The 57,671-nt window shown below is 38.8% G+C and carries 52 protein-coding genes (2 of these 52 cut by a window edge); 4 read left to right on the top strand and 48 right to left on the bottom strand.

Features of this window, described 5'->3' with window-relative positions:
• From cobM to EO121_RS01700, 8 genes are all read right to left on the bottom strand, one after another.
• On the bottom strand, positions 1-438 hold the 5' portion of the coding sequence (cobM, locus tag EO121_RS01735) for a precorrin-4 C(11)-methyltransferase (protein WP_127010810.1). 321 nt of this gene lie to the left of the window's left edge; the window shows 438 of its 759 coding nt (coding positions 1-438); the start codon lies at positions 436-438; its stop codon lies off the left edge, out of view.
• A 1-nt stretch (position 439) separates the two neighbouring features.
• A complete protein-coding gene (gene cbiT / locus EO121_RS01730; RefSeq protein ID WP_062402561.1) occupies positions 440-1,021 on the bottom strand; it encodes a precorrin-6Y C5,15-methyltransferase (decarboxylating) subunit CbiT in 582 nt (193 codons plus the stop codon).
• The gene (gene cbiE, locus EO121_RS01725) at positions 1,018-1,644 is read right to left on the bottom strand and encodes a precorrin-6y C5,15-methyltransferase (decarboxylating) subunit CbiE (RefSeq protein WP_126940364.1); all 627 of its coding nucleotides are present in this window, start codon (positions 1,642-1,644) and stop codon (positions 1,018-1,020) included. The genes cbiT and cbiE overlap by 4 nt, the downstream gene beginning before the upstream one ends.
• The gene (gene cbiD, locus EO121_RS01720) at positions 1,620-2,738 is read right to left on the bottom strand and encodes a cobalt-precorrin-5B (C(1))-methyltransferase CbiD (RefSeq protein ID WP_126940365.1); all 1,119 of its coding nucleotides are present in this window, start codon (positions 2,736-2,738) and stop codon (positions 1,620-1,622) included. The genes cbiE and cbiD overlap by 25 nt, the downstream gene beginning before the upstream one ends.
• 54 nt (positions 2,739-2,792) lie before the next feature.
• Positions 2,793-3,287 carry a YajQ family cyclic di-GMP-binding protein gene (locus EO121_RS01715; protein WP_127165575.1) on the bottom strand — a complete coding sequence of 165 codons (495 nt, stop codon included), beginning with the start codon at positions 3,285-3,287 and terminating at the stop codon, positions 2,793-2,795.
• Between the two features lie 180 nt (positions 3,288-3,467).
• Positions 3,468-3,680, bottom strand: a complete 213-nt coding sequence (gene rpoZ, locus EO121_RS01710) for a DNA-directed RNA polymerase subunit omega (RefSeq protein WP_009354099.1) — start codon at positions 3,678-3,680, stop codon at positions 3,468-3,470.
• Positions 3,681-3,710: 30 nt separating this feature from the next.
• Positions 3,711-4,343, bottom strand: coding sequence for a guanylate kinase (gene gmk / locus EO121_RS01705; protein ID WP_127163531.1), 633 nt, complete (start codon positions 4,341-4,343; stop codon positions 3,711-3,713).
• Positions 4,344-4,367: 24 nt separating this feature from the next.
• Entirely contained in the window at positions 4,368-5,249 is an 882-nt protein-coding gene (locus EO121_RS01700) for a YicC/YloC family endoribonuclease (protein ID WP_127165573.1), read from the bottom strand.
• A gap of 485 nt (positions 5,250-5,734) precedes the next feature.
• On the opposite strand from EO121_RS01700, the gene EO121_RS01695 reads away from it, so the two are divergent.
• Positions 5,735-7,471 carry an NFACT family protein gene (locus EO121_RS01695; protein ID WP_127165571.1) on the top strand — a complete coding sequence of 579 codons (1,737 nt, stop codon included), beginning with the start codon at positions 5,735-5,737 and terminating at the stop codon, positions 7,469-7,471.
• Positions 7,472-7,634: 163 nt separating this feature from the next.
• Here the strand turns inward: EO121_RS01695 and EO121_RS01690 are convergent, their stop codons facing one another.
• The 15 genes from EO121_RS01690 to nth all read right to left on the bottom strand — a co-directional run bounded on the left by EO121_RS01690 (position 7,635) and on the right by nth (position 20,431).
• Positions 7,635-8,462, bottom strand: a complete 828-nt coding sequence (locus tag EO121_RS01690) for an Rpn family recombination-promoting nuclease/putative transposase (protein ID WP_127165569.1) — start codon at positions 8,460-8,462, stop codon at positions 7,635-7,637.
• Positions 8,463-8,540: 78 nt separating this feature from the next.
• Positions 8,541-9,887, bottom strand: coding sequence for an adenosylmethionine--8-amino-7-oxononanoate transaminase (bioA, locus tag EO121_RS01685; RefSeq protein WP_127165567.1), 1,347 nt, complete (start codon positions 9,885-9,887; stop codon positions 8,541-8,543).
• A gap of 33 nt (positions 9,888-9,920) precedes the next feature.
• Entirely contained in the window at positions 9,921-10,625 is a 705-nt protein-coding gene (gene bioD, locus EO121_RS01680) for a dethiobiotin synthase (RefSeq protein WP_127165566.1), read from the bottom strand.
• 108 nt (positions 10,626-10,733) lie between these two features.
• On the bottom strand, positions 10,734-11,300 hold the full coding sequence (locus EO121_RS01675) for a biotin transporter BioY (protein WP_127165564.1): 567 nt from the start codon (positions 11,298-11,300) through the stop codon (positions 10,734-10,736).
• Positions 11,301-11,566: 266 nt separating this feature from the next.
• Complete coding sequence (surE, locus tag EO121_RS01670; RefSeq protein WP_127165562.1) at positions 11,567-12,328, bottom strand: 5'/3'-nucleotidase SurE; 762 nt, start codon at positions 12,326-12,328, stop codon at positions 11,567-11,569.
• Between the two features lie 166 nt (positions 12,329-12,494).
• A complete protein-coding gene (rpiB, locus tag EO121_RS01665) occupies positions 12,495-12,932 on the bottom strand; it encodes a ribose 5-phosphate isomerase B (RefSeq protein ID WP_009354095.1) in 438 nt (145 codons plus the stop codon).
• 38 nt (positions 12,933-12,970) lie between these two features.
• On the bottom strand, positions 12,971-13,414 hold the full coding sequence (locus tag EO121_RS01660; protein WP_127165560.1) for a low molecular weight protein arginine phosphatase: 444 nt from the start codon (positions 13,412-13,414) through the stop codon (positions 12,971-12,973).
• Positions 13,415-13,576: 162 nt separating this feature from the next.
• On the bottom strand, positions 13,577-14,671 hold the full coding sequence (locus EO121_RS01655) for an L-threonylcarbamoyladenylate synthase (protein WP_127165558.1): 1,095 nt from the start codon (positions 14,669-14,671) through the stop codon (positions 13,577-13,579).
• A 33-nt stretch (positions 14,672-14,704) separates the two neighbouring features.
• On the bottom strand, positions 14,705-15,655 hold the full coding sequence (prmC, locus tag EO121_RS01650; RefSeq protein ID WP_127165556.1) for a peptide chain release factor N(5)-glutamine methyltransferase: 951 nt from the start codon (positions 15,653-15,655) through the stop codon (positions 14,705-14,707).
• On the bottom strand, positions 15,648-16,730 hold the full coding sequence (gene prfA / locus EO121_RS01645) for a peptide chain release factor 1 (RefSeq protein ID WP_062402531.1): 1,083 nt from the start codon (positions 16,728-16,730) through the stop codon (positions 15,648-15,650). The genes prmC and prfA overlap by 8 nt, the downstream gene beginning before the upstream one ends.
• Before the next feature lie 12 nt (positions 16,731-16,742).
• Positions 16,743-17,633, bottom strand: coding sequence for a DUF1385 domain-containing protein (locus EO121_RS01640; RefSeq protein WP_062402528.1), 891 nt, complete (start codon positions 17,631-17,633; stop codon positions 16,743-16,745).
• 72 nt (positions 17,634-17,705) lie between these two features.
• Entirely contained in the window at positions 17,706-17,903 is a 198-nt protein-coding gene (rpmE, locus tag EO121_RS01635; protein ID WP_009354094.1) for a 50S ribosomal protein L31, read from the bottom strand.
• Between the two features lie 86 nt (positions 17,904-17,989).
• Positions 17,990-18,280 (bottom strand): YdbC family protein, encoded by a 291-nt coding sequence (locus tag EO121_RS01630; RefSeq protein ID WP_009354108.1) that lies wholly within the window; start codon positions 18,278-18,280, stop codon positions 17,990-17,992.
• 2 nt (positions 18,281-18,282) lie between these two features.
• Positions 18,283-19,794 (bottom strand): hypothetical protein, encoded by a 1,512-nt coding sequence (locus EO121_RS01625; protein WP_127165554.1) that lies wholly within the window; start codon positions 19,792-19,794, stop codon positions 18,283-18,285.
• 1 nt (position 19,795) lies between these two features.
• Positions 19,796-20,431, bottom strand: a complete 636-nt coding sequence (gene nth / locus EO121_RS01620) for an endonuclease III (RefSeq protein ID WP_127165552.1) — start codon at positions 20,429-20,431, stop codon at positions 19,796-19,798.
• Between the two features lie 152 nt (positions 20,432-20,583).
• On the opposite strand from nth, the gene EO121_RS01615 reads away from it, so the two are divergent.
• Positions 20,584-20,850, top strand: a complete 267-nt coding sequence (locus EO121_RS01615) for a DUF896 domain-containing protein (RefSeq protein WP_240629372.1) — start codon at positions 20,584-20,586, stop codon at positions 20,848-20,850.
• 1 nt (position 20,851) lies between these two features.
• A complete protein-coding gene (locus EO121_RS01610) occupies positions 20,852-22,180 on the top strand; it encodes a threonine/serine exporter ThrE family protein (protein ID WP_127165550.1) in 1,329 nt (442 codons plus the stop codon).
• A 185-nt stretch (positions 22,181-22,365) separates the two neighbouring features.
• On the opposite strand, the gene trxA is transcribed toward EO121_RS01610, so the two are convergent.
• The 8 genes from trxA to polA form a co-directional block, all read right to left on the bottom strand.
• Positions 22,366-22,689 (bottom strand): thioredoxin, encoded by a 324-nt coding sequence (trxA, locus tag EO121_RS01605; RefSeq protein WP_009354160.1) that lies wholly within the window; start codon positions 22,687-22,689, stop codon positions 22,366-22,368.
• A 12-nt stretch (positions 22,690-22,701) separates the two neighbouring features.
• Positions 22,702-23,073 carry a CoA-binding protein gene (locus tag EO121_RS01600; RefSeq protein WP_127165548.1) on the bottom strand — a complete coding sequence of 124 codons (372 nt, stop codon included), beginning with the start codon at positions 23,071-23,073 and terminating at the stop codon, positions 22,702-22,704.
• A gap of 24 nt (positions 23,074-23,097) precedes the next feature.
• The gene (gluQRS, locus tag EO121_RS01595; protein ID WP_127165546.1) at positions 23,098-24,024 is read right to left on the bottom strand and encodes a tRNA glutamyl-Q(34) synthetase GluQRS; all 927 of its coding nucleotides are present in this window, start codon (positions 24,022-24,024) and stop codon (positions 23,098-23,100) included.
• Positions 24,025-24,033: 9 nt separating this feature from the next.
• Positions 24,034-26,046, bottom strand: coding sequence for an ABC-F family ATP-binding cassette domain-containing protein (locus EO121_RS01590; RefSeq protein ID WP_127165544.1), 2,013 nt, complete (start codon positions 26,044-26,046; stop codon positions 24,034-24,036).
• A 100-nt stretch (positions 26,047-26,146) separates the two neighbouring features.
• Positions 26,147-26,791, bottom strand: coding sequence for a hypothetical protein (locus tag EO121_RS01585; protein ID WP_127165542.1), 645 nt, complete (start codon positions 26,789-26,791; stop codon positions 26,147-26,149).
• Positions 26,792-26,802: 11 nt separating this feature from the next.
• Entirely contained in the window at positions 26,803-27,366 is a 564-nt protein-coding gene (locus EO121_RS01580) for a lytic transglycosylase domain-containing protein (protein WP_127165540.1), read from the bottom strand.
• A complete protein-coding gene (gene coaE, locus EO121_RS01575) occupies positions 27,363-27,977 on the bottom strand; it encodes a dephospho-CoA kinase (protein ID WP_127165538.1) in 615 nt (204 codons plus the stop codon). Before coaE ends, EO121_RS01580 begins: the two co-directional genes overlap by 4 nt.
• A 79-nt stretch (positions 27,978-28,056) precedes the next feature.
• Entirely contained in the window at positions 28,057-30,672 is a 2,616-nt protein-coding gene (gene polA, locus EO121_RS01570) for a DNA polymerase I (protein ID WP_127165536.1), read from the bottom strand.
• Between the two features lie 210 nt (positions 30,673-30,882).
• Here polA and rpsT point away from each other — a divergent pair, with 210 nt between their 5' ends.
• A complete protein-coding gene (gene rpsT / locus EO121_RS01565; RefSeq protein WP_009354152.1) occupies positions 30,883-31,143 on the top strand; it encodes a 30S ribosomal protein S20 in 261 nt (86 codons plus the stop codon).
• A gap of 179 nt (positions 31,144-31,322) precedes the next feature.
• Here the strand turns inward: rpsT and EO121_RS01560 are convergent, their stop codons facing one another.
• The 17 genes from EO121_RS01560 to EO121_RS01480 form a co-directional block, all read right to left on the bottom strand.
• Positions 31,323-31,859 carry an NYN domain-containing protein gene (locus EO121_RS01560; RefSeq protein ID WP_127165534.1) on the bottom strand — a complete coding sequence of 179 codons (537 nt, stop codon included), beginning with the start codon at positions 31,857-31,859 and terminating at the stop codon, positions 31,323-31,325.
• Positions 31,860-31,869: 10 nt separating this feature from the next.
• Positions 31,870-32,589, bottom strand: a complete 720-nt coding sequence (rlmB, locus tag EO121_RS01555) for a 23S rRNA (guanosine(2251)-2'-O)-methyltransferase RlmB (RefSeq protein ID WP_127165532.1) — start codon at positions 32,587-32,589, stop codon at positions 31,870-31,872.
• 459 nt (positions 32,590-33,048) lie between these two features.
• Entirely contained in the window at positions 33,049-33,507 is a 459-nt protein-coding gene (locus EO121_RS01550) for a Mini-ribonuclease 3 (protein ID WP_164723846.1), read from the bottom strand.
• Entirely contained in the window at positions 33,497-34,945 is a 1,449-nt protein-coding gene (gene cysS, locus EO121_RS01545) for a cysteine--tRNA ligase (protein ID WP_127068473.1), read from the bottom strand. The genes EO121_RS01550 and cysS overlap by 11 nt, the downstream gene beginning before the upstream one ends.
• Positions 34,946-34,969: 24 nt before the next feature.
• Positions 34,970-36,409: a glutamate--tRNA ligase gene (gltX, locus tag EO121_RS01540; protein ID WP_127165530.1), complete on the bottom strand. Its 1,440-nt coding sequence runs from the start codon at positions 36,407-36,409 to the stop codon at positions 34,970-34,972.
• A 3-nt stretch (positions 36,410-36,412) separates the two neighbouring features.
• Positions 36,413-37,579, bottom strand: coding sequence for a 2-C-methyl-D-erythritol 4-phosphate cytidylyltransferase (gene ispD / locus EO121_RS01535; RefSeq protein WP_127165528.1), 1,167 nt, complete (start codon positions 37,577-37,579; stop codon positions 36,413-36,415).
• 12 nt (positions 37,580-37,591) lie between these two features.
• Positions 37,592-38,725, bottom strand: a complete 1,134-nt coding sequence (locus tag EO121_RS01530) for a PIN/TRAM domain-containing protein (protein WP_127165527.1) — start codon at positions 38,723-38,725, stop codon at positions 37,592-37,594.
• Between the two features lie 84 nt (positions 38,726-38,809).
• Positions 38,810-40,186, bottom strand: coding sequence for a DNA repair protein RadA (radA, locus tag EO121_RS01525; protein ID WP_127165525.1), 1,377 nt, complete (start codon positions 40,184-40,186; stop codon positions 38,810-38,812).
• Between the two features lie 71 nt (positions 40,187-40,257).
• Complete coding sequence (gene upp, locus EO121_RS01520; RefSeq protein WP_127165523.1) at positions 40,258-40,884, bottom strand: uracil phosphoribosyltransferase; 627 nt, start codon at positions 40,882-40,884, stop codon at positions 40,258-40,260.
• 23 nt (positions 40,885-40,907) lie between these two features.
• Positions 40,908-42,143: a serine hydroxymethyltransferase gene (gene glyA, locus EO121_RS01515; protein ID WP_127165521.1), complete on the bottom strand. Its 1,236-nt coding sequence runs from the start codon at positions 42,141-42,143 to the stop codon at positions 40,908-40,910.
• A 96-nt stretch (positions 42,144-42,239) separates the two neighbouring features.
• Positions 42,240-43,790: a ShlB/FhaC/HecB family hemolysin secretion/activation protein gene (locus tag EO121_RS01510; RefSeq protein ID WP_164725824.1), complete on the bottom strand. Its 1,551-nt coding sequence runs from the start codon at positions 43,788-43,790 to the stop codon at positions 42,240-42,242.
• Positions 43,791-43,915: 125 nt separating this feature from the next.
• Positions 43,916-45,460, bottom strand: coding sequence for an immunity protein YezG family protein (locus EO121_RS01505; RefSeq protein ID WP_127165517.1), 1,545 nt, complete (start codon positions 45,458-45,460; stop codon positions 43,916-43,918).
• On the bottom strand, positions 45,460-53,304 hold the full coding sequence (locus tag EO121_RS01500; protein WP_127165515.1) for a filamentous hemagglutinin N-terminal domain-containing protein: 7,845 nt from the start codon (positions 53,302-53,304) through the stop codon (positions 45,460-45,462). Before EO121_RS01500 ends, EO121_RS01505 begins: the two co-directional genes overlap by 1 nt.
• Positions 53,305-53,429: 125 nt before the next feature.
• Positions 53,430-54,656: a type II secretion system protein GspD gene (locus EO121_RS01495; protein ID WP_127165513.1), complete on the bottom strand. Its 1,227-nt coding sequence runs from the start codon at positions 54,654-54,656 to the stop codon at positions 53,430-53,432.
• A 59-nt stretch (positions 54,657-54,715) separates the two neighbouring features.
• A complete protein-coding gene (locus EO121_RS01490) occupies positions 54,716-55,456 on the bottom strand; it encodes a hypothetical protein (RefSeq protein WP_127165511.1) in 741 nt (246 codons plus the stop codon).
• 19 nt (positions 55,457-55,475) lie between these two features.
• Positions 55,476-56,456, bottom strand: coding sequence for a UDP-glucose 4-epimerase GalE (gene galE, locus EO121_RS01485; RefSeq protein WP_127160843.1), 981 nt, complete (start codon positions 56,454-56,456; stop codon positions 55,476-55,478).
• Between the two features lie 11 nt (positions 56,457-56,467).
• Positions 56,468-57,671, bottom strand: the 3' portion of a protein-coding gene (locus tag EO121_RS01480) for a glucose-6-phosphate isomerase (protein ID WP_127165509.1). Its footprint extends 248 nt past the window's final position; 1,204 of the gene's 1,452 nt are visible here — the last part of the coding sequence; its start codon lies off the right edge, out of view; the stop codon is at positions 56,468-56,470.

The following is a 57,671-nucleotide window of genomic DNA, read 5'->3' as shown; positions in this document are numbered from 1 at the left end:
AGGCATAGGTGTTCTGCCTTCCATACGAGTGATGATGACAGTTTGCGTTACATTAGGCAATGTGTACTCTTGTTGCAAGGCTGCTGCCGTTGCCAAGAAAGAGCTTACCCCAGGTGTTACATCATAAGTAATACCCATTTCTTTCAAAGCATCCATCTGCTCTTGGATCGCTCCGTAGATAGCAGGGTCACCAGTGTGTAAACGCACCACTGTTTTACCTTCTGCCACACTAGCTTTTGTAACTGCTAATACATCATCTAAGCTCATAGATGCAGAATTATGTATTTCACAACCTTCTTTACAAGCTTCTAAAATTGCTGGATTCACCAAGGAACCAGCGTAGATGACTACGTCTGCTTCTTGTACTAATCGATATCCCTTACGGGTAATTAACTCTGGATCGCCAGGACCTGCGCCCACGATATGTACTTGTGCCATATTATGCCTCCTGTTTCACTGCAGTTACGATAAAAATAGGGCTCAATGGATTTAACAAATGGTACGGGCCAGCCTTTCTAAAGCGGCTCACTTGCATTTGAAATCCTTCATAAGTATACGGTCTACCTTTTAGTTCTTTTAAAATCGTATAGCCTGTTTCCATAGTCACAGCGGTTACTACAAGACGACCGCCCACTTTTAACAACCGTGTGGCTTCGTCCATAATCGTCCCCATACCACCAGCACTACCACCGATGATAACAGCGTCTAATTCTGGTAAATCTTCCATACCTTCTGGTGCTTTGGCTTCAATAATTGTTAAGTTTTTTACACCAAATTTTTCTTGATTTTGGCGAATTAAATCTGTTGCTTTTTCAAAGCGTTCGATAGCATATACATGTCCTTTCGGAGCAGCTATGGCAGCTTCAATCGAAATGGAACCAGTACCAGCTCCCACATCGAGAACCACGCTATCTTCTTCCACACGAGCTGCATTCATGACTACCATACGAATTTCTTTTTTCGTCATTGGCACATCGCCACGAATAAATTCCTCGTCTTCAATTCCAAAAAAATGTCTCATCCTAATACCACCATTACGGAGTGCCCAAAGCCCTCCAATTTTTGTAATTCTTCTAATGTACCGCGTTCAATACGCTCATCTTCATAACTCAATCGTTCACAGGCTGCCGCTTTTGTATTCTTCGGCCAACCATGCTCTTCGATTAAATATCTTGCAATATAGGCAGGATTTTGTTCAGGATCCGTTAAGAAACCTAACTTACGTCCTTCTGCATAATACAAATCTGTTTCCTCTGGTCGACGACCGTGAAAGCTCATTAAATCTGCATTGTGCCATACTTCTCCAAGTCTAGCAAAGGCAAATGTCATAGAGCTAATTCCTGGTGTTACATCGATAGGATGGTTAGGAAACTTAGTTTTTAAATACGGCAATAAAGAATAATATCCTGTATCACCGCTGACTAAGACTACAATGTCATTGGATTGTAGTTGCTGTCCCATCCACTCTGCCATAGGTGCTAGTTTCGCAATAGGAAAGGTTTCCTGACCTGGCTGAGCAAAATCTTCTAATGCTCGCTCACTTCCTACCAGAACTTTAGCCTGCTTGATTAGATGTAATCCTCTAGGTACTACATACTCTGGGTTCCCAGGGCCAATACCTACGACATACAAGGTATGTGCCATGATTCTTCTTCTCCTATTTCCTTCGCTACCTCATCGACGGCCAATATAGTGCCATCTAGGGTAGATATGATAATACCAACCTTTGCATCTTGCGCAATATAGCGCATAGAACGCAAGGACGCTCGATCCGCTACACGCTGATAAATGCCCTCTAAGTGTTCCCGTTCAATAATTGGCATGGCAGCCTCTGTTGTGCGACAGTCCATCAATTCTTCACAAACTTCTCGAGATGCCCCTTCTAAGGCTGCATAAGCTACAATCGTTTCCATACGTCCATCACTCATGCGATTATGGGTATGAAAGCTGCCGCTAGCCAATTTGATAATTTTACCAATGTGACCAATGATGAGGATATTTTTAAATCCAATTTTGACACATTGTTCTAGCATGAAGCCAATAAAATTACTTGTTTCTGCCATTTGATTGATAGAAATTCCTAGTTGTTCTTTTGCGATTTCTTGACCAATACGACCCGGCACTAAGATAGCCGTTGTATAGCCTGCTTCTTTCATGACACGCAATTGCGGTACTAGGGAGTTTTTGAACCCTTCTTCACTCATTGGCTTTACAATACCTGTGGTGCCAATGATGGAAATACCACCTTCAATACCAAGAGTACCATTTAATGTCTTTCTAGCTAAGGTCTCCCCAGCTGGTACGGATACTTTCACATGAATGCCCATGCCCTTTGGTACGAGCTCTTCGAATACATAGGAAATCATCGTTCTAGGCCCTGGATTGATAGCAGGTTCTCCTACAGGTAAGGCTAGGCCCGGCTTAGTCACTATACCCACTCCAAACCCAGCTTCATACGTAATGGCTCCTGATTGATTTAATGTTACCGTGGTCACAATATCTGTACCATGGGTCACATCTGGATCATCACCACCGTCTTTTACAACTGTCACCATTACTTCTGCAGGAGAGAGAACCTCAACCTTAGAAATAGGCACATCAATGAATGCATCTTGAGGATTTCGTATAGAAACTTGATCTACAATTTCTTCTTCAATGAGAGCAAGGAGTCCAGCCTTTACCCCTGCTGTTGCACAGGAACCAGTGGTGTATCCACCACGCATATCTTCTACGTTCATAGTCCCTCACATGATAAAATAGGAGCATCCATTGGGTGATGCTCCTTTATTTAATTAAGATCGGAAATTCACAAATTGTAATTCCACAGGTAAATCTTGTTCACGAAGCATAGTAATCACTGCTTGCAATTGATCTTTATCTTTTCCTGCTACACGTACTTGGTCTTCCATAATTTGAGCCGTCACTTTTAATTTCATATTTTTAATTAATTTGACAACATCTTTAGCCACCTCTTTAGAGATACCATTCTTAATAGTCACAACTTGACGTACAGTGCCGCCAGATGCTGGTTCAATTTTACCATACTCTAAATTTTTAATGGCTACATTACGTTTTACCATTTTACCTTTTAGGACATCAATAATGGCTCCTAATTTATATTCATCATCACAATGAATTTTAATGGTATCACCATCATGTTCTATATCTGCTTTGCTATTACGAAAATCATAGCGTGTACCGATTTCTTTCTTCGTTTGATTTACTGCATTATCTACTTCTTGCATATCCACTTCGGATACAACATCAAATGAACAATCTTTAGCCATATAAACCTCCAATAATTATTTACATGAACAGTTTAATTATACCCTAAATACCTTATATTTTCTACCTTTTCAGGTGCTTTTATTATAGCTTTTAGGAATGTAGTATACGTTAAAAAAATACCTAATGAATACAGCTTTGATTCCTCTATTCATTAGGTATCTTATCATCATAATATAAACTTATTTCACACCATCTTTAGTGCGTTCGAAACCTACTTGTTCTGCAGCGATTTCATATAAAGCAATAGATACAGGGTTTTCTGTTCCTACTTCACCTACAAGGGATGGATCTCCATCTGTCAGTTCACGAGCACGCTTAGCTGCTAATGTTACCAACGTGTATTTGCTGTCCACCTGTTTTTCTAAATCTTTTAAATGCGGTTCTACCATCATAATGAACGTCTCCTTTATCTACTTACTATATTATTGCTGTCCTTGTTCATTGCTATACCGTTTATAAATGTATTGAATCTTTTCTTTGTTGCGACTAATCTTACATGTTTCAGCTCGCAAGATAGAAGCTGTTCGTTCAATGGCATCTTCCAAATCATCATTCACCACTATGTAGTCATAACGATGTGCTAATGCTAATTCTGAACAAGCTAAAGATAAACGTTTATGAATCACTTCTTTATCATCCGTACCACGACCATGCAAACGAGATGTTAACACATCTAAGGATGGCGGCACAACGTAGATAAAGACAGCATCGCTGTAGGATTCTTTTACCTTCATAGCTCCTTGAATATCAATCTCCAAAATCACACTCTTACCTTCTTCTAGTAAGTTCATGACGTGCTCTTTCGGTGTACCATAGTAATTATCGTACACTTTTGCATATTCTAAGAATGCATCTTCTTTGATTAATTTTTCGAATGTATCTACATCTCGGAAGAAATAGCTAACGCCCTCTTCTTCCCCTACTCGTGGTTGACGTGTGGTCATCGATACAGAATAGACCAAATTCGGCATTTGTTTACGGAGTTCTGCACAAATCGTGCCTTTTCCTGCCCCAGATGGTCCTGAAATGACGATTAATATTCCTTTATCAGACATGATAACTCCAATACTACTTACACATTATTCTATATTCTGGATTTGCTCTCTTACTTTTTCTAACTCTACTTTCAGCTGTACAACTGTATCTACAATTGTAATTTCATTCCCCTTAGATCCCATTGTATTGACCTCACGGTTCATTTCTTGTAACAAGAAATCTAACTTCCGCCCAATAGGTCCTTCTTCCTCAAGGATTTCCTTTAATTGTACCACATGTGAGGCAAATCGGGCAATCTCTTCTGAAATATCTACTTTATCTGAAAGAATAGCCACTTCTTGCATAAACCGTTCTTCTTGAAAATCTACGCCCACTTTATCTAGCATAGTTTGGATTCGTTGCAATAATCGCTCTTCATGATGTGCTAGAGCCACATCCCTTCGACTTTCCATGTAAGCGAATAATGTTTCAATCCCTTGTAGGCGTTTCGTAATATCCTCTTTCATCGCAATGCCTTCTTTAGCACGCATATTAAGAACACCGTCAATGGCCAACTTTGTTGCCTCTTCTAAAGATCGTCCCATCGCCTCTTCATCAGCAGGTGGTTCTTCTACAGTAATCCAGTCTGAAGAAATGGACATAATTGCCGATAAAGGAACCTCTTTCACATCTGCATAAAATCCTTCTTCTACTAAAAATTGTTTGATTTGTTTACATAAAGCACGGTTCATAGCTAAATTTTTTTCTTGCTCGCTGGATTCTTTATATAAAATAGACACCTCTACCTTACCACGTTGAAAAGCAGATTGGATTAGGCGTCGAACTTTGTCTTCAAAGATATTAAATTGTTTAGGGCTTTTAATAGTAATGTCACAATATCTTGTGTTTACCGTTTTAATCTCTACTTGGAAACTTCCTGTTTCTGTAGTCACTATGCCGCGACCAAAGCCTGTCATACTGTTCATGGATTTACCTCGCGTTTCCGTTCTATTTCTTACCTTTCAGTATAGCACGGTAAGACTAAAAATAAAACGTTTTATTTGCTCTAATCTATATCTACCATAACGTTAATATAGTTAGAAATTTTATTTCACTACTAATTCAGATATGCATTATCCTTCTCTTATATATCGCTCTCAATGAAACATCAAGTTTAACGATGTCTCTATTCAGCTATATTTTGGGTGTCATGCCTTTAATTCAAAACCTACCTATATCTACTAGTACTAGATTAGTGTATACTAGTATAGTGATAGTTTTTAAACTTTTCTCTTACTAATAGATAGTATAAGAATAGGGTATCTTTAGTAAGGTACCATGTAATATCAATTATTTTTCGTAAATTTATACAAATTACCTATTCCATTTGTATAAAAAAGAAGTGTAATTGCAAGGATATTTTACACTTTCAAATATAATCGTACTATACACCTATAACGAAAGGATTCCCATGAATTTAGATGGTTTAACCTTGTCTGTATTAATACGAGAACTGAACGACCAAGTTGGTAATGGTCAAATTCAACGTATTCAGCAGATTGATAAAACAAGTATACTTTTAAAAATCAATACACCTACCACAAGTCCATACTTAGTGATTACTGTAGGCAGTGCTCCATCCATCTATGTAACAGACAAGATTGTAGATGCTCCCAAGGAGCCCACATCTCTTATAATGTATTTACGGAAATACATTGAAGGAGCTCGTATCACAAATATTGAGCAACTACACGGGGACCGCATCATCCGCATCACCGCCGATAAATTAGGGTTAGATGGTTCCATACTTGTAAATGAAATCTATGTAGAACTAATGGGCAAATATTCCAACTGTATATTTGTGCAAGATGGCATCATTTTAGAATCCCTGGTTCATGTCACACCACTTATGAATCGTGTTCGGTCAGTAGCTCCTATATTACCTTACGAGCTACCTCCTAATACATCTCGTGTGGATCTTATGCAGTTCTCCGGTCCGGAGATAACACAATTACTCCAATCTTTTTCACAAGACACAGTGGGCAATACCATTCGTCATATCTTCAATGGCTTTGGTCCTGTCCTATTAGATGATCTATGTTATCGTATGGGGCTAACTCCTACGACACCGATGACAGCGGAGCTCATCAATAGCATCATCGAAGGACTTACTATTTTGCAATCCCAACTTCTTAGGGCACAAGGATTATTGCAATACACCACGGCTACTGGTAAACGTTTGTTAACGCCTATTCCACTCTGTGAAAGTTCTCCCCACACCATTGTTGATACTACCCAGTATCCAACAATTTCTGAGGCCCTTTCACAGGATGTGGCAAAGCTAGGAGCTATTCATACAGCAGGAAAAGAGTTAGAAAAAATTATCTCCGCCGCTATCAAAAAAGAGGAAGGTCGTCACGAAAAAATAAAAGCTGAACTAGACGACACATCCAAAGCTGATATGTATAAATCCTATGGGGATTTGCTCATGATTTATAGCTACTTGCCTCATCACTATGAGTCGGAAGTTACGGTGCAAAATGTATTATCTGACTCAGCTGAAGATATTATTATCCCATTAGATCCCCCATTATCCATCACAGAAAATGCACAGGCCTATTATAAACTGTATCGGAAGATGAAAAACCGTACGAAAAATGGTCAATACCAACTAGAACAAAGCTCCATGCGCCTTTCTTATTTGGAATCCATTCAATACAGTTTATCGTTGGCTACGACCAAGCAATCTGTTCAAGAAATTCGCAACGAATGTGAAAGTGCAGGAATTTTGCGACAATCGAAAAAGCCAATTCCTTTCAAGATTAAAAAAGACAATTTCTTGCATTTCACTATTCCTAATGGTGACGTATATGTAGGACAAAATAACCAACAAAACGAATACCTCACCAACCGTTGGGCTAAACCTAATGACCTATGGTTACATACACAGCATATACAAGGATCTCACGTTATCTTGCGGTCTGACATTGAGCCAGATATTAAAATGATTGAGGCTGCTGCGCAAATCGCTGCGTATTTTAGTAAAGGAAAAGATACCTCTAAAGTAACCGTGGACTACACACTAGTAAAACACATTAAAAAGCCACCTGGATCACCGTTGGGGTATGTCATATTCAATACACATAATGACATCGTGGTAGAACCGAAAGCACCTGAGGGGTATATGGAAAATAATCAAAACAATTAATGTTCTGTGTATCACATCAATATGTTATATTTTGATTCATTCAGATGTCTTATATATTTGTACATGAACTGAAAGCATATACACAGTACACATAAAGGCTGTAAGCACTCCAATTGTTTGCTTACAGCCTTTTTATCATTCTAATTCATTATGTATAGCACTTCTATAACAATGCATTCATTTTGCCAATTTCAGTAATTTGTTCCACTGTTAATTTTGTAATGCGAGCAATCATCTCTATGGACAACTTTTCCTTTAACATGCCAATTACCGTTTCAACTTTTCCCTCCGCTCTACCTTCCTCTCTGCCTTCTTCTCTACCTATTTCGATGCCTTCTTTTAGCTTATTTTCCATTTCAAATGCCAAAGTCATATAATCTCGCCTCCATTCATCACATTGTTTTATCGTATGAACTTCACTATCAATCTCACACATCAGACTATCTTCAGGCTCTTTTCCATCTATATAATCTAAAAAATATTTTAAAGGTTTAGATATATCATCCAATTCACCTTTAGTACTCAAGAAAATCTTTTGAGTCCCATCATTCAAGTGTCTACCTGTATTCTGCAAGCATACATTTTTGAAGTCATACTTATGAAGCTTATCTGTATATACCTCAAATGTACATATAAAAATAACGTATGCATCATTTAATTCTGAATAGTGTTGCCCCTTTTCTAAACTATCAATATCTATTGCACTTTGATAATATCTAGCTCTTTTAATAAGCTCCTTCATATCTTTGCTAGTTTGCATTTCGATGTTAAAGATAGTTCCTTTATCATCGTTGACAAATACATCTAGTCGCACACTCTTGCTATCCAAGCGAACATCGATAGTTTTCTCTTCTTCTAGATATTCAATATCCTTAATATCAATATCTAAAAGTCTTTCTAGCGTTTGCTTGCAAATGCGTTTATTACGCATAACTTTCTGAAAGATAAAATTATCTTGTATCGTAAGTTCTTCATAAGGTTTGATAGACATAGGATTCACACTCCTTTTTCTACCTAAATTATAGCACAAAGATGATAGATTAACGAGTTATATTTTGATTTTTGAATACTAACTTAATACATCCGCCATGGCTTTCACTGTTCGTTCGATAGCGATATCAATAGTCTCTTTATCAATAGTTAACGGCGGATTAAAATAGATAACATTGCCTAATGGACGTAACAATAAACCTCTATCCAATGCTTTTTTGTAGATTTGATAGCCCATGCGTAAAGAACCATCAAATCCTTCTTTTGTTTCTTTATTTGTAACAAGTTCGATGGCATTGATCAGTCCCATGCGACGGATTTCGCCTACATTCGGATGATTCCCCAAAGCTTTCACTAAGGCATCATGTAAATAGTTCCCCATTTCCTCTGCTTGTTCTAAAATATGTTCATCCCGCAATGTATCGAGCACTGCCAATGCAGCAGCACATCCCAATGGATTGCCACTATAGGTATGACTATGCATGAATGCTTTCATCGTATGATAGTCATCGTAGAAAGCTTGGTAAATCTTTTCAGCTACTACTGTAATAGACATCGGCATATAGCCACCAGTCAACGCTTTGGAAACGGTCATGATATCTGGAGATACTCCAGCATGGTCAAAAGCGAATAACTTGCCTGTACGACCAAATCCTGTAGCAATTTCATCAGCAATTAATAGGACTCCATAACGGTCGCAGAGTTCACGCAACTTGCGCAAATATTCTGGTGGATACATTTTCATTCCTGCGCAACCTTGAATCAAAGGCTCTACAATAACAGCAGCCAATGTGGAGCCATGCTCTGCAAAATCTTTTTCCATATGCTCAAAACATTCACAGGAACAAGTTTCACGAGTTTTTCCATAGGTGCAACGATAACAATCCGGACCTTGTGTGTGGATAGTTTGATCCATCAGCATAGGTTTATAAATTTCTGCAAACAAATCCATACTGCCTACCGATAAAGCACCAATGGTTTCACCATGGTAGCTCTCACTAAGGCATAAAAATTTTTGACGTTCTGGATGACCTGTTTGATAGTGGTATTGGAACGCCATTTTCAAGGCACATTCTACAGCGCCAGACCCATTATCACTAAAATGAAAGCGTGTTAATCCTTCTGGCACCACTTCTTTCAATCGTTCCGCCAATGTGATGGCAGGTCGATGGCTAAAGTTAGCGAAGATAACATGTTCCAATGTATCTAATTGGTTTTTAATTGCCTCATTGATCTTTGGGTGACAATGTCCTAGTAAATTACACCACCAAGAACTAATGATATCTATGTATTCTTTTCCATCTACATCATATAAATAGCAACCTTTCGCATGGTCAATTACAATGGGTGGCAATGTTTCATAATCTTTCATTTGAGAACATGGATGCCAAATTAACTCTAAATCCTTTTTTGCCCAATCTTTCATGTGTATACCTATACCTCTCTTATAATTATCTAATTACGCATGGGGATTAACAACACTCTCGTAACAATTTAACATAGTGTCCACATCCATATGCAAGGATGTTTCACCTGGTCTTATTCGATCTAAGACAGGAATTCCCGTCAATCGTTCCATCATCACACAGTTATCTTCTTCCATTGGGTTTCCTGTGTATTGATTCACAATGATACCGTTTACAGTAATACCTTTGGATTGCAAATAATGGATTGTCAACACTGTGCTGTTAATCGTACCAAGTGCTGCTGTAGCTACCACAATGGTTGGCAAGCCTAAATCTTTTACTACATCCTCTAGCATATATAATTCTGTATCTGTTACATGTAGAGGACAAATAATACCACCACTACCTTCTACGGTTGTATAGGTATGTGATCTAGCGACGTTACAGAAATTTTGGTTCACTATGGTTCTATCGATAACTTTTCCTTCATGACGAGCCGCTAAATGGGGAGATACGGCCTCATCAAATACATAAGATAGTAAACTTTCATCCTCCTGTGAAAGTCCTGCCACTTGTTTTACATAGCCTGCATCGCTTTCAGAAATGCTAGGAGCACCGCTGACAGCTGCTTTGTAATAGGCTACATCATGGCCTGCTTCACGAAGTTTTTTGAGCCATAAAGCAGTGATATATGTTTTACCTACATCTGTTCCTGTACCTAATATATAAAGGCCTTTTGGGCTTTGATTTGTTGTCATGATTTTATCCTTTCCTACATTATTCATCACCTATGTGACTTTTACAAATATCAACATAAGGTGCATACCAACGTATATATGCACCTTATGTCACATCTGTTATGTATACTATCGTTTTAAAATCGGAAGTAATCGTTTTGCAATCACTGCGGCCAAGATACAAAGGAAAATATCTGGAATCACTGGCAATGCAAAACAGTAGATAAATAATACATCTAGTCCAATTGGTTTTGCTAAGTATAGATCCATAATTTCATATAAGTAGACCATGCCTAAGGCATACACTATAGCTAAATTCACAAAAGAAGCGGTTAACAATGTTTTGAAAGTCACAACTGTTGCTTTTTCTATCATACGACCCGCCATAAAAGCACCAATAGCAAAGCCTAATAGATAGCCAAAGGTAGGTTTGAAGATGTACATAAACCCACCACCTTCAGTAAATACCGGCACCCCTACAAGACCAAGAATGATGTACATCGCCACACTCATACCACCTAATCGACTTCCCAAGATTAAACCAGCTAATGTGGTAAAGAGCAATTGTAAGGTAAATGGTAAATTAGGAATAGGAATCTTAATAAATGCCCCTACTGCTACCAAAGCCACAAATAATGCGGTCATCGTAATTTGTCTTGCACTCATCGCTCCTGTTACATTTGTTTCTTCTTTCATGATAGGACCCTCCCTTGAGCCACAACATAAGATGATAAAAAATGTCTTTCAAGTAGTATTAAAACACTATTGCCTTTTATTGTCAACTCCAATATAATTACTAGGAGTTTACAATAAAAAGAAACGACCTATCGTATCATATATCATGATAGATAGATCGTTTGTATATTATTAGATACATCAAATATTTATAACTATACTATAAATAAATATATCCAAAAGTTAATACTCCCTCCACGGGGTTGTAAAGCTTTAATGACTGCACGCTATTTATTTGCAATTAACTGTTCCACCACAGGAATTTGAGCCGTATCTTCTTGTTTCCACGTCAAAGGGACCACAGATATATATCCTTCTTTGATATGTCCCACATCGGTTGGTTTATCTTCCTTATGGAATCCTTGGTCCCCTACAATCCAATAGTACTCTCTACCCTTAGCATCTTGGCGCACATCAATGACATTCGTATACTCTTGAAAGCCTTGATGGAATACTTTCACTTGCTCCCAGTCAACAGGGCCTTCTTTTAGGAAATTGACATTTAACAACCCTTCATATTTTCCTTTTTCGTATATAACTCTGATAAAGTCAGTAATAAAAGGCAATATTTCCTCCATACGTTTCACGGTATATTTCTCAAGAGATAAAGCCAAGGATGGAATACCGTACATCAATCCCTCTAGTGCGGCACCTACAGTCCCTGAATACACTGCATCAGATCCCAAATTAAATCCATGGTTGATACCAGATACAACTAAGTCAGGACGATCATTTTTTAATAAATAAGATAAAGAAAACTTTACGCAGTCTACTGGTGTACCCTCTACAAAGAGCATTCTTGGGTTGTCACCCTCTTCACTCATCTCTTTTGCTCGAATCGGCACTTGTACCGTTAACGCACTAGATTTTGCACTTTGCTCCACCTTAGGTGCCACCATTGTTACTCGATGGTGCTTTGCTAATTCCTGTGCTAATCCTTGTATACCTGGGGCCCATAAGCCATCGTCATTTGTTAATAAAATATGCATAGTGTCTCCTATCTAATAGTAATATTACATATACTATTGTATAGTAAATTGACTAATATTTCTATATTTGTAAGATTCCGAATATATTTATTTTAAAATTATATCGAACATAAAAACGGCTAGTTCATTTTTAGGACTAGCCGTTACTTTGTTCGATGTTATTCTATTATTCTTCAATAGCTGATATTTTATCCACACGTTTTGCATGGCGACCGCCTTCAAACTCAGTATGCAACCAAATATCCACGATTTCTAATGCCAAACCTTGACCGATAACACGTTCACCCATAGTTAGTACATTAGCATTGTTATGTTCGCGACTAGCATGAGCAGAGAACGTATCATGGCATAATGCAGCACGAACCCCTTTTACCTTGTTCGCAGCAATACCGATACCGATACCTGTACCACATGTCAAAATACCACGGTCAAATTCACCAGCTGCTACTGCTTCTGCCAATGGTTTTGCCACATCTGGATAATCCATGGAATCTGTGGAGTAGGTACCAAAATCTTTGTACTCAATGCCTTGTTTCTCTAGTAAGCCTTTAATAGCTTCTTTTAAATGAAATCCACCATGATCACAACCAACTGCTACTTTCATTTTGTCCTCCTTTATTTAAAACGTTGTTCACCTTTTAATTACTTATGTAATTCAATCCCTTTTCGTATATGCCGTACAATCTGTTCCGCTGTTTTAGTATATATTTCTTGAGATTGTCCAAATGGGTCTTCCACATCCCCAACTTCGCCACCAAATTCAGCTAGGGTCATAATTTTTTTACTATCGAAAGGAAATTGGCGAAGTAATATTTTTTTATGATCTTCTGTCATTGCCAATACATAATCTGCGGCTTTCACAAAATCTACTTTTAATGGGCGAGAGCTGTGTTCGCTAATATCTTCCCCTACTAATTCACGAACTGCCTCCACAGCTTCGTCGCTCACCTTAGCTCCAGGAACGCAAAATAATCCTGTGGATAAGGTCAATACCTCTATACCAAGCTCACGCCCTACAGCACGGGCAATTCCTTCTCCCATAGGACTACGACAGGTATTTCCTGTGCAAACAAATAATAAATTCATAAGTACCTCTACTATACTTTAAAGCTGTTTACACTATTTAATATAGTCTATCCAACACTTTTACAAAACAATTAATAGAAACCATATCTGATATATATCAATACACCAATACACCAATATTCACAACTACTGCACTCATCCCATCAAGCCTTTCAAACATCCTTAGATATATTGTACATGACCACCACTGGCCTTCTCTAAGCGATTCATAACGGCCACGCCAAGTCCTACCGGTGCACAGCCTTCCACAAGTAATAAATCCACACCCATGTCGTTGAACTGCAATAAACTATCATATAAACGGTTGGCCAATGCCATAGGCTCTGCTTGTTCACCATATACAATGATATCTACTGAAAGTGTAAAATTAGGAAGTACTGCATTTAAATTTTCCAAAGTTTCCTCTGAAAGTAATAACCCAATTCTCAGCGTTTCCTTGCAATCTTCTTGTAAAATAGCTTCTTGCTGAACCATCTTATCTATGATGTCTTTCATGTGTTCCGCTACTGTTAATGACTGTCCCACTAGTACTTGTACCGGCATGTCTGGTGCATAATGGCGATATTTCATACCTGGCGCTTTGGGTGCCTCTGTAGGATCATGCAAAGCCGTGTCATATACCACATGGTCAGTTACTATTTCTAGCATCTCTTTTGTGACACCACCGGGACGCAAGATAATGACAGTATTATCTTCTACTTGTACTACTGTAGATTCCACTCCAATTTCACAGGGACCTGCATCCACTATTGCATGAATACGTCCTTTCATATCGTGTAAGACTGCTTCTGCCGTAGTCGGACTTGGTCGACCTGAACGATTGGCACTAGGCGCTGCAATAGGCACACCAGCAATGCGTATCATCTCACGACACACCTCATGGTCTGGGCATCGTAATGCCACCCGTGAAAGTCCACCGGTCGCACGCTCTGGCACTAGCGCAGACTTTTCAAAGGTAATCGTCAATGGACCTGGCCAAAAGGTATCCATTAATCTTTGTTCTAAAGGAGAGATATGTTTCACTAAACGGTGTACCATAGACTGGTCACATACATGTAATATTAAAGGATTATCAGAAGGTCGCCCTTTTGCAGCATAAATACGATCCATCGCATCTGCTGCCAGTCCATTAGCTCCTAAGCCGTAGACCGTCTCCGTAGGTATAGCTACTAAATCGCCTACACGAAGCAATGTGCCCGCTAACTCCACATCATTTGCAGTTAATAACTGTGTCTCAATATGATTTAATGCTTCCATATCGTACCTCCTTTCCTATGCACTATTATATCACTATTTGCGTTGTATCTTCCAACGCACTTCACGAATAATACCAGCTATATCGTGTTGATACACTGGTTCTCCATAGCATCCTGTTTCTGCGGCTAGCTTTGATACAGCCTCTTCTTGGCCTTGTCCAATTTCGATGGCAAGGTATCCACCGTCTTTTACAAGACGCCAACCTTCACGAATAATAGGAATATAAAACTCTAATCCTGTAGTTCCTCCATGAAGGGCAATATGAGGTTCATGTAATACTTCTTGAGATAATGTGTTCATCTCTGCGGTGGTAATATATGGTGGATTTGACACAATTATATCAAATAAACCGTCTAAGGATGTTTGTTGCTCACCAAATAGAGACTTACAAGCATCCAATACCGCACTATATTCAGTACCTTTGCCTACTTTCACCTGTTCTAATAGTTGCTTTATATCACTTTCACAGAACCTTGAAACATCGGCTAATTCTAAGGATATGCGATTCTCCTCAGCCACTGCTAAGGCCTTATTGGAAATATCTACACCTACACCAGTGGCATTGGGCAAATAATGCAATAGACTTAATAAAATGGTACCGGGACCTGTACATAAGTCTAAAATGCGTGGCGATGCATCCACATCATAAAGAGCTAGTATATCCTCAATTAATGTTTCCGTATCTGGGCGGGGAATCAATACATGCTCGTTCACATGAAAGTCTAACCCCATAAATTCTTTATGCCCTGTAATAGCGGCTACGCTATATCCCTTCGCACGTTGTACCACTAAAGGTCGGTAAGCATCTAATTCAGCTTTGTCCAAAGGTCGGTCAAAGTTGACATATAAATACATGCGGTCACAGCCCAAGCTATAAGAAAGCAGTACTTCCCCATCCAAGCGGCTTGATTCTATGCCTTTGGAGCGAAAATACTGCTCTGTCCATTGGAGCATACGACTAATAGTCCATAACTCATTATCCATGTTGATTTGCCTCTTGCATTTTAGCGGCTTGTTCTGCTGTGATTAAAGCTTGGATTAATTCATCCATATCCCCATTTAATACAGCATTTAATTTGTATAAAGTTAAGTTAATACGATGATCTGTCACACGCCCTTGTGGATAGTTGTACGTACGAATACGCTCGGAGCGATCCCCTGTACCCACTTGGCTTTTACGGTCTGCTGCCATAGCGGACGTCGCTTCTTGCTCTGCTTTATCTTGTAATTTAGCACGCAATACGCGCATTGCTTTTTCACGGTTTTTGAGCTGAGAACGCTCATCCTGACAAGCTACCACAATACCAGATGGTTTGTGTGTAATACGAACGGCAGACTCCGTTTTATTAATGTGCTGTCCACCTGCACCAGATGCACGGTACGTATCGATCTCTAAATCTTTTTCATTGATTTCGATATCGATGTCTTCTGCTTCTGGCAATACCGCAACAGTTACAGTAGACGTATGAATACGTCCAGAAGATTCTGTATCTGGCACACGTTGCACACGGTGTACGCCACTTTCAAATTTTAACTTAGAATATACACTGTCGCCTTCGATAGAGAATACGACCTCTTTGAAGCCTCCTAATTCAGGCTCGTTCGCATCGATGATGGTACATCTCCAGCCTTGTGTTTCTGCGTACTTTGTAAACATGCGGAATAAATCTCCTGCGAACAAAGCTGCTTCATCACCACCGGCACCACCACGAATTTCGACGATAATATTTTTATCATCGTTCGGATCTTTTGGTAATAGCAAAATATGTAATTCTGCCTCTAATTCATCTCGACGAACTTTTAATTCGTTCAATTCTTCTTGTGCCATAGCACGGAAGTCTTCATCTAGGCTTTTATCACCTAATACTTCTAACGCTTCTTCAATGCCGGCTAAGACTTGTTTATATTGACGGAATGTGTTCACTGTATCCGTTAATGACGCATGTTGGCGAGTCAGTTTACGCCATTCTTCTTGGCGAGCAATCACATCTGGGTCAGAAATGCGCTGTTCCAAGTCTAAAAATTTATCTTCAATCACTTGCAGTTTATCTACTAACACGGTGACTCCTTTCTAATCTTCTTCGTAAGCATCTTCTTCACTAGGTCGCACAGATTGTAAGGCACGAATAGCCACTTCAATTTGGTCATCCTCTGGCTCTCTCGTAGTCATATATTGTAGGGCCAAACCAGGAGCAATGATGGCTTTCATGAGTGGATGCTGTGTCCGTCCAGCTAGGCGAATCAATTCATAGGAAATTCCAGCCACCACTGGCATCAAGGCTAATCTAGATACTATACGTTCCACTAAATTAGGCCAACCTAGAAATGCGAATACAATAATACTCACTACCATGACGAATAATAAGAAATTAGTACCGCACCGTGCATGTAATCTAGAATGATTTCGCACATTTTCCACGGTTAATTCCATATCATTTTCATAGGTGTGTATCGTTTTATGCTCTGCTCCATGATACTGAAAGACACGCTTAATATCTGGAGTGAGTCCAATAGCAAAAATATATAATAAAAAAAGGATTAAACGAATAATTCCTTCATATAAATTCAATATCATATGATCTGTGCCTGCACCTGGCATAAATTTTGCCAACCATGTCGGTAAGGCGATAAATAATGCTGCTGCAATGAGTACAGATACAGCCATAGTGATGGCAATTTCTTTGTTGGATACCTCTTCCTCTTCTTCTCCAGAGGCCTGTGCCGAAAAGGATAAGGCTTTCATACCAATCACTAAGGATTCAAATAAAGCTACTACTCCACGCAGAAATGGCAACTTTAATACGGGATACTTGTCTTGGATAGATTTCGTAGGTTCTTCTTTAACCGTGATGGTTCCATCTGGTTTTCGACAAGCTGTGGCCATAATCTTAGGACCACGCATCATAACCCCTTCAATGACAGCTTGTCCACCTACATATTTTTTTACTCGTTCCTGAGTCATAGGGTCTCCTGTAAAACAAATATAGGCAGAGCCTTAGCTCTGCCAATTAATTTGTATAGGTTATTTACGTAATTATTTGCCGTAACGTTTGTTAAATTGTTCGATACGACCGCGAGCTTTAGCCGCACGTTGTTGGCCTGTGAAGAATGGATGGCAGTTGGAGCAAACGTCCACGCGAAGATCACCTTTAACAGAACCAGTTTTGAATGTGTTTCCACAACCGCAAGTTACAGTTGCTTCCGCATAATTAGGATGAATTCCTTCTTTCATGTATATACACCTCTTTTCAACGTCTAAACTTTTCCTATAGATTATATCACGAATGCTATACTCTATGCAATACTAGGGACTATGACTTATTCAGATTTTTCTGCTTCTAATTTTTTAGCCTCTGCTCGTTCTTGTTTTGCTTCTTCTAAAGCTTCTTCTAAATCTACAGAGTTTAAGATTTCTTTTAGTTCTAAAATTTCTTCTAATGTTAAGGTTACACCTTTTGTCATTTGTGAGTAGTCTTCATCCCAAGCACGGATATCGAATTTAGGATTATAACGTCCCCAGCTTGTGCATGTTAATTGCTTTTTCATGCCATCTTTATTTTCTGAAAGTGTACCTAGTACTTTATAAATTGAATAATTAACCACAGCCATGATTAGCCCTCCACTTGTTCTTTTGTTTCATCTGATAAGACAGTTGGTTCCGGCACAATATCTTTAGCCAACCCTGCCAAAGCATTGGCCCAGTTTGTTTCAGCTTGTGCTTTTTCTGTTTCATATTGTTGTAATGAAGTGGTAAAGCTCGCAGTAAATGCAGTCAATGCCTCTTCTTTCACCACTTGACGACGGCAACTACCCATTAATTGTAATAAGGCTGGTGTGGTAGTTACCATGGACGCTAAGGTACGTACTACTTGTTTTCCTTCTTCACTATTGAAATACGTATACCATAAGAATGGTGCACTTGGATGGTTAAAATACCAACGATATTCTACTGTATCATCTTGTAAAACAGATTGTTCCATCGCTTTTTGTACGACTTCATCCTCTGGAGATGCTCCCAAGGGAATACCACCCTTTTGTTCCAATGTAACAGACACATCGATGCCTTTCATAGATACTTGTAAATAATATCCTTCTAAGGCTTCAAACATGCGTTGCATGTACGTTGGAATGCGATAGTCTCCATGCATATAACCATCTTCACCCATAGTTGGATGTTTTGGATTCATACTTACTTGTACACCATATAGTGAAAGTCCATAGTGAGCCAAACTAAATGTTTCCATAGATGCCAAAACTTCGTGAGGCAATGGAATGAAGTTGGTTTGCTTATATCCATCTTCAACGATTTCACAAATGGACAAATCTACTTTTTTCACAGGTCCTAATCCATAACGGAACTCATACGTTTGTAGAGGAGCCCATTCTCGAACGACTTCTAAATGGTTTTGTAGAATCATGAACTGTAAGGCTACTCGATTCATATTCAATTGATCTTGTACAGCAGACACTGGAATGAAGTAACGTACAGTACCTTTCTCGCTTACATTATTCACACGAGCCGCCATTTCTTCCATCGTCGTTACTGGAGCTGTGAACATACCAGAGGTAGCTGCTACAATGTGGTCAAAGATGACATCTTCTGGCCATTCATTGATCACTGGTGCTAATGGATATAGGCTACGGAATAGATCATAGCAACTTTCAGATGGCGTATAGAATAATAAGCGATCTGTGGGAAGGGTTTGCATAATCTCTTCTGCAATGGCTGCATATTCCTCAAAATAAGCAAAGAGGATTATACCTTCTGTATTCTTATGAAAGTCAATCACTTCTTGCATCGGTACAGCCCATTGACGACCTGCGGACACACCTTCATAATAGCCAGTAGCACTGATGAAATCCATTAATTCTACGCTAAAGGAAATGCCGTAAATTTCCTTAAACCCTGCTTCATCATATGGCAAGGGTCCAAACATATCTACTGTGGATGTTTGAGCAAGCTCAAATAATTCTTTCGGCGTAATCCCCCACTCACGAACTTCACCGCTTTGGGTGATGATTTGGTCTAATACACGGAATCTTGCTATTTCCTGTACAATGGCTGGGCCTGTTACTCCCACCTTTGTAAAAGTCTCAATGAGACGTCTCATTTGTTCTGTCATACTATACCTTCCCTGCCGATTGGCATACATTATATAAAGGACATTCGTCACATAATGGTTTTCGTGCTTTGCAAATCTTTCGACCATGCCAGATCATCCAATGATGTGCGGCACTCCAGTGTTCCATAGGAATTGCTTTTTTCAGTTTCTTTTCTACTTCGTCTGGTGTTTTACCCTTGGCAATACCTAACCGATTGGACACTCGGAACACATGAGTATCTACCGCAATGGCTGGCGTATCAAATAATATGGATACTAATACATTGGCTGTTTTACGACCAACCCCTGGCAATGTGACTAAGGTATCAAAATCTCGGGGCACTTCACTATTGTATTGTTCCACTAAAATTTTGCATGTTTCATGAATATGTTTTGCTTTTGAACGATATAACCCGCAATCTTTAATGAGCGCCTCTAATCCAGGTATACCTAATTCATACATGTCTTTAGGATTGCTATATTTCGGAAAGAGTCGTTTTGTTACAATGTTGACTCGTTCGTCAGTACATTGTGCAGATAATGCAACTGCTACTAGTAATTCAAAAGGCGTAGTAAATTCTAGTGCCGGTTTTGCATCATGGTAGACTTCTCCCAATATTCGTATTTGCTCTGCCTTGATAGCTTTTGTGATTCGCATCGGAGCCTTCTCCTCTAAGATGAAAAAACTATATAAATTGTGTTATAATATAAATCTACAATGAATATCATCAGTTAGATACTTTCATCTAACACTAATATATAGTGTATCATACCACAAAGGGTGTGCGTTAACAAATAAGGAGATTATCTATGACAGAACAAGAAAAAAAAGATATGACCATGGAAGAAGCCTTAACTCGCATTAATGCATTGGCAGCGAAAAAAAAATCTGGTCAAACTTTAACAGAAGAAGAATTAGCAGAAAAGAAAGATTTATATGAAGTGTATTTAGGTTTTATCCGTGCGCAAGTAGTACAACATCTGGAATCTATTGAGTTTGTGGATGCGGAACCTGAAGCAGATACTGTGGAAGTAGATGTAGATTTAGACACAAAATATTTACGGAAGTCTCATTAAGATGGCCCAGTATACAAAGCAAGACCTACAGATTTTAGAAGAACCTTTTGTAGAAATTCGCAAGAAGGTAACTATCTTATTACGTATGGGCTGTTTGCTATCTGAAAATGGTGCTAATGCGAACCAAATTGTTCGTGATATGCGTCGTGCTGCAGCTTATATGGGCATCCCTAAAGACTATTTACATATTCATATTGCCTACTCTAATATTCTCATCAATATTCATGGTGAAAGTGAATGTATTACATCCTTCCGTAAGGTACAATATATGGGTGCCAATATGGAAGTTATTTCAGCTATCAGCGTATTAACTTGGACTGCTTTACTAAAAGTATATACATTAGATGAGTTTTCCCAAAAGTTAGAAGAAATTGCCAAAAAAGATCCACCCTATTCCAATGCAACCTCTGCTGTGCTTGCAGGCTTTGCATGTGGTGCCTTCCCTATTTTATTTGGTGGCACCATCATCTCTGCATGGATTACAACATTTTGCGCTCTCCTTGGCTTTATTGTCCTATTAATTTTGAAACGTTTCCAAATTAATGGCTATATCAGTATTGCCTCTGCTGCCGCAGTATCCTCTGGGTTAGCATTTCTATCCGGATGTGTTTTTGACTCTGCTGATGTCATCTATGCCATGATTGCTTGTACATTGTTCATGGTGCCCGGAATACCTCTCATCAATACAGTGGACGACTTGTTAAATAATCATATTTTGGCAGGTATCTCTAGGGCTGTACATACCCTACTCATCGTAGGAAGTATGACCGTTGGCATTAGTATGGCTCAATATTTTAATCATTCCTATGATTTCACCCATTTAAGCATTGTACCAGACAGTATTTCACCCGTTTTATTAGGAGCTGCTGTTGTGGGCGCTGCGGGCTATGCTGTTATGTTTTATACACCAAAACGACTATTACCATTGATAGGCATTGGTGGTCTCATCGCAATCTTAGTAAAAAATACACTTATATTACATCTAGGTTTTTCTGTATTCGGTGCTACTTTCATCGCAGCTGCTATGGTGAGTTTATTCTGTTTGAAAGCTGCTCGATATGCTAAAACATCTTCTCTTGTCTTAGCTATACCTTCAGCAATACCTCTCGTACCTGGTGTATTCATTTATAGATTTTTATACGCCATGTTACACATTAACTCATTGACTTCTACTACACTCGTAGAAGCAATTCAAAGTGGTGTTACGGCTATCCTTATTATCATCTCCATTGGTGTAGGCGTAGCAATACCATCTATTTTGGCAGGAAAAGTATTAGACGCTCGAAAAGAAAAAAAATTAGAAAGTTTATTAGATAAACGGTATACATAAGAAAAGCATGTATCTTTTGACGTATTGTCATTATGATACATGCTTTTTCTATAACCTATAATTAATAACGTGCATACTATGTTTAAGAATATATGTTGTTACCTAATGTAGATGCATTAATATGCTAGAAGTATAATCTCATCAAGGCAAAAAAAAGGACTGAATGTATCAGTCCTTAGTATGTATTATAGATGAGCTTCTACAGCTGCTTTTAATTCTTCTAATGGAATGAAACCGATTTTACGATCTACGATTTCACCATTTTTGAAAATAGCAAATGTAGGAAGAATTTCAATTTTGAAGAATTGTGCCAATTCAGGTTGTTCATCAGTGTTTACTTTTGTTAATGTCACTTTGTCGCCTAAGGCAGCTGCCAATTCATCATATACTGGCATCATGCGAACACAGTATCCACACCATGGTGCCCAGAAATCTACAACAGTTACTTTATCATTTGTTGCTACTACTTCTTTAAAATTTGCAGATGTTACATCAATAATTGCGCTCATGTAAGCCTCCTATTAAATTTGAATCAATACACAATCTTGAATCACTTCAAGACCTAATTCAGTTGCCTTTTTCACTACTGCCGGTTTATCCGCACCTGGTTGTAGCCAAACGGTCTTAATCCCTAACTCTTTACAACTATCTAGCGCTTCTAAACCAACTTTTTCTGGCACAACAAAGTCGACTACAGTAGGTACTACTGGCAACTCATGCAAGCTTGGATAGCATGGTACACCATCGATAGATGTAATATTAGGATTCACTGGATACACTGTATATCCTTTATTCACAAGATGTTTGAAAATCTTATATCCGAACTTATCGGTTCTTGTTGTGGCACCTAAAACGGCCCACGTTTTTTCTTGGATCGCTGTTTCCATTGACATACGTATCACCTCATTACTGTACTATCATACCATAATATCGAAATTTGTCAATTTAATTATATCTTGTTCTAATCGATTTTTCGGAATGTCAATTGCTAGTAACTCTGAAAGTGTAATTTTCTTGCAAATCGGTAGGTCTCCTATTGTGAGTAGCCCCGTTTCCAGTGCAAACCATGCCCACAGTCTCTCTGGTGTAGCCCCTTGGTTCTGTAGATCACGTATGGTGATACTTTGTTGACGTTTAGACAGACGATACCCTTCTGCATCCACTAGCATAGGAGCATGACCATATTGCAAAGTAGGAAACCCCAAGGCCTGGGCCAGCGCAATTTGATGACCCGTCACAGGCAGTAAATCATTACCACGAACTACTTCTGTAACACCCATTTCATAATCATCAATGACCACTGCCAAATGATAGGCAATCATTCCATCCCATCGTTTTAACACGATATCATCACTACAAGATTGGATTTCATAATCTACCGCACCTCGATATATATCCTGAAAGGATCCTTTTATATCCTCCATATGAAATCGCCAAGAAGGAGGTCTTTCACCTATAGTCGGCTCATGTGTTAAACAATATCCATCATACACATGATGGGCTTCACCTTGATGAGGAGCGCTGCTGATTTCCTGTAAGCGAGCTCGATTACAATAACACGGATATAACCGTTTTTGGCTACGTAATTCTTGCAAATATCTCTCGTATATATCCAAACGTTGGGATTGATACGTAGGTGCTTCGTCCCAAGTAAAACCAAGCCAAGATAAATCTTCTAAGATATGATCTGCATAAATTGGTTTAGACCGTTGTGTATCTACATCTTCTATGCGCACTATATATTCACCATTCTGACGTCGTGCAGACCAATAGGACAAAAATGCTACCCACAGATTTCCTACATGCATATGTCCTGTAGGGCTGGGTGCAAAACGACCTTTCATAGAAACCTCCTAAGCCTCTTCACTAAGGTGTTCCCACCGCTCATAGAGGGCCTCTAACTGTGATGTTGTATTGGCCAACTCTTGAGATAATCGTTCATATTCTGAAATATCTCCTTGTATAGATGGGTCCTGTAGCTGTACCGTATACATTTTAACAGTCGCCTCATACCGTGCAATATCTGACTCTACTTTAGCTAATTCCTTTTCTAGCATGAAAGAATTCGTTTTCTTTTTAGGGGCTGTCGCTGCTTCTGAATAGCTAGTATATTGTTCCTCCGTTATAGCAGCCTCTGATGTACCTGTATGTATCTCAGCATTAGAATCATTACTCACTGCTGTATCTCCAGCATTATTAGCCTTTCCTACTGTATTGCTGGACATATTGTTGCACTTCATCTGCTCCGCTTCTAATCGTTGGGCTGCTAACACAGACCGTTCCAGCATTTTTTCTTTATAATACGAATAGTTTCCATGGAACTCTTCAATGCCGCCATTATCTAAGACCACAATGCGTTTTGCCACTGCATCTAATAAATACCGGTCATGGGAGATGATTAACAAAGTTCCTTCAAACTGTTGTAAGGCTTGTTCCACTGTTTCTCGTGTAGGGATATCTAAATGATTTGTCGGTTCGTCAAGGATTAAGAAATTACAGCCTTCTAAAAATAACTGTAATAAGGCTACCCTGGCACGTTCACCACCTGATAAATCTCCTATTAACTTGAATACATCATCCCCTCTAAACTGAAAGGCACCTAGTACGCTACGAGCAGATTCTTCTGACATATCATAAGGAGCCATGATCTCTTGCAACACAGACCAACTAGGGTGTAATTCTTCATGTTCCTGCGAGAAATAACCTGTCTGCACTCGATTTCCAGTGGTAATCGATCCATCCAGTGTATTAAGTTCCCCCATAATTGTTTTTACGAGCGTCGATTTTCCAGCTCCATTGGCACCAATTAAGCCTACCACATCTCCTCGACGTAAGGTCGTTGTAATATGGGTAGCCACTGGATGTTCTACATCATAACCAATGGACACATCTTCCACCATCAACACTCGGTCTGCACTCATTTCTGCCTTAGGAAAGGTAAAAGCGAACTCTCTATCTTGATCTGGTGCCTCTAATCTCTCTAGTCTATCTAACTGTGATTGACGACCCCGTGCCATTTTAGATTTTATGCCTGCTCGATATTTATCAATATATTCTTCCGTTTTACGAATGTGTTCCTGTTGCTTTTCATAGGCACGTTGGTACGCCACTCGTTGCTGTTCTCGTTGTTTTAAGAACTGGCTATAATTACCTTTATAGGTATGTATTTTATGATGAGATAATTCCACCACTTCTGTCGCCACTTGATCTAAGAAATATCGGTCATGGCTGATGATGACAATACCACCTTTGTAGGATTTTAAATATCCCTCTAACCACTCTAACATTGGCATATCTAAATGGTTAGTAGGCTCATCAAGAAATAAAAAGTCAGGACGACGCACCAAGGCTTTCGCCAAGTTAATACGCGTTTTTTGTCCCCCAGAAAATTCACTAGCTTTCTTCTTTAAGTCTTCGTCACTAAATCCTAACCCATAAGCAATACGTTGGCTTTGTTTTTCATAATCATAGCCACCAAGCCATTCTAATCGCTCTTGTAAATAGGATAAACGACGCAAGCCTTGTTCTGTGGCATCTCGATGTTCTAATTCTGTCGTTAACACTTGTAACTGAGATTCTAAGTGCTGTACATCAGCCCAAGCCGTTTGAATTTCTTCTTCTAAACTAGCATCACCTAGATTTACATCTTGCTGTAAATAGCCAATGGTGATACTACTGTCTTTCACAATAATTCCCGCATCATGTTCTTCTATGCCTAGTATGCATTTCATCAACGTCGATTTACCTGCCCCATTCGGGCCAACTAAAGCGAGACGTTCTCCTTGTCGTATGGTAAAAGATACATTAGAAAAAATTTCTCGTACACCAAAGGATTTCCCTAGTTTTTCTATTCGGATCTGTTCCAAAATACTTCCCCTATCCTATGTCTGTTCACTATACAAAAGTATTACCATTGCATACTACCTAAAAAATGTACCATTTATCTTAGTAAATAGCATAGATAGGTTATAAACTAAGTAATACTTCTTGTAAATGATTCGTCAAAGCTTGTTCAAATTTATCTATCATAGTTGCGTCCAAGTCATGTGTAATTCCTGGATAGCCTTGTTGTCTAGTTTCACCAAAAAATTCATCGCGGAATGTATTATAAAATAAGACGACTCCTGTTTCCTCATTATCTTTGATATAGGTACCAATAATATAAGAACCATTAATCATATCTAATGCTGTATGCGGCGTCACATCTAAATGATATCCTGCGATTGTTTGTGGCAATGCCTCTGTATAATTCCATTGATGTATACCTTTTTTCTTATATTCGTACACAAATCCTTCTTGGGGCGCCATAAATCGTGTCATCATAGATGCTTTATAGTTGGCCTTTAGGTTCTCCATAAATGGAGTTAAAGACTCACGTATAAAAGCAATGTCTACAAACTCTACTAAAGGTACTGTGATACGCACCATATAATCCCCTACTTCCGTATCATAGAGGACTGACCAACGCCAATTTTTATCATTTGTATAATAAAAGAGACTATATACAGTAGATGATATGGCTTGTTGTTCCACCACTAAGTGAAAGTCTCCAATGGTGGGTTCTAACCATGATAAATCGAGGTTTTCACATTCTTTTATGATTGCATCCATGGATTCATTCCTTATCGTAGTTGACTATATAATAATTGATACTGTGATTCATGCTCCATCACGCGTTTCACATAATCTTTTGTTTCTGGAAATGGTATTTTGTCTACATCATCAAAATTATCATCCCAACCATAGGTCTGCATCCATTCCTCCACATGACCACGTCCTGCATTATAGGCTGCTAAGGCTAAAATTTCATTACCTTTGAACTCTTCTAATAAATATGATAAATACCAAGTCCCTAATTGTATATTCGTGTTCGGTTCTTTAATATCTTGGTCAGATAGGCTAGACTGATTTAATTGTTCTCCAATCCAGTGCGCTGTTTCTGGCATTAACTGCATCAATCCTATAGCCCCTGGTAAAGATTTTGCATTCGTATCAAATTTACTTTCCGTATAGATAACAGCTGCAACCATAGATGGTCTTACATGGTAAGTAGATGCATTTTTCATTACCGCGCTTTCATATACTAACGGATACGCATACTGTCTAGCTAAATAGGGTTGCCCATATTGCACATAGTAGGCCGTAAGAACAACGATTAGCCAAGCAAATGCTGTGGATACCCTCATAGTTCCTCCTTCTGAAAGTGAATTTTCGCTGTTTTCCACAATTTACGTAATTGTTTTTCTAGTTCTTTCATAGTCCCAGAATTATCGATGACCACAGTACTTAAATCACGCTTTTCATCTAAACTCATTTGACTACGAACTCGATTCAGTGCCTCCTGTTCAGAATAAGCGTTTCGTTTCATCAAACGCTCTAGTTGTATCACAGGATTTACGTACACAAGCCAAATCTCATCCATCTGTGTATGCCAATCTGTTTCAAACATCAATGGTATATCATAGATGATAGCCTGCTTTCCTTTTGCTTCCCATTCTTCTGTCAATTCTTGTATACGATGTCTAATATGGGGTTGCAATATAGAATTGATGCTCTCCAAGGCTTCTGGCTCAGAAAATACAAGACTACCAATATAGGCACGATGTAACGTACCATTTTCTAGCACTGTATTAGGTCCAAAGGCCTCTACCAATTCCTGTAAACCTGGTGTCCCCGGCTCTACTACTTCTCTAGCCACTACATCTGCATCAATATAGGGAACACCTTTTTTTTGTAACCATCGTAACACTGTACTTTTACCAGAGGCAATGCCTCCTGTGAGTCCGATTTTATACATATTTACACCCCACATTTGATTCTAGTCATACTCAACTATTGTTATACACAAACTATTCCATAGAAATTGTAAGAGCTTACTATTTTACATCTGCCCAATTGTTTGCACTGTGCACATCTACCTGCAATGGCACTCGTAATGTCACTACTTGTTCCATACAATTACGCAATAGAGTTTCTACTTGCTCTTGTTCCGATTCTACTACTTCTAGCACTAGTTCATCATGTACCTGTAGTAAAATACGGGATTGCAATCCTTGCTCTTCTAGCGCTTGTTCTACTTGGTTCATGGCCAACTTAATAATGTCTGCCGCTGTCCCTTGAATTGGCGTATTCATTGCTGTACGCTCCGCAAAGGATCGACGGTTAAAGTTACGGCTATTAATATCAGGCAATGGGCGAACACGGCCAAACATAGTGCGTACAGATCCAGTTTCATGGGCTTCTTGCACCATGCGGTCCATGTACCCTTTTATTTGTGGATAACGACTGAAATATAACTCAATATATTCTTTTGCTTCTGCTCTCGTAATACCTAAGTCACGAGACAAGCCAAAGTCACTAATACCATAAATAATACCGAAGTTGATAGCTTTTGCATGGGAACGTTCTAGTGGCGTTACTTCTTCTAAGGATTTACCTAATACTTCTGCTGCTGTAAATCGGTGAATATCTTCACCATTTTGGAACGCTTGAATTAAGGCAGGATCTTCTGACAAGTGCGCCAAAATACGTAATTCTATCTGAGAATAATCGGCACTGACGAACATATCATACCCATCATGAGGTTTAAATAAAGCTCGAATTTCTCGGCCTTTTTCACTGCGTACAGGAATATTTTGCAAATTCGGATCGGAACTACTTAAACGACCAGTAGCTGTTACCATTTGATTAAAAGAAGTATGAATCCGGTTAGTATGAGGATTCACAAGTCCTTCAACCCCTTCTAAGTAGGTAGATACCAATTTTACCACTGACCGATAGGCCAAAATTTGTTCTACAATTTCATGGTCATTTCTAAGCATATCTAGGACTTCCGCATCCGTAGAATAACCTGTTTTTGTTTTCTTAATCACTGGCAATTGTAATTTTTCAAACAAGATAACACCCAATTGTTTTGGCGAATTAATGTTGAAAGTTTCTCCAGCCAATGCAAATATTTTTTCTTGTAATTCACTAACCTCTACTTTGAAACGTTCCAGTGTAGTGTGTAATTGATCTACATCCATGTAAATGCCATTTTTTTCTAGTACACATAGAGTACGTAATAATGGCAATTCAATATCTCTATATAGGCCCCATACACCAGCAGTCTTCATCTCTTCCGTAGCCTTCTCGTGCATATGGTATAAAGCTTGTGCTTGTAGAGCCCATTCAGTTTCATTTTCCGTAGCAGGAATGGAAGGCTGTCCAAATCGTTCACATAAATAGGTCATACCATAGTTTGCTCGTGTAGGATCTAGTAAATACGCCATTAATGTGAGATCTTTGATATGAACAGTTTCTTCTTTCAAAATTGAAATACGACCTGTTGTTTCAGTACCTAACACTTCAAATAACAATTTTGCGTTATCTGTAACCAGTTCCTTGGCTCCTTGCAAGACTGTTTCTAAATGCGCTACATCTACAAATCCATTCACAACTAATTGGGTATCCCCATTATATAGATATAAGGCTTCTATCGTCCTAAATGGATGTGTTCCCGCTTCTTTCAAGACAAGGCTAATCACTTTATCTTCGTAAAATGCTCTTGGCACTTCTGTGACATGAGTTAATTCAATTTCTTCTGCTGGTGGAGCTAAAAATTGATCGAACAATGTCCCTTCTTCTGCCACTCCCATAGCTTTTAGTAGTCTTGGTGTTACTGCGTGAAAGCCTAACTTTTCAAATAAAGGTGTCACTTCACTAGGATGTACAACAGGAACAAATTGCTCTAGTTCATAAGGCATATCCATGTCTGTTTTGATGGTAGCTAGTTGATGCGAAATGAACGCTAAGTCTTTGTTGTCTACTAATCGTTCTTTCAGTTTTCCCTTTTGTTCCTCAATATGCTCATATACACCTTCTAAAGTACCATATTGATTTAATAGTTTAAGGGCTGTTTTTTCACCAACACCAGGTACACCTGGAATATTATCTGAAGAATCTCCCATAAGAGATTTCATTTCAATAACCATTTGAGGCCCATACCCATACAGTTCTTCCATATTAGACATAGTCACATGAAGCATATCAGTGATACCTTTTTTCGTTAAAAACACACTGGTATACTCATCGACTAGTTGTAGGTTGTCTCTATCACCAGTAATGATATGAACAGCAAGGTCTGATGAGCCCCATTTTTTGCTCAACGAACCAATAATATCGTCGCCTTCAAATCCTTCTTCTTCAATGACAATAATACCTAAGGATTCTAAGACTTCACGGATCAAGCTAAATTGTGGACGCAATTCATCTGGTGCACTTTGACGAGTTCCTTTGTATTCTTCGTAAATATCCATACGGAATGTTTCTTTACCTTTATCAAAAGCAACTGCAATGTAATCGGGATTGATTTCTTCATACAGTTTTGTAAGCATTGTTAAGAATCCATACACCGCATTGGTAGGAACTCCTAGGGCATTTTGCAGTGGTGGAAGCGCAAAAAATGCACGGTATAATAAACTACTGCCATCTATAACCATTAATTTTTTCATATAAGCATCTCCTATTAATAGATTTATGTATCCTTAATTATATCATATTTCCTGCTCTCATGAGTGATGAAAATATAGGTTATTCCTGTATGAACCCTTGCTATATAAGCCAATATTCCTTAGAGTAAATATAAAAATAGTTGCAAAACTGTACGCCCTATGATATACTACTTTAGTAATAATACAGTAAATCACAAGGAGGTGACTCAATTGCCAAATATTAAATCCAGTATTAGAAGCGTAAAAACGGATGCTGAACGTCGTGCGAAAAATTCTGCTGTAAAATCTCAAATTCGTACAGCTACTCGTAAGACTGTAGAAGCTGCTCAAGCAGGCGCTGTAGAAGAAGCTAAAAAAGCACTAGTTCATGCTACAAGCGTAATTGATAAAGCAGCCTCCAAAGGCGTTCTTCATAAAAATACTGCAGCTCGCAAAAAATCCAATTTAGCAGCTAAAGTAAATGCTCTATAATGAACTCTAAAAGAGGGTTAACAAGGAGAAATACTATTTCTCTTAGTTAACCCTCTTTTTTATATATCATCTCTATGTTCTAGATCCACCGTAAGATACTAATATGTATGCATGTATCTACTGATTCTAGTATTCCTCTATAAAAATTATCAAGGCAAACATAACAAAAGGAGCTACTCTCATAGCTCCCCTCGTCGCATTCGTTCAAGCTTTTCCGCCACATCCCCATCAATATGTGCACCTAATTCATTACGTTGTAATGTCATAGCATCACGTTGATGATAACCTGTATATCGTTTACGTTCTTCTTGTTTAGCTAAGTCAATTTGATGACGTAATTCACGTGCTGATATGCGTAATCCTCCAAATCCTAAAATTTGGCTTTGTTCTTCCCCATCACTTGTTACCACGTAGATTGTCTTATATTGACCCTTTTTACTAAATACTTCACGCTCAATATAAGCATCTGCCGTCTCATGAGTACCCGTAAAGACCTCAATAAAATCTGCAGATATACGCTGTTCATCTTCTGTAAAAGGTGCGTGCTTACCATCAAATACAAGAATAATTTTATATCCCTTATAGGTCCCATAATTGAGTAATCTATGACGTAATTCTAATCGGGCATGTTCTAAAGACTCCTTGCTGAGTGATTTCAAGTCAGACCAATCAAATATAACATTATAGCCATCTACAATTAAAATATCTTTTTTCATAGTATACCTATTATCGTTGACGTCTCGCTTCATATAAAAGGACCGCTGCCGCTACAGAAGCATTTAATGAGTTAATTGTCCCAAACATCGGAATCGTTACCAACACATCACACAATTCCTTGGTCAACCGACTTAGACCTTTTCCCTCATTACCAATGACCAATACAATAGGACCTGTCATATTCACATCATACATAACAGTCCCATCCATATGAGCCCCCATCACCCAGAAGCCTTGTGCTTTCAATTGCTCAATGGTCTGTGCTACATTACCAATTTGCACCAATGGAATCGATTCTACAGCTCCTGCAGAGGTTTTGCTAACCGTTGCATTAATAGGCGCATTATGACGCTTTGGAATCAGCATCGCCGTAGCACCTACACACTCAGCCGTACGAATGATAGCACCCATATTATGAGGATCTTCCACACCATCCGTTAAAATTAACAACGGATGTTCTTCCGTGCATTGCAGCAATACATCTTGCAGTTCTTGAAACTTTACAGCATTTACTAATGCAACCACACCTTGATTAGGTACATCACTAGGATATTTTTGTAACTCCCGTTCCTTCATACGACGAATTTCTACACCCTTAGACTTTGCCAAACCCAATATCTCTGAAAGAGAGCCCCCTTGCTTACCTTCCGCCACTAAAATACGATGAATCCCACGATCTGATTTTAGTGCCTCACGTACAGCATTACGACCCACAATAAACGTATCCATGAAAACCTCAAACTTTCCTAAAGTAACTCTACCTATACGTAGTAACTTATTAGCAAATATATCGTGATACATATACTAACCATATCAATACTACAAAGCATTAATATTACAAAATATCTTCTTATATTATTAAGATTAAAACCAATACCAAAGCCTAGAAATAACTAAGCTATCACTTCATTATACCATTAAAAGATAAGAACCCCAAAATAACACATGAGCACCATCCGCTGTAACGTTGTCACTCAAACTAATACATACCGAAAAAGTGCGACATATTCTAGGGATGTCACGTTCAATTTTCTCTAATCTAGAAAACACAAGAAGAGCACGGTATACCCCCGAACAAACATTATGAAATACCGTTTGAGAGGGGGTATGCCGTGCTCTTCCCTTATTCTAAATATCGGTTATGAACGTGACAAAGCACACCAGAATATATCGCACGTTACAGTAATGCTACATACGTGACAACGTTTCAGCAAAAGCGAATTGCATGAGGAATTGCAGCCTCTCTTCATCCCCTTTGCGATAGGTATACCCCAATAACGCCTCAAAGGCTGTACTCATGCGGTATTCCTGCACACTAGCGCTTTTAGGTACATGCACATTACTATTGCGAGCCCGTTTTGCTACAAGTAATTCTTCTTCTGTAAGGCTAGGTTCTAATGCTAACAACACCTTAGCTTGTGCTTTTGCATTAATAAATGATGTCACTACATCATGAAGTATTTGTGTTTTTGTAATGCCCGTTTCTACTACACGATTTCTGATAAATAAAGTATACACACCGTCGCCAATGTAAGCAAGCATAAGAGAGTCCTCTAAAGGACCCTCTCCATTTGCTTCTACTTTCACTGAAGATTTTAATTTATCAATCGCCATAGATCGTAGCTGTTTATATCGATTAAAGTTCACGTTTTTTCCACCGTGCCCCTTGTGGGGAGTCTTCGATGACAATGCCAATATTTGCCAATTCATCACGAATGGAGTCTGCAATGCCCCATTGTTTCTGCTCACGTGCACATTGACGAATATTCAAGATCACATCCATCAATTGATTGTATTCTTCGTTACTAGTTTCTTGACCTTTCCAGCCCTCTTCTAATAAACCAAGAATATCTAACATCAATTTAAAGATTTCTTTCACTTCTCCAATTGTGCTATGGCATACAGTGCCATCACAGCTTTGAACAGATTGATAGTAAATGTTAATTTCTTTCGCCAATCCGTAGATAGGAGCTGTGGCAAGAGCTGTATTGAAATCATCGCTCATAGCTGCTTCGAACTCTTCTTTATAGTTACGAGCATTTTTCAACAATTCTGCTGCTTCTAGTTCACACAATCCTTCTGGACGACTTTCTAAGTACAATAAGTTGTCAATCACCGTTTGGAATCGTTCAATAGCCTTAGTCGCTTCATCTAAGCGTTCATCACTAAAGTCCAATGGACTACGATAATGTGTGCTCAACAAGAAGAAACGCAATGCATCCGCACTATATTGCTCTAAAATGTCTTTCACCAAGAAGAAGTTATTCAAAGATTTACTCATTTTTTCTTGGTTGATCGTAATAAATCCATTGTGCACCCAATAACGCACCGCTGGATGATGTTCAGAGCAACCTTCGGATTGGGCAATTTCATTTTCATGGTGTGGGAAAATTAAGTCAGATCCACCACCGTGGAAGTCAAACTCTTCGCCCAAATATTTTTGACTCATGGCAGAGCATTCAATATGCCAACCTGGACGACCTTGTCCCCAAGGGCTCTCCCAGAATGGTTCACCTGGTTTTGCCGCTTTCCACAAAGCAAAATCCATAGGATTTTCTTTACGGTCATCTACATCTACACGAGCACCGGCTTCCATATCGTCCAAGGTACGACCAGATAATTTACCATAATGTTCAAATTTTTCTACACGATAGTATACATCACCATCTACAGCATAGGCATAGCCATTGTCAATTAATGTGCTAATCATAGCAATGATTTCATCCATATGTGTAGATACACGAGGATATACATCAGCACGACGCACATGTAATGCATCCATTACATCATAGTAGGCATCAATATAGCGATCGGAAATCACATTCCATGCTACTCCTTCGCCATTGGATGTATTAATGATTTTATCATCCACATCCGTAAAATTTTGGATATATGTTACTTTGTAGCCCACGTGGCTCAAATAACGACGAATGGTATCCCAAGTCACAAAAGGACGTGCATTACCAATATGAGGATGATTATATGGTGTTACACCGCATACGTAGATGCTAACTTCCCCTTCTTTCACAGGTTGGAACACTGATTTTTCGCGGGTCATCGTATTGAAAACTGTCAGTTCTCTCATTAGAAATAGCCTCCTTGTATGCACTTAGCCTAAACGGCGAAGTACCTTTTCTTTGCCAAATAAGGTAATAATATAATTCAAATCTGGGCCATGCATTTGACCTGTCGTAGCAATACGAATTGGCATAAATACAAATTTGCCTTTCAATCCAGTTTCTTTCATAATCGCTTTGATAGCTGCTTTTACAGCCTCTGGAGTAATTTCATCCATGGCTTCAATTTTTTCTTTGAAAGCCCCAATAACAGTTGGATAAGACTCTTCTGCTTTCACAGCTGCAATATCCTCAGCATGTTCTGCATCTTCTAGGATATCATCTTGGAAGAACATACCAACTTCGTCTACGATTTGAGCACCATAACTAATGTGGTCTTTCACACAAGTGCAAAGCATAGTCAACCATGCTTGTTCCTCGGCAGATGGGATTTCACTAGCGTAGCCAGCTTTCACCAAATGAGGCAAACATAATTCATACAATGCTTCTGGTATCAATTGTTTCATGTAATTGAAGTTAATATAATTCAATTTATCAATGTCAAAAACAGCAGGATTTTTTGCTACTCGATCCATAGAGAATTTTTGTGTCAATTCTTCCATAGTGAATAGCTCTTCTTCTCCTTCAGGAGCCCAGCCCAATAGAGCCAAGAAGTTCACAATCGCTTCTGGCAAATAACCTAATTCACGGTATTGTTCTACAGAGGTAGCACCATGACGTTTACTCATTTTTTTGCCATCTTTGCCCATGATCAGGGAAATATGACCAAATGTTGGCACATCCCAACCTAAGGCTTTGTAAATTACGATTTGGCGTGGTGTGTTCGATAAATGTTCTTCTGCACGGATAACATGAGAAATTCCCATTGTGTGATCGTCCACTACTACGGCATAGTTATAGACAGGAATTCCATCGGATTTTACGATAACGAAATCGCCAATACCGTTAGATTCAAAGGATACGTGACCACGAACCATATCGTCAAAAGCTACTGTTTCATGCAAAGGAACACGCAAACGAATAGTCGGTTTGCGACCTTCAGCTTTGTACGCAGCCTTTTGTTCTTCCGTTAAATGATGACAATGACCATTATATTTTGGTGTTTCACCACGGCCTAATTGCTCTTCACGAACAGCATCTAATTCTTCTTGAGAACAATAACATTCGTAAGCATGACCAGATTCTAACAATTGTTGTGTTACTTTTTCGTAAATATCTAAACGTTCTGTTTGGCGATATGGACCATGTTCGCCCCCTACGTCAACACCTTCATCCCAATCCATACCAAGCCATTTTAGAGCGGCCTTGATATTTTCTTCACTTTCACGAGTAGAACGAGCTTGGTCTGTATCCTCTACGCGCAATAAGAATGTACCTTGCTCCTTGCGAGCTAATAAATAGTTAAATAATGCGGAGCGAGCTCCACCAATATGAAATGGACCGGTTGGACTCGGTGCAAAACGAACTTTCATGAGTTATAACTCCTCTCTTTCATACATTGAAACAACAGCTTGTGCGGCTATACCTTCTGTTCTTCCCAAGGCACCTAACCCTTCATTTGTCGTTGCTTTAATACTAATTCTACTAAGTGGAATACCTAAATCCTCACTCAGATTTTTTTTCATCTCTTCAATATGAGGCTTCAATTTAGGAGCTTCTGCAATGACCATGATATCTGCATTGTAGATTCCAAAATTTGAGTCCTTTAATAATTGTACCACTTTTTCTAATAATAGCCTACTAGAAATCCCTTTGAAAGCATCATCTTCTGGGGGAAAATAATACCCAATGTCTCGCATACCTGCAGCCCCTAGCATAGCATCCATAAGGGCATGAATTAACACATCCGCATCAGAATGCCCATCAGGACCAATAGGGCTATCGATAGATACACCACCTAATACGCAAGGTCGTCCCTCTTTGAAACGGTGAATATCATAACCATAACCAATTCGCATCATCGGTTCCACTCCTAAATATTTCTTAGCAATTGCCACATCTTCAGGGACTGTTAATTTAATATTTTTTCTATCCCCTTCCACAATGTGCGCTGGCTTTCCTTGAAACTCTACTAAGGATACATCATCGGTCCCTTTATATCTGTGTTCTTCCGCATATACATAGGCATCTAATAAAACAGCAGTTTGAAACCCTTGCGGTGTTTGCATTCCATATAATTCAGAACGTACTAACGTTTCTTCTACATATCCCTCTGCATTCACTCGTTTTATTGTATCTACCACCGGAATAGCTGGCACCGCTGCACCATATGCTTTAGCCCCCTCAACTACTCGACGAGCTAACTCCTTATTCGCTAATGGTCTTGCGCCATCATGCACTAATACAATCTCTGATCCATTCGATACTTGTGAAAGTCCAGCAGCTACAGAATCTTGTCGTTCTGCACCGCCAATAACATAGTGTACCGCCCACGGTACCTGCATGGCTTCTACTTGTTTTTGAATAGACAATTGATCGTCTTCCGATACAACGACGATAACTTCTTCTAAGCCTTCCCATTGCTTCATGTGATGTAAGTTCCATTGCAACACTGTATACTGTCCCAATGGCATACATACTTTATTCTCTGTATAGCCCATTCGGCGTCCTGCACCTGCCGCTAATAAGATACAACTAATCATGGTACTCCCTTTCTAGGAATTTGATTCCTCTACACGGGCAAAAATCATTCGTCCCGCACTGGTTTGTAAGACTGAGGTAACTACAACATTCACCGTTTGATCTACATAATCTACACCATTTTCCACAACAATCATAGTACCGTCATCTAAATAGGCAACTCCTTGATGTGGTTCTTTACCAGCTTTCATAATACGTACTAGTAAGGTTTCACCGCTCATCATTTTCGGCTTAATAGCATTTGCCAAATCATTTAGATTCAACACTTCAACACCTTGCAAGGTAGCTATTTTATTAAGATTAAAATCATTAGTTATCAGTTTCCAATGTTTATCCATACTAAGGCGAATTAATTTCAAATCTACTTCTGATAAGTCTTCATAATCAACATCTATGATTTCCATAGAATCTGTTAATTTCTCACGCATTGTCTGTAATAAGTCTAACCCTCGTCTACCTCGATTTCGTTTTAAAGTGTCCGCAGAATCAGACAATTTTTGTAATTCTTCTAGTACAAATACGGGCACTATGAAAGGACCTTCTAAAAACCCTGTATTTACAATATCTAAAATTCGACCATCAATGACAACCGATGTATCTAAGACCTTAGCAGAACAAGTTCGGCTTTCTTTTACTTTTGATTCTTTAGGTGATCTACCTTTATTGAGTAATCCTCTAAATGTATAAGATACCATGGCTTTATATAAGTCAGGCCCCTTATCCATGCCCAAACGAATCCCTATATATCCCAATACAGCACTGAGCACGATAGGTAAGTATGAGCCAATAATTGGTACCCTCTCAAAGGCCATACCAATTAAATTAGCAATAATGAGTCCAAATAATAATCCTACCGTGCCAGCTACTAGTTGTTGACTAGGAACTCGACTTAAAATACGTTCAATTTGTTTTGCTACGCTTAAGCCTAAGCGTAAAATATACTGGGACACTAAATAACCAATAATCGCCACTACTAAAATACTTATGGTATAGTACAATATCATAATTACAGATATCCCAAATACGCCCATTTGTAGCATCTTTTCATCCCATATAGGTACCATAAGCGTTGATAGTGCGTCTGCTCCGACGTACCCCATACTACCAAATAAGATAGCAATAGCATAGCGTAATAAATTATAGATCATAAGGTCACCTCCTTTTTTATACAGTATACTATCCCTACATGTGATTCTAATGAATACTTCATCGTAAAGACTCTGCACATAGGGCTAGAAAATACTTTTCATCACTTCTTGAATACTGGTAACGCCTTGTATGGAGATACCGTCTTGTATTCCTTTTAATTGTTTTACATTTCCAGCAGGGATAATAAATTGTTTAAATCCAAGCTTTTTTGCTTCTCCTATCCGTTGTTCTATGCGTGGAATACTACGAATATTACCAGTCAATCCTACTTCACCTAAAATCACCATATCTGGAGGTACTGGCTTGTTTTTTAAATTAGAGATAATCGCCACTGCCATCGCTAAGTCACAAGCCGGTTCATTAATTTTTAAGCCACCAATGATAGTGACATACACATCTTTATTCCCTAAGGTAAAGCCACAGCGTTTTTCTAATACTGCTAGGAGCAAAATCAGCTTATTTAAATCATAACCAATCGCAGTTCGACGTGGCATGCCAAATGCCGTAGAGACCACTAAACTTTGTACTTCTACCAAGATAGGTCGTACTCCTTCTAAGTAAGCCATGATGGCAGATCCTGTTTCTTCTTCTGACCGCTCTGCTAATAGAGTCGCTGATGGGTTGAGGAGTTCTCCTAACCCTTCTTCTTCCATGGTAAATAACCCTGATTCCGAAGTGGAGCCAAATCGATTTTTGATTCCTCGTAAAATACGGAATTGATAGGACCGTTCCCCTTCAAAATACAATACTACATCCACCATATGCTCTAACATACGAGGACCTGCAATAGTACCATCTTTTGTTACATGACCAATAATGATCACAGGGATATCTTGATCTTTTGCAAAACGTAACAATCTAGCTGTACATTCACGAACTTGACTGACACTTCCCGGTGCAGATTCTACAGAGCCTACATACATAGTTTGGATAGAATCAATCACAAGTAGCATTGGTTGACTTCGTTTGGCTTCATTCAATATGGTATCTAAATTAGTTTCTGCCTGCACTAACAGATTGGAAGAATTAATGCCTAGTCTATGAGCTCTCAGCTTTAACTGCATATCTGATTCTTCTCCAGATGCATATAAGACTTTACCTGACTCTTCTGCAATACGTCCAGACACTTGTAACAGTAAGGTAGACTTACCAATACCCGGATCCCCACCTAGCAAGATTAACGCACCAGGTACAATACCCCCGCCAAGAACACGATCAATTTCTCCATATCCGGAAGTAATTCGGGCAATAGCGCCTACCTCAATCTCTGTCAAAGCCTTCGGCTTATTATCTTCATCTTGAACCGGTCGATACGACGCTACATGTTTTGTTTTAACTTCCGGTTGCAGTTCTTCTTCCACTGCCGTATTCCAAGCACTACAAGCAGTACAACGACCAAACCATTTCGATGATTCATTTCCACACTCTGAGCAGAAAAAAACTGTTTTCTTTTTAGCCATATATACCCTTTCTTATAAAAATAATGCGCGTCACTGAAAAGAAACGCGCACTACTCTTCGGGCAACACCGTTTATTTCGTACCGAAAATACGATCTCCCGCATCACCAAGACCAGGTAAAATATATCCATGGTCGTTTAATTTTTCATCTAATGCAGCTACATAGATGCGTACGTCAGGATGCGCTTTATTCACAACTTCTACACCTTCTGGGGCTGCTACTAAACACATTAGTTGAATTTCTTTAGCACCTTTTTCTTTCAATAAAGAAATCGCTGCTGCTGCACTACCACCTGTGGCTAACATTGGATCTGTTACGATAATGCGACGATCAGCCAAGTCAGATGGTAATTTGCAATAGTACTCTACTGGTTGTAATGTTTCTGGATCACGATACATACCTACATGGCCTACTTTTGCCATTGGCATTAATTCTAATAAACCATTCACCATACCTAAGCCAGCACGAAGGATAGGCACAATACCCAATTTTTTACCTGCAATTTGTTTACCAATTGCTTTCACTAACGGGGTTTGTACATCTACATCTTCTAATGGCAAATCACGTGTGATTTCATAGCCCATTAACAAAGCGATTTCTTCTAATAATTGACGAAAATCTTTTGTCCCAGTATCTACAGAGCGAATCAACGTTACTTTATGTTGAATCAAAGGATGTGTCATTACATTTACGTTCATTTTACTTACTTCCTTTTTATTAATTACGCATACATTGGATATTTTTCACAAAGTGCTGCTACACGTTGTTTAGCCTCTGCTAATACAGCAGTATCTTCTGGTTGTTTCAATACTAAAGAAATGATGCTTGCAATTTCTTTCATATCTTCTGCATGTAAACCTCTAGTTGTTAATGCTGGTGTACCTAGGCGGATACCAGATGTAACAAATGGGCTTTCTGGATCAAATGGAATTGTATTTTTATTACATGTAATGCCCACTTCATCTAGTACATGTTCTGCTACTTTACCAGTTAAGCCAACAGTACGTAAGTCTACTAATAATACATGCGTATCAGTACCACCAGATACGATGGTAAAACCTTCTTGTTGTAAAGTTTCTGCCAATGTTTGGGCATTCACAATCACTTGTTTTGCATATTCTTTAAATTCTGGTTGCAAAGCTTCACCAAAAGCTACTGCTTTGGCAGCGATGACATGCATCAATGGACCACCTTGAATACCAGGGAAGATAGATTTATCAATCGCTTTCGCATACTCTTCTTTACACATAATCATGCCACCACGTGGTCCGCGCAATGTTTTATGTGTAGTGGTAGTTACAATATCAGCATACTCCACTGGGTTTGGATGCAATCCCGCAGCTACTAAACCTGCAAAATGTGCCATATCTACCATGAAAATAGCGCCTACTTCATGGGCAATATCTGCCATAGTTTTGAAATCAATTTGACGAGAGTATGCACTGCCACCACCGATAATCATTTTAGGTTTATGCTCTTGAGCAATTTTACGCATTTCCTCATAATCAATGCGACCTGTTTCTGCATCTACGCCGTAAGGAATAATATTAAAATACTTACCAGATACATTCACTGGAGATCCATGTGTTAAATGTCCACCATGGGATAAATTCATTCCCATAATCGTGTCGCCTGGCTCCAACAACGCAAAGTACACGCCAAAATTTGCTTGAGAACCAGAATGAGGTTGTACATTCACATGTTCTGCGCCGAATAGTTGTTTCGCTCTTTCAATAGCCAACTCTTCTACCATGTCGACATATTCACATCCACCGTAATAACGTTTATGTGGATATCCTTCTGCGTATTTATTTGTCAATACGCTACCTTGTGCTTCCATCACAGCTTGAGACACAAAGTTTTCCGATGCAATCATTTCTAATTTGTTGCGTTGACGACCCAACTCTAATTCAATCATTTCTTGAACTTTTGGGTCTTGCTGTTTTACATAGCTCATGGTAACCTCCTGTGAAAGAAACATTTCAATCTATCCTTTATTATAGTAATAATCCCCACCTTTTGCAAGGCAAATTACTGAATCACCTAACCGTACTTAGAAGGCAGCACTCATCTGTATCCCTAGGACTCGGTGTGGTACCGTAAAACCGTTTGGTACTTGTAATGGTGTGGACAAGAATATATTGTAGTTAGCACTTCCATAGTGCCCTTTCATACCAACAGCTCCGCCCCATAGCTCTGTACCCAAAATATCTTCCGTGGATTTACCGTACACTTTACCATAATCTAAACCTACATACACTGTATGATTCTGATTCAGTGATATATCTAAGGTGTTCCGTACATAAAATCCTTGTTCGGCTGATAAATTTCTATCACCAGTAAAGCCACGCACTGTATACCATCCACCAATGGTAAAGAACTCACTACTGTACAGCTTACTATTCGTATACTGTCCTTTCGCTTCCATTGTGTAGGTTGCTTTCCGATTCCAAAGAGTCAATGTACGCTGATAGTTCACTTTCCCCGTATATATATGATATTGTGTAGTAGCTTCTCCTAAATAGTCGGTAGGTCCAGGACTAGCCCACCAAGGAACACCTCTTTCATATTGCACCAACCAGTCTAAACTCCCATTCTTACCATATCGTTTTTGATGTATTCCTATGGACCAAGACGTAGTATTTCTCCGCTGCACATCAATTTCACTACCATTGATAAAAGAATGCCTTGTCTTATGTGTAAGACCTTGCACTAATTCTGTAATCTGTTGACTGTTTCTGTGCAATACATGTTTCCATCGTAATTCATCACTAGTAAAGTTACCGCTAGAAATAAATGGTTTAATGGCATAGGCAACCCGTTGTTGATAGTCTGAATTAGAATGGCTAAGGGTAATGCTATCATTTCCAATAGGTATTTGGTATGATACATAATTTGATGTGCTTGCATTGATACTATCTGAGTGTCTAGATTTCGTTAAGCTATAGTACAAGGTATCACTACGATCTAATAGTCTACCTACTGTGATGGACACATTCCCTTGCAAGCGCCCTGTTCCTTCATTACCGAAATTATCGAATCCGGTGTTGATTTCTACTTTGGACTTATTTTCTATCTGAAATACCACTATAGATGTACCTAACTTACTTCCCGGTTGTAACTGTACCTTAGCCTTCTGATGGGGCACTGCATTTAAATTATCTACAGTTTGTTCTATCTTCCGTATATTTAAGATATGCCCCTTATGAAAGGCTAATGCGTTTGTATAATTACCTGCCACACCCTTAAATTGTATTTCTTCCACAGTTCCTACCAGCAAAGATAAGCGAAGTGTACCACTCCCTATATTTTGAGGCTCCATATAGACCTTAGAGGTGACATACCCTCTATCTAGTAAGGCTGTGTTCAGTTCATCCAACACAGCGTTAATTGATCTTACCCCATACAATTGATGTTCTTTCTTAGCCACCATCGTTTGCAGAAAACTAAGTTCTAGCGGAACCCGTGATAGCTCGATATGATGAATTAAAAACTCTGGTTCATCACTTGACAATTGATTCATCTTTTGAGGTACTACCCCCTCTGTAAGGACTGTGAAAGCTGGTGTTTCCTTTTGCTCTACATGGGATATAGAACGCTCCATCTGGTCTAGCAATTTACCTTGCTCGTCTATAGTATTAGCATGAACACTATGAAAAAGCGCCCCTATACACAAACAAGCAAGGCCTGTAACTATTTTATGATTTGTCAATCCTAGACTCCTTCATATTAAAATTTGGCATACTCATTTTCTGGAACAATAGATGCTATCTTCTCTTCAGACAAGTTAGGACTCTTAATTCCTAATTTTTCATAAGACCAAAGGTCAAAGAGTTCATTGTCATAGGCTTGTTCTGCTAATACATCGTAACCAAAGTTATTGGAAATATGCATTTCTTCATCTAACATATAGGAGAACACCGTCCACGGTTCAAGATGGCAAGCAATAAATGCATTTCGCATGTAATTCGACCACAGCGCTAGTTGTTCCATCGTAGTATCATAAGTCGCCTTGGAAACCACTTTACGGTCTACCATCTCCTCAAAAGTAAGGTATTCACCGTCGACAATGATATACCCTAGTTGACGACATACCGTTCCATCATTCTCTACATATAAGTATACCCGATCATATGTACCTGGCAAGATAGAATACAAAATATCGTAACTATTTTGAAGATATTGTGGAATCAAATCATGAATATCTTCCCCTGCAAATTCTATAGCTGGATCTACATTAGCCATTTCCTCTTCCTCCTCTTGAATAAACTGAGACATGTCTATGTGCATAGTCCCTGTGATACATCCCTCGTGCGGTGCTATTGCATGCATGTGCAAAGGTTTCCCATCTGGAGAGAAATATCTCTCTTCCCAAGCATTTATCAAGGCTAGTTCATCAGTAAAATTATCTTCTGTGACATTGTCATATACATACGAGAGTTCGCCGGTGGAAATGTTAAATATACAATCTAAAGATGTATATTTTTTTTCTAAAATTCTATGCATATCATGAAACTCATTAAACCAATCCCAATAAGCAGCTGGCACTCTATAATCCACCGTACCTTCAAATTTTGATTGTATATTTTTTTCTTTAATCCATGTATTATCTACATACTCAATATAGATATTTAATTTTTTTTTATTAAATATTGTATCCAAATGAAAATACATGTTTTTACAGTCCTTAGAAATAAAATCTTTTAAATAGATTGCTTTTTTCTTAATTATATTATTTAAAATATCAGCTAAGTCAAGTGATTTAATCTTATTCTTGAGTACTTTTTCTGGAGTGATATTTTGTTTCTTCACTAAACTAGATGCTTCATAGTCCCAGAAAACACGACATTTATACCCTATCTTTTTATACTGCCAGATCAATTCTGGTGTACCATCATATGTATAATCTAGCGGAATTTCATGATAATTAATTTGACTATTTCCATTAAAATCCACTTCCAACTCAATAATATCCGAAGGGCAATCCTCCTCATCCTTTGGACTAATATAGGCGCTATTAGCTATTTCCCCTAACTCTAACCCTGAATATGAAATATCGTTTCGGAGATAATTAGAGACTATAAATAAATCATTATCAGTTATAAATGAATCGTCATTATATATAGCTATAAAGTCGCCCGAATATGATCCTAAATACAATTCAATATAAACTAGTATCTTTGACCAATTACCAGAGATATACCTATTTCCTATTTCTCTAGTTGCCTGTATTAACTTTTCTTCCATTAAAGATTTATTTTCTTCAATAAACATTATAATCCTCCATTAGGAATTGTCTTACTACGTTTTTGTCCATCAATAAAATAGATTATATTAAACTTCTTAGGTCTTTTACTTGCTCCATCATATACTACATTTATCGTTACCTCTACTTCTTTACCTTCTTTTAATGCGTTTCCCCATAGATTTTCTATTCTTTTGTATTTACTATTATTCACAATTGCAGCCATAGCAAGTATATTATCTATCTCTCCAGAACCAGCATACCTATTAGCTATCAGATGTCCACCATGATCGCCCGGTAATCGGTCATCACCACCTGCCTTTAATTGATCTCCTTTATTTCTCACTCCCTTTTCTAGACGCAACTTTCCTTGGGCTTTTTTTATACGACCTAATTCATCGGTTTGGTAATAATATCCTTTACTCTCATATACAATATTCTCTTTTAATTCTCTTGTTTTCGTACCCGGTTTATATTGCTCACCATTTCGATAAATATCTGGACTATCAGCTAAGTTTGTTGTATTAGTAGTAGGACTTGCCGTTTCAGTAGTAGATTGTTTAGAGGATACTTTTTTATTCGTTTCTATATTTTTATTAACATTTTTATTAGCCTTTGTATCCTTAGCTACCGCTTTAGCTTCCTTTCCAATCGATTCTACTTTATTTTCAATAGCATTTATCTTATTTACCTTGATAAGTGCATTTTCTTCATCAACAATATTCCCCATAGCAACAGCAGCTTCAAATGCTTTTTCGAACTTAACATGTTGAGGTGTAAATTCCATTATCTTTTGTACTTTATTTAAAAAATTAACTTTAGATAGCTTTATTTTATCTGGGCTTAATATAATGCTTGCTACTATTTCTGTTGCTTGCCCTAACAAGGCACCTTTTCTCTTATTATCATTGCTCCATGCAATCTCAGATAGTTCATGAGTTATCTGCGACAACTGTTCTCTATACTGTTGCATATTAGAAACATCACTTAAATTTTTCACTAATTTCTGCATATCATGTATCACGCCAAATGGATTAAATATTAATTCTTCTAAAAACTCTTTTTGGTCTTCTATATCGCTCTTTAAAGCATCTCCAAATCCGTCTCTAAAACCACCTAAAAACTCTCTTACATGTTTATTCTGAATAGCATCACCTAATGGCACACTCTTTTCATCGGTCGGCTGTATACTTAATTCATTTATTAAGATAGCATCATACCCTGTATAAATAATATTCTTTTTACCATTATTATTATTCTTTACACTAACTTTCTGGATTTTAAAATCCCCATGTATTGGGACTAGTCTTTTTTCACCTTTATTAACTAGATAATCCTGTCCAAGACCATTTTGGTCGGCTACCCATACAATATATCGATCTGGTAAATCTACAATCGAGACTTCTTCCTCTTCTCCATCTTTTAATATACTAAATTTTACATCTTTAATATCCTTAAAATCTATAGGTTCCTTATTAGCTACTTTAGTTTGTAATGCCCCTACTAACTGTACTGTGACTTCTCCATTATATCTTCTACGAGGTCCATAATGATTCCATTTCGTTCCAGCTTGTGCAATGCTAGCACCTTCTAATCCACTTCCACCTAATAGCTTATCTACAGTATAGCCAAGACTAGCAGATAGTAGTTGTGCTCTTGCTGGGTGATCTTTCGCTAATTTACTTATAGATTGCATCAATGCTTCATTCATACCACCAGATAGTGCACCAGTCGTAGGATTTCCTTTTACAATCGCTGATGTAATGGCACCAGATAGAGCATGTAATGCGACCTTTTCAGATGAACCATCTTTATAAATTCGTTGTCCTTTTGCATCTTTCATTTCACCAAATCTATGGATTGCTTCATTCATATACTTGCTGAATAATTTAGCTGTTTCTTGTCGTTCTGCAATACCTTGCTTATCAAAAATAGTGCCTAATGTATGTATCGAATCTTCTGTATTTCTACGAATGGTATCAAGATTTACCTCATGGTGTTCCACGTTAAGCACTCCCTTAGCTATCGCTGAATAGGTTATACTATTCGCTTTGCCACGTTCCCCAGGCATAAGCGTAGGTACCAATCCAAGTTCGTTATATTGCTTACTGCTTTTTCCAATCGTTGGATCCGCTAGATAAGACACTCCCTTAGATCCATAGGTATACTTCGCCCTATTCTCCATATCCTTCATAACTAACTGTTTTGTTTTCAGTATGTTCCTATCTGTTTTACTAGATAACAGGGCCCCTTCTAATGTGGTCGTATTGCCTACGGATATGTTGAATCCTATACTTCCTGCATAGAGTCCAGATTGGTGAATCACAGAGGTGTATTTGCTATCTATATCCGTCCGTTGCAAGGAGCTTTGTAACGATTTGAATGCACCTTTCTTAGATAGGCTAAGTCCCATGCCACCAGATGTAGTATGGTCTGTATAGTCATGTGTATCTTGTACAGAGTGAATCTCTAAATTTCCACCAATATTTGCTTGGATAGCCTCCCCTTTAAGAACACCATCTTTGATGTGTACATCCTGTTTTGTGTTCACTCCAAGGGTATTCGTTGCTATTATCTTTGTAGGATCATGGACTATGTCTGTACCGACTATACTACCTTTACTGCCACTGGCATTGACGGATATATCGGAGAATCGATGTTGTAAAAGGTCATAGGAAATACCTAGAGATCCTTGTTTCTGTTTCATACTTTGGGTCATCTCAGAAGTTGTTTCTTTGCCTTTCACATAGATACTTTTTGCCGAGTCTAAAGTAATGTCCTTGCCTTGTACATCGCTTCCTTCTATGTGGATATCATCCTTCTTAGTGGTAACACGAATATGTCCATCGGATACAACGGTCGATGCTTTTGCTATCTTACTATCTACATTCGTAGAGGCTTCACTTCTTTCTGTGCCTAAAGATAGATTAAGGTGTAAACTCTTGGCTTGGTCTTTCAGTTTAGATTTTTCTAAAGATGTCTTAGCATCGTCATAGGTTTTGTAGGCTAATAGAGCTTTCAATCGTTCGTCTTTTACAGAGTTTGCTCGTGTGAGTGTACCTACTGCATTGGTTGTAGTATCTACTAAGCGATTCGACAAAGAGAGAGTAAGCCCACTTTTAGAAAGTCTATGTGTTTCTCCTGTATGCGATGTGGTATACCCATTGCGGATTGTTACACCAGAGCCTTGGACCTGAATATCCCCTTTCGATGCTACATCACTAGCTTCTATTTGTGTAGATCCTGTAGCACCTAAGGTGACAGAACCAAAGCGGCTTCCAATGACACTGCCTTTGGCTATACTACTCTTAGCATCATAGGTATCTCTTTGTTTTTGTGTACCAATGGTAAGGCTAAGACCGCCATTACCAAAGATACCAGATTTACGTACTTCCTCACGATGAGTGGCACCAGATTCTTCTTGTGCTGATGTAATAGTCAAATTGCCTTCACTCGTAACCGTAACATCTGCATCACCCACTATATGGCTGGCTTTAACTAGTACGTCTTGCTTACCATCTACCTTAACAGTACCACTGGAAATTGTAGAACCTACGACTGTATCTGTACGTTTATGGTCATAGATATCCCGTGTAGTAGATGACAAGAACCCTCTATCTTTTTGATGTATCTCAGATAGTGTTTCATGACGCTCAGTACCATGTTCAATAGAGATTTTTCCTGCTTGTACATCTGCAAGCCCCGTTTTACTATGTATAGTACTTGCTTTCATGGATACATTGTTATCCATACGCACCTTTACGCCATTTTCTCCTTCAATGGTAGCTCCTAGATTCTGTTCTTCTATGACCATCTTACGATTGAAATAGTCACTACCTCTAGCACCTACTGCTACATCTGACAAAGTTCTATTCGTTACATTCGTAAGGATTAGAGAGTCCCCTGTAAGGTCTACTGTATGTCCCATCATACGGGAGCCTTGTAAGGTAATCTGACCCCCTTGCACTTGTACCGTATGTCCTTGTACGGTACTTCCTAGGTACTTAGTAGACTCTAAGGTCACTCCACTACCTATATAGCGATTTTGTAAAGCACGAGCAGAGACTTGTATATCCTTCCCTACTAGACCCACCGTACTACCACCTTGTATAGTAGCCCCTACAGAGCGTATGGTATCCCCTTGGATATGGATACCGGCGTCACTAGTGATACTTGCTGTGCCGTGTGCTGTATCTTGTCGATGTCCAAACGAAGTATTAGTGGTTATCTGTGTTTCATTACGGATATCCTTTCCTTCTATGTGAACACGGTCTTTGCCATGTATTCTACCAGAAGTATTTTCTAACGTATCTGTGTGTATAGAAACTAAATTACCATTGATACTCCCGTTGAAGTTTTTAACATTACCACCTACAATGGACAAAGAATCCTTTGCTTGTATAGTGCCCGTATTATCTACTTTTTGGCTTATTACCTGCACATCTTTACCTAAGACGATACTACCATCTTTGCGCAAATCTCCAGGTTGTAACAGGCTGTTAGGAATCCCTGAAAGTAAAGACTGATCATGACCTGTATATTTTGTAAGGGTATGACCACCTTGACGGAGTTCTTCTTTGGCGATTTCTTGATCTTCGTATCCATTGCGTAATCGAGTATACACTCGTTCTGGGTCTGCTTGTAATCTAGCGACCATATAGTCACTAGACAAAAATTGCTTTTTATCTGTATATAAAAGGTTATCTTCTACCTTAGCTACGGCAAGGGGATCCGTCGTCATGTAGAGTTGTTTTGATGGTTCCAACACTGGGGTCACTAATTTAGAAACATCTGTAGGTGCCACCGTAGTTTCAACCTTTTTATCTCGTATGGCATAAGCTGTTCCATCTGCCTCAAGTGTTGTATTGGTAAATGCATTCGACTGGATGCTCGTAGTTCCATGACTCCCTAATACAGCAATACGTTCACTAGATGGACTACTTTCAGCATCAAAGATGTCGTGATGTTCATAGGGAATATCTGTATGTCCATAAACCCACTTTTTACGTTTCCACCAACGTTTTTTCTGTTTATATTTCCAATAATGTCTATCTCGGCCTATATCATCATAGTGAACTGTCCCTTGATAGCCTGTGTTGGTAATGGAGTCTGCCGTAATTTGTAAGCCATCCTTCGCCATAATCTGGCTATATGTATTTTGCAAGTCTTGCCCTGTAATGTGAATTGCACCATCGCTCAGTATTCTAGATGTAGCGGTTTCTTCTTCTATGGTTCCTATATGAATTGTTCTATGGTATTTTCTATCTGCCTCATAATAATTAGGCTGATCTAGATGCGGTATGCCCTCATACTTATCTTCTTCTGAAATGGTCCACCCAGTCTTAAACACATCCTTATGATTTTGTATCTTAGGGGCTTTGATAGTGAGATTACCTTTGACAATGACATCAGAGGACCTATTTTCAAAGCTCTCTTTTCCCAGCACATAAGCATTACCGCCCACATACATATCTGAGCCAAAGTAAGAACCTTTGCTGTTGATATTCCGAATATGACGTCCTTGCACACGCAAATTACCTAGTACATGCCACAGTCCACTAGTGTTCGTCACATCCTCTTTCATATCTATCTCGGCATCGTTTTTTGCAAAGAGAATGCCTTTCGTATTGGCAAAGGTATTCCCTTGTATCTGTAGGGTATCTTCTGCAATGATTGCCCCTGTGTTTGTGTTTTCTACATTGCCTACGCCTAACTGCATCACACCATGACTGACCACATGGGACGCATCGTTCTCTAACGTATCTCCCGTGATATGCACACTAATACCAGCTTCTAATACAGAGGAATTGCTATTACGAATATGGTTTGTTGAGATATGTACATTCTGATTCGCCTTCATAATGCCCTTATGTTGTACAAGCTCGTTTCCAGTCAATTGGAGAGTGTCTTTACTTTCAACAAAGCCTGCATTGTGCATAGTGTTAGCAGATATATGCATTGTATGTGCCGCTATGTTCCCTGTGTTCTCTAGGTTTTCTGTATCAATACGAAGGTGATGGCCCCATAGTTCACTGCGGCGGTTACGAAAATTGTCACTAATGAAAGTACTATCTATCTGCTGTCCCCCATAGCCTTTGCCTACGATGTCTATATAAGATTTTCCTTGCAAGGTCATATGAGTGCCATTGATCACGCCTAATCCATTGACGGTCATACCATTAGGATTCACAATGACTACATCTGCTGGATTTCCTGCCACTTCTATATATCCCTTCAAAATAGATGGACTCGTAGAAGTGACCTCATTGATGATTGTCTTAGCACCATTCCCAGCTAGAAACATATTTTTATCTATATAACCAGCTAATTGAGTCTTTGTGTATTTCGTGGCATTATTGAGAATAAGACCTCGTTCTTTCACATTAAACTGTGTATATGCATTGTGAGAAACACCATTTCCATCAACACCGGCAATGTGTAGGATATCTATGCCATTCCGCGTCGTATCTAAGATAGGTTGACGATTCTTGGGGCTATTCGTATCTACAACAATAGGTAACTCTTCTTGTGTGTCCTCTACGACAACCTTGCTAGGTATATGAGGGATAGGTTGTATAGTAGGCGTATGTAAAGGATTCTCTAGTGTTGGTTTTGGAATATCTACGGGTGTTTCAGGCGTAGGTGTTTGCGATTCTATATGCAGTTTATCTTTTGATACTACTTGTATATGGTTTCGATCTACTTCTACCTGTTTCCCACGTACAGTGTTCTCCCCAGACTGAGAGCGTATGCCGCCTTGATACACAATAGAGTCAGTACCTTGGATTGTTATATTCTCCGTACTGGAAATCACTCCCTGTCCACGAAGATTGGTCACATTCGCCTCAATCTGTTTTCCTTGAAGATTCCCATCGTTGGTAAGTGTACCGCTTTGTATTGTCACAGTTTCATCACCCACAAGGGTGCCACGATTATAAAAGTCTTGGCTACGAATTTCCAATTCTTTAGCACTGTGAATGCTAGTAGGCTCTTGCTGTGAACCACCTTGTTCGATGGTGAGATTTCCTGCTGTGTCAATATGTAGGGTGCCTGCTATGGCATCGATAGAGCCACTGATATTAACACCTAATCCAGATTCTGTACCGATTAAAGAAATGGTATTTCCATACATGCCACCAAGAGCACCTACATCTAAGGCAACCCCTGTAGGTGTACTTTCCCCAGATTTCATGGCTGTTACAGTTCCATCTGCATAGTTCACTGTATTACGTCCTGTGACAGCACGAATAGAATCCTGTGCCACCACATCTGCATTGATACGTATCGTCTTTGCTAGTAAATCTACCTTTGAAATAGGGGTATATACATTAGCTCCACTTTGTTCTGTAGGTGCATTGATGGCCCCTGTTACCTCAATGTTTCCTTTCTCAATAACAAAGTTTTCTAATCGACCATCTACCATGTGTGGGACACCAGTGGTAAATGTGGCTTTTGGGGTGTTAATAAAATGAACTCCTTTAATAGAAATCCCGTTCGGATTAGCAATAACCACATCCGCTGGCTGTCCTACTACTTCAAAAGTTCCTGCTAACTGTGATGTAGAAGTCCCTACTACTTCGTTGACAATAAGGTTGGCAGACTCTCGTAAGTTAGGGTTTGCACTGATGGGTCCAATCTGAGTGCTTATCGTAGGTGTAGTAGCGTTGTTAAAGATAGCCCCCGTATCTGTAGAAAAGGACTCATACCGATTATGGGATACACCATGTACTGGATTGGTAATCTGTATAACTGGAACAGATTGACTATTATCCACCATTACCTCTTGACTGACAATGCCCTGTGCTGCATAGGTTCCTAATTGCAAAGACAATGTAATCCATAACGTTAAGAGTTCTTTTCTTTCTTTTCTCATATCTATACCTCTATTACATAATGACCATACCTCTAAAACCCGATATGTTCTATATTTTTATCTTATCATATTGATAAGGTGTATTGGAATAGTGAGTCAGTATATATGTTATTTTACCTTTTTATTTATTGAATAACCTTAGCAGTAACCAAAATATATAATTCTACTTCATCTTTCGTTTTACGACTATGTTGAAATAGTTTCCCAAGTAGTGGAATATCTCCTAAGATAGGCACTTTTTGCCATTGTCGCATAGTGCGTCGATCCATCAATCCACCAATAACCAATGTTTCTCCATCAGGTATGCGCACTCTTGTTTTTGCTTGTCGGGTAGTAATACGATAGGCTTTCATTTCAGGTACTAAGGTAGGGTTACTTACTTCTGCTTCCACAATGGTATCGATATGATTTCCCTGTAATACATAAGGTTTGCATAATAACCGTATACCTGCTTCTTCATAACGAATACTAGTCCTTGTGATACCATTTTGTATGGACTCTACTGTGACCGGCACGCGTTCACCAATAAGAATGGTTGCTTCCTCCCCATTAAGAGCTACAATACTAGGTCTTGCAATCAATGCCATACGACTACTTCCTTCTTTAGCAGCGACTGTAGGGTGCACTAAAAACGAATACGATGTTCCCTTAGGCATATGACCGATATGAACATTTCCTTCCATACCTGATTCAGATTTCCCGTTCATGTAAAGCCCTGAACTTTGTAATCCAGGAAATGACCATTGTACACCTAGTTCTTTTGCATAGCCTTTTTCCATAGCTAATACCGCCACATCTAACTGAACCTGCTTCGACGCTGTATGCCAAGATCGAAGTAATTTTTCTACTTCTAAAATTTCCTGAACTGTCCCGTAATAGATGACTTCATTCGTGCTTGGCATCACTTGTACATGCTCTTTAGGCACTACGGACTGAACAAGATTGCTCAATTCTTCAGGGGTGGCCGACTCCGCTACGATTCGACGCACATGTCGACGTTCTTTTTCTTCATGGCGCCCCTCTACGATGAAGGTGCCACCTTCTTCATAGACTAAAAAACCTAACTGTGATCCCAATTTAGTAATAGCCTCTCTCCCAGAATTTTCTTGTACTTCTAAAGTAACCTTCCCCTCTAATGTATCTAGTCCTACCACTGAAAGTTTTTCCGTTCTAGCTATGGTTTGCACCAATGTTCGTAACGGCATATCTTTAGCCATAATGTGCACTGCCTGTACTGGAGTAATCTCTAAAAATAATATTATCAACGCATAGGCTATTCCCCAGCAATACGTAGATTGATAGATAGGAATTGCTACCTTTCTTTTAAGATAATTTACTGTTCTAATCCACATATGTATCTCCTTCTTTCATATCTCTACCTTGCACTCCACTTAATATTTCTGCACCCTTTTTATTCTATCCATCTTACAGATCCGTTCACTCGAATTTGCACCTTTGTATCAGTAATCGTATACACCTGTACTCCATCTACTATATCTCCTTCATACACAGTATGAGTGTTTCCATTAATATCTAATACTGCGATAGGTACCTCTCCTTGTATAATCCCCAACAGTTGTACTTGCATCTCTTTTACATGTTTTATTTCATGTCTCTCATACCTGTTTCTACCAGTATCATTACCATAGAATTGTACAGTGTATCCTTCCACACTATTTTTATTACCTTTTCTTTTTCCATTCATGTTGTCCATAATAATCTTTTCTGCACCTACTACGGCTGTTGGAGTATCTCTCATTAATTCCTTTGAAAAAGCATCTAGTAAAGGATAGGGTCGCACTACATTTCGTATTGGGAAGATAAGTTTGCCCTTATCTGTATCTTCTTCTAAAGAAGAGGTATTTTTTTCCTTCTTATTTTCCCTATGCTTCTTAGCACCTTTTATTGATTTAGTGCTATCATCTATTGCTTTTTCATCAGCTTTTACCTGATTACTCTGTCCTAATGCATCACTTTCACGATGTGACTGTATAGGACTTTCTAATTGTTCAACCTCCGACCATGCGGACTCTCTCCAACCTAGATAGCAAATGAGGCACAATAAAACGGTCGCCCCGAAAACGAGACGACCGTGTGTACGTATATATCTTTCTATTTGGTTGTAGAGGTCTTTCACAGATGATACTTTCATCATGCCCTCCTATATACGATTAATATCCTTTTGGATGTAATTGATGCCAATTCCAAGCATCACGAATCACTTCTTGTACTGTACTATGAACAGGTTTCCACCCTAATTTTGCATGGATTTTTTCAGAAGATGCAATCAGCGTGCCTGGATCCCCAGCACGACGTTCACCGTAATCAACACGGAAATCTACGCCTGTCACTTCCTTGGTAGCCGCTACAATTTCATTCACACTAAATCCATTGCCGGAACCTAAGTTAAATACATCAGATTCACCACCATTATATAGATATTCCATAGCTAAAATGTGTGCAGAAGCTAAATCATTTACATGTACATAGTCACGTACGCATGTACCATCCGCTGTATCATAATCTGTACCAAATACAGTGATGGATTCACGCTTACCTAAGGCTGCATCAATAATAAGTGGAATTAGATGTGTTTCAGGTGTATGATCTTCACCAATTTCACCAGATGGATCCGCTCCTGCTGCATTAAAGTAACGCAGCGCTACAAATTGAAATCCATAAATTTTGCTATAGTCACGAAGCATATCTTCAATCATCAATTTTGTGCGACCATACACATTCGTAGGATTCCATTTAGCATCTTCTGTAATAGGTACTACTTCTGGTTCCCCATAGACAGCTGCTGTAGAGGAGAATACTAATCGATTCACGCCATGTTTACGAGCTGTTTCTACTAAGCGATAAGAGCCTACTACATTATTTTCATAATAGATTGATGGATTTACCATGGATTCGCCCACTTGAGAGTGTGCTGCAAAGTGCATGATACCATCAATTTTATGGGTATCTAGAACCTCACCTAATGCAGGGTCTGTAATATCCATTTCATAGAATGGTACTCCTGTAGGAATTGACTCCTTATGGCCTCGAGATAAATTATCTACAATCACCACTTGATGTCCTGCTCCTAATAAGGCACGTACTGTATGGCTACCAATATACCCAGCGCCACCTGTCACTAAAATATTCATTCTTACTTCTCCTATGATTTTGAAAGTTTAGGTCCTAACAATTTTTTATACACTTCTACGCCTGGTTGATTGAATGCATCTACCCCTGCTAATTGACCTTCAAAGTAGATGGCCCAGCACATTGTAAACATCAATTCTCCCAAATGAAAGGCACTCATGGTTGGAACTTGGTAGGTTCCATTAAATCGTCCATCGCTTGCTAAGGACTCTGCATTAGATGCCAAGGCAGCACGATTGATAAATCCTAAGTCAAGACCGGCTAACGCTTCTAGTTTACTATATTGGTCATACATATGTGGCACTGTTAGATTCACATGCCAATTTTCTACATCTACAAAAGATACAACTTTATCATAGCGACCTTCTTGATGTTCCTGTGTTTGGGCATGCATGTCTGTAGTACCTACCGCTACAATTGGAGTACGACCATAGTGTCCAGATTTATCATCTTTTTCTTTACCTAATGATTCCGCTAATAGCTGTACATACCATTCAGATAAAGATTTCAGACGATCTGCATAAGGCATAAACACTTCAATATGACGACCATATTGTTCAGAACCAATATATTTTAACACAGCACTTAACAAGGCTGGATTTTTCCAGACATCTTGCTCTTGAGCTGCTATATCTGCTGCTTTAGCACCTTCTAAATAGGCATGAATGTCAAAGCCTAATAAAGCACCGATTACCAACCCTACTTCTGAGAAAACAGAGAAACGACCACCAATGCCATCAGGTACAGCGAAGATGGAGTCTCTCCAACCTTCTGCAACGGCTAACTTATGTAATAACGTTTCTTTCTCATCATCTCTGGGATCTGTGACGACTAGCACTTCATAATCAATCATTGCTACTTCTAGAGCTTCTTTCACAATCATGAAGTTTGTCATTGGTTCAATAGTAGAGCCGGATTTAGAAATCAGTACCAACAATATTTTATACTCATTAGGCACATGAGCATGGTCTTCTAAAAATTGCTGCTCTTTCCATTCTCTTTGTAATTGCTTGATTAATTCTTGAGTACGTACAGGGTCAACATTATTACCACTGAAATACATACGTGGACGGTAATTACGTTCTTCATCGCTCATGGAGTTCCAAAACTCCCCACAATGTACATCAAATAATACTTTACCACCTAGAAAAGAACCACCAATACCAAAGCTGACTACAGTACTAACCTTCTTCTCTTTCAAAGCATCAAGGCGAGCC

The organism is Veillonella sp. CHU732 (genome assembly GCF_003992085.1).
Lineage (GTDB): Bacteria > Bacillota > Negativicutes > Veillonellales > Veillonellaceae > F0422.
Note: the sequence above shows the minus strand (reverse complement) of the source record. Positions and strands in the feature narration are given on the sequence as shown.

What these genes read in the sequence shown, in the direction of transcription:
- EO121_RS01560 (WP_127165534.1), bottom strand. Translation starts at nt 31,859, where the DNA reads ATGAAAAAAGATATTTTAATTGTAGATGGCTATAATGTTATATTTGAT.
- EO121_RS01615 (WP_240629372.1), top strand. Translation starts at nt 20,584, where the DNA reads ATGACAGAACAAGAAAAAAAAGATATGACCATGGAAGAAGCCTTAACT.
- upp (WP_127165523.1), bottom strand. Translation starts at nt 40,884, where the DNA reads ATGAACGTAAATGTAATGACACATCCTTTGATTCAACATAAAGTAACG.
- EO121_RS01600 (WP_127165548.1), bottom strand. Translation starts at nt 23,073, where the DNA reads ATGTCAATGGAAACAGCGATCCAAGAAAAAACGTGGGCCGTTTTAGGT.
- EO121_RS01660 (WP_127165560.1), bottom strand. Translation starts at nt 13,414, where the DNA reads ATGAATTTATTATTTGTTTGCACAGGAAATACCTGTCGTAGTCCTATG.
- cbiT (WP_062402561.1), bottom strand. Translation starts at nt 1,021, where the DNA reads ATGAGACATTTTTTTGGAATTGAAGACGAGGAATTTATTCGTGGCGAT.
- rpiB (WP_009354095.1), bottom strand. Translation starts at nt 12,932, where the DNA reads ATGAAAGTAGCAGTTGGTTGTGATCATGGTGGATTTCATTTAAAAGAA.
- ispD (WP_127165528.1), bottom strand. Translation starts at nt 37,579, where the DNA reads ATGATTAGTTGTATCTTATTAGCGGCAGGTGCAGGACGCCGAATGGGC.
- EO121_RS01610 (WP_127165550.1), top strand. Translation starts at nt 20,852, where the DNA reads ATGGCCCAGTATACAAAGCAAGACCTACAGATTTTAGAAGAACCTTTT.
- bioD (WP_127165566.1), bottom strand. Translation starts at nt 10,625, where the DNA reads ATGACAACAAATCAAAGCCCAAAAGGCCTTTATATATTAGGTACAGGA.
- EO121_RS01625 (WP_127165554.1), bottom strand. Translation starts at nt 19,794, where the DNA reads ATGACAGAACAAATGAGACGTCTCATTGAGACTTTTACAAAGGTGGGA.
- EO121_RS01675 (WP_127165564.1), bottom strand. Translation starts at nt 11,300, where the DNA reads ATGAAAGAAGAAACAAATGTAACAGGAGCGATGAGTGCAAGACAAATT.
- EO121_RS01700 (WP_127165573.1), bottom strand. Translation starts at nt 5,249, where the DNA reads ATGAACAGTATGACAGGCTTTGGTCGCGGCATAGTGACTACAGAAACA.
- prmC (WP_127165556.1), bottom strand. Translation starts at nt 15,655, where the DNA reads ATGGATAATGAGTTATGGACTATTAGTCGTATGCTCCAATGGACAGAG.
- EO121_RS01505 (WP_127165517.1), bottom strand. Translation starts at nt 45,460, where the DNA reads ATGTTTATTGAAGAAAATAAATCTTTAATGGAAGAAAAGTTAATACAG.
- rpmE (WP_009354094.1), bottom strand. Translation starts at nt 17,903, where the DNA reads ATGAAAGAAGGAATTCATCCTAATTATGCGGAAGCAACTGTAACTTGC.
- EO121_RS01490 (WP_127165511.1), bottom strand. Translation starts at nt 55,456, where the DNA reads ATGAAAGTATCATCTGTGAAAGACCTCTACAACCAAATAGAAAGATAT.
- galE (WP_127160843.1), bottom strand. Translation starts at nt 56,456, where the DNA reads ATGAATATTTTAGTGACAGGTGGCGCTGGGTATATTGGTAGCCATACA.
- EO121_RS01655 (WP_127165558.1), bottom strand. Translation starts at nt 14,671, where the DNA reads ATGGAAGCATTAAATCATATTGAGACACAGTTATTAACTGCAAATGAT.
- EO121_RS01630 (WP_009354108.1), bottom strand. Translation starts at nt 18,280, where the DNA reads ATGGCTGTGGTTAATTATTCAATTTATAAAGTACTAGGTACACTTTCA.
- rpoZ (WP_009354099.1), bottom strand. Translation starts at nt 3,680, where the DNA reads ATGATGGTAGAACCGCATTTAAAAGATTTAGAAAAACAGGTGGACAGC.
- EO121_RS01690 (WP_127165569.1), bottom strand. Translation starts at nt 8,462, where the DNA reads ATGTCTATCAAACCTTATGAAGAACTTACGATACAAGATAATTTTATC.
- polA (WP_127165536.1), bottom strand. Translation starts at nt 30,672, where the DNA reads ATGAAAAAATTAATGGTTATAGATGGCAGTAGTTTATTATACCGTGCA.
- cbiD (WP_126940365.1), bottom strand. Translation starts at nt 2,738, where the DNA reads ATGAACGTAGAAGATATGCGTGGTGGATACACCACTGGTTCCTGTGCA.
- radA (WP_127165525.1), bottom strand. Translation starts at nt 40,186, where the DNA reads ATGGCTAAAAAGAAAACAGTTTTTTTCTGCTCAGAGTGTGGAAATGAA.
- EO121_RS01495 (WP_127165513.1), bottom strand. Translation starts at nt 54,656, where the DNA reads ATGTGGATTAGAACAGTAAATTATCTTAAAAGAAAGGTAGCAATTCCT.
- coaE (WP_127165538.1), bottom strand. Translation starts at nt 27,977, where the DNA reads ATGTATAAAATCGGACTCACAGGAGGCATTGCCTCTGGTAAAAGTACA.
- bioA (WP_127165567.1), bottom strand. Translation starts at nt 9,887, where the DNA reads ATGAAAGATTGGGCAAAAAAGGATTTAGAGTTAATTTGGCATCCATGT.
- nth (WP_127165552.1), bottom strand. Translation starts at nt 20,431, where the DNA reads ATGCGAATCACAAAAGCTATCAAGGCAGAGCAAATACGAATATTGGGA.
- surE (WP_127165562.1), bottom strand. Translation starts at nt 12,328, where the DNA reads ATGCATATTTTATTAACAAATGACGATGGCTTATGGGCCCCAGGTATA.
- gmk (WP_127163531.1), bottom strand. Translation starts at nt 4,343, where the DNA reads ATGTCTGATAAAGGAATATTAATCGTCATTTCAGGACCATCTGGGGCA.
- EO121_RS01580 (WP_127165540.1), bottom strand. Translation starts at nt 27,366, where the DNA reads ATGAGGGTATCCACAGCATTTGCTTGGCTAATCGTTGTTCTTACGGCC.
- EO121_RS01640 (WP_062402528.1), bottom strand. Translation starts at nt 17,633, where the DNA reads ATGACTCAGGAACGAGTAAAAAAATATGTAGGTGGACAAGCTGTCATT.
- EO121_RS01530 (WP_127165527.1), bottom strand. Translation starts at nt 38,725, where the DNA reads ATGATCTATAATTTATTACGCTATGCTATTGCTATCTTATTTGGTAGT.
- rlmB (WP_127165532.1), bottom strand. Translation starts at nt 32,589, where the DNA reads ATGGATACGTTTATTGTGGGTCGTAATGCTGTACGTGAGGCACTAAAA.
- gltX (WP_127165530.1), bottom strand. Translation starts at nt 36,409, where the DNA reads ATGAAAGTTCGTTTTGCACCGAGTCCAACCGGTCCATTTCATATTGGT.
- cysS (WP_127068473.1), bottom strand. Translation starts at nt 34,945, where the DNA reads ATGAGAGAACTGACAGTTTTCAATACGATGACCCGCGAAAAATCAGTG.
- gluQRS (WP_127165546.1), bottom strand. Translation starts at nt 24,024, where the DNA reads ATGAAAGGTCGTTTTGCACCCAGCCCTACAGGACATATGCATGTAGGA.
- EO121_RS01695 (WP_127165571.1), top strand. Translation starts at nt 5,735, where the DNA reads ATGAATTTAGATGGTTTAACCTTGTCTGTATTAATACGAGAACTGAAC.
- EO121_RS01510 (WP_164725824.1), bottom strand. Translation starts at nt 43,790, where the DNA reads ATGGAGCGTTCTATATCCCATGTAGAGCAAAAGGAAACACCAGCTTTC.
- EO121_RS01500 (WP_127165515.1), bottom strand. Translation starts at nt 53,304, where the DNA reads ATGAGAAAAGAAAGAAAAGAACTCTTAACGTTATGGATTACATTGTCT.
- EO121_RS01715 (WP_127165575.1), bottom strand. Translation starts at nt 3,287, where the DNA reads ATGGCTAAAGATTGTTCATTTGATGTTGTATCCGAAGTGGATATGCAA.
- glyA (WP_127165521.1), bottom strand. Translation starts at nt 42,143, where the DNA reads ATGAGCTATGTAAAACAGCAAGACCCAAAAGTTCAAGAAATGATTGAA.
- trxA (WP_009354160.1), bottom strand. Translation starts at nt 22,689, where the DNA reads ATGAGCGCAATTATTGATGTAACATCTGCAAATTTTAAAGAAGTAGTA.
- cbiE (WP_126940364.1), bottom strand. Translation starts at nt 1,644, where the DNA reads ATGGCACATACCTTGTATGTCGTAGGTATTGGCCCTGGGAACCCAGAG.
- EO121_RS01585 (WP_127165542.1), bottom strand. Translation starts at nt 26,791, where the DNA reads ATGGATGCAATCATAAAAGAATGTGAAAACCTCGATTTATCATGGTTA.